Genomic DNA, 52040 nt, shown 5'->3' with positions numbered 1-52040 from the left:
AGGGTCTCTCGTTCACTTTTCTCTAAATCAACCAATCATTCAATCAACTTTACAAATGTTCATATGAATTAAATTAGTCTATGATTTACGGCGATCAAGTGGGGGGTAGCAAAGATTATTACTTTCAAAGCATGCAATCTGTGTTAATCTGCAAAATCTGTGGACAACCTATTTTGCGGCCGTGGCGTTTATCCGTTGCGCTCTTAGCGTGAAACCTTTGGCGGCTTGGCGTCTTTGCGAGACTATAACAAGCCTTCTCCGCTCTCAGCTTCGTCCAAGGCTTGGTGGAGGAAGTTGTGAAAGGGCTGGAGGAGTTGGAAGTGTGTAAGGGCAATGTCCAGAAATTTACCTGATGCTATGTCTTTGTCAGCGATCGGGCAGGAGATAATAAAGCTTTTAAACCTCAATAGGTCAATATAGGGATGGTCTGCATCGAAGCCTTTTGGAGTAGTCTTCAATTGATCTCCTTCCATGCCGTTAAAGTGTTTTTTGATGGAGGGATTTTCCAAGATTTCCACTAATTGAGCTCCATTATAGTCGATTTCTTGCCTGATTTTCTTAAGAATATCTGCTGGTGGCATCCAAATTCCACCAGCCAAGAAACTTGCTCCTGGCTGTATATGCAGGTAATACCCTGGTCCCATAGACTTCTTGCCACCTCTAGCAAAATAGGTTGCCAAATTGGTTTTGTAAGGGTCTTTATTGGCAGAGAAGCGGATGTCCCTGTTTTGTCTGAAGACACAATCCTTTGGCTGCAAGGTAGCAAGTTCTGGCTCCCAAGCAGTAATTCCCTTCAGCAAATACTCCACATCTTTCAAAAATGCCTTGCGGATGTTTTGATACCAATCTCTATTGGCATCCATCCAGTCCTTATGGTTGTTGCTGGCAAGGGTTTGGAGGAAGGGGAGGTATTCGTTTTTCATCGGAACAATTTTGTAAATAACAGTTTTCTTACGGGCTTTGTTGTCAAATAAAATCCACCAAGCCCTCCAATTTCATCCCCCGACTTCCTTTGATTAGGATATGGTGGTCCTCAAGTTTGGAGTCTTGAAGCCAATTGCGGAAGGAAAACGGGTCCGGGAAATACAGCGATCTGAAAGGGGCTTTGGTAAGGGCTGCTTGGATATGCTTTCCAGTAAAGCAGATCTTATCGAAGTTGTATTTGCTGACCAACTCACCCAATTTGGCATGTTCCGCTTCGGTAGCTTCGCCCAACTCATACATATCCCCCAAAATGATCATTTTGTGGGGTTTTCCGCTCATCTTTCCAAAGGTATCTATAGCTACTTCCATGCTCGATGGATTGGCGTTGTAGGCATCCAAGATTATAAGGTTACTGCGCTTCTCTACCAATTGGGAGCGCATATTGGAAGGAGTGTAGGATACTACTGCCTGTACGGCTTTTTCCATAGGAACACCAACGAATTTGCCTATGGTGAGTGCAGCCGCGATATTTCCAAAGTTATAAGCTCCGATCAGCGAACTCTCAAAAATCTCCTCCATTCCTTCTACCTGAAATTTCACAAAAGGGTCCGCACTGACAAAACTCACCTCACAAAAATCCCCTTTGGCTGGATACAAAACAGGATGTTCGAAGCGTTTAGCCATATTGGATAAGATGGGGTCTTGTGAATTGATAAATACCGTTCCTTTATTCACCCGTAGATGCTGGAATAATTCAGTTTTGGTTTTCAGAACTCCCTCTGGTCCCCCCATGCCTTCGAGATGCGCTTTGCCAATATTGGTAATAAAGCCATGCGTTGGTTCTGCGATGTCGCATAATTCTTGAATGTCGCCTTGCTTGTTGGCTCCCATTTCGATAATAGCGATTTCAGTGCCTTTTAATGGAATAGCTAGTAAGGTCAAAGGAACACCGATATGGTTGTTGAAATTTCCTGTGGTGGCAGCTGTTTTGAGAGATTGTTTCAATACAGCATAAAGCAATTCTTTGGAGGTGGTTTTTCCATTGCTTCCGGTCAGGGCTATCACAGGAAAGTTGAAATGTTTCCGATGGTGGTTTGCCAATAGCTGAAGAGCTTTCAAGGCATCTTTTACCAAGAAATAGCGGGTATCTCCGGCAGGCACTACGCTCGCATCGTCTACCACCACCGCTTTTGCCCCGATCTCCAAAGCCTTGGAAGCAAAGCTATTGGCGTCAAAGTTGGGGCCTTTCAAGGCGAAGAATAAATTCCCTGCTTCTATTTTGCGGGTATCTGTGGAGACTCCTGAGCAGCTCAGGTAGCATTCGTAGATGGCTTGGATATTCATAAGTATGGTATTGAGTTTTCAAAATTAGGGCTTTGAAGCTATCTATTGTGAATTTCTATCGTTTAATTTGTTATGTGTGATTGAATGTTCATGAAACAATTCCTTTGTTACCTTTTTATCCTTTTATCCTTTCAGCTTTCCGGACAGCAGGTGTTTGAGTATGCCAACACTTTTTCGGTCACAGCCCAAGGAAAAACCTTGCCACTTCCATTCGCAGGAGGGATCAATGCTGCCCAATTTCAAACCTTGGACATGGATGGAGACGGGGTGGAGGAGTTGGTGGCATGGGATATCAATGCCCGCAGGATTGTGGTATCCATAATAACTGAGGAAGGGTTTGCGCCTGCACCTGAATTAGCCTATGCTTTTCCGGAGGATGTCAATGGGTTTTTGGTCTTGACAGACTTTGATGGAGATGGGCGCAAGGATTTGTTTACCAGTAGTCCTTTTGGAATCCGAGTGTATCGGAATACTACCCCATCTGGCTCGAATCTACCCCAGTGGACCTTAGCTCAGAATTTTCTCCGCTTGGATAATGGCTCCAATTTGCAGGCCAATAACTTGGATATTCCGTTGATCATGGATTTGGATGGAGATGGAGACTTGGATATAGCAACGTTCAATTTTGCCTCGGGAGATTTCTTGGAATTGTATATCAATACTTCTGTGGAGCGGAAAGGAACGCCTGATGTGGATGGATTTGCTTTTCCCCAATTTCGCTGGGGAGGGTTTGAGTTTTGCGATTGTGGGGAATTCAGTTTCGGTGTGACCTGCAATGGACTCCCAATTGCCACTGTGCCCGAGTCAAACAGTCAAGCAAGAATCCAACATGCGGGTGGGCATTCCTTGCTCTATGCAGACTTTGATGGGGATGGAGTGGCTGACCTTGTGTTGGGAAGGGATGAATGCAGCAGATTGTATTACTTGCCAAACAAAGGCACTACTCTTAATCCTGTTTTTGATACTTTTTCTACTGAAATGCCCATCTACGGAGAGCTGCCTGAGTTTCCTGTATTTCATACAGCCTTTTTATGGAAGGATGAATTGATTATCAGCAGCAACAGCTCGGAGTTTGCGGGTGCATTTCGTTCTGATTATAGTAAGAATGTATTTGCCATTGCCCCATTTACCAATTCCAAATCGCCGTTTTTACAGGATGAGATGATTGACTTGGGTGAAAATTCACGACCTTTTTTCAAAGGATTTCAAAGTGATGGGGAGTTGATAGTGACCGGTAATCGGGTATTTGATGGGGGAGTTCGAGGCCATGCACAACGATGGTCTGTGAAGGATGAGGAATGGATATTATTGGAGGATGATTACCTGCAATTGAGCAGATTAAAGCTTTCGGACATACAGTATCAGGAGTTTTTGACCAGTGCAGGCAGGCAGACCTATTGGTTGTCGGGATACGATACAGTAGATAGAGTGGTCAGGAGAAGAGTTTGGATGGGATCAAGTCCTATTCTGGAACAAATGCAGGAAGTAACTTTTCCCGAGACAGGTATCCGGCCTTTGGATCATTTGGATTTATTCAGCTGGGAAAGCAAAGATTATGTATTGTTGGCAAGGCAGACGGGGGAATTAGTCTTGTTTGAAGCTAATTTGAGTAATAATCCTCAATTGCGCTTGGAGGAGCGTTCATTCTTAGGTTTTAATGACAGTCCCGCCGCTCGAAATTTGACTGTCCATGTAGTGCAGGGTTCAAGACTGGATATGTATGCAGTCGATCAACGAGGAATCATTCAGTTTATTCCTGATTTCATGAATCAATCTGAGCGACAAGCTATAGAACTCCGCTTGTCAACAGGACAACAGGTGAGTACTCGACTGGGGAGAAATACCTGGATAAGCAGTTTGGGGAAGACTTTTGGAGGAGAACGTGATTTGGTTTTGGGTAGTACAGCAGGTGGATTGGAATGGTTGCGGATGATAGCAGGGGGCGGGAGTAGTGAAGAGGGATTACAGGTGCGCGTGTTCCCCAATCCAAGTGAAGGGTTGGTTACGATTGTGAGTTCCGAAGCAGGAGAATTTACCGTCTACAACAGTCTTGGACAATTGATTCGTACCAATACTTCCATTCCCGCCAATTCCCCACTTTTAGTAGACCTTCAGCACCTCGCACCCGGGATTTATTTTGTGCGGGTAAGAGCCAGTTCGGGTAGCTGGGTAACGAAGAAGCTGATTATTTCTCACAGATAAATCGGATTGAGCAGATTTAACACAGATAAAATTATTCTTTTAGAACCCTTATAAGCGCGCCTTTGCGCCCCTATCTTCCGTCAGGCAGGTTCGCATGACACCTTTTCTTAAGTTTTTGTACCTTTGGGTGGAAAGCCTCTTACATGTTAAGAGGTATTTATAAACCCTTTTTACCTGATTATCGTATTGTTTCGTAAGTAAATTTATGAAAAGGTAATTAATTTCAAAGAAGTAGTTTGTTGGTTTGATTTGTTAAGGTTATGAGGGGTTATAAAGCCCTGTTCGTTTAGATAAAAGCTTGAATATGAAGCGTAAAATTTTTTTTCTTTCGATATTTTTATTTTCGGCTGTTTTTCTTGGCTGTAGCGATGAAAAAAAGCCAGCATACAACGGAGAAGAAGTTAACTATATTCCTAAACAGGAGCTTTCTATCGGTGCTATAACTATAGATACCCTCATGAATGATTCATTGATGTTTTCGGGGCTTGGTCAATGGATAGTTTTTAATGATAGCCTCATCTTTTTTGATAAAAGACAAAATTTAGTTTATGTTTTCTCGGAAGATTTAATGCATACATCAACCTATTTGGGTAAGGGTGATGGGCCTAATTTGATTAATTCAGCTGTTCAATCACTTACAGTTTTCGGGGATTATTTAGCAGTTCTTGGGAGTAGTTATGACTATTATCTTATTAATAAGCACTGGGAAATTGAAAGGAAAGGAATGCTTGATTTTAATCATGAGCAAATACCCTATAATCAATTGATGAATCAGCCCAATCCCGATAATGTTGGGATTTATGAAGTCCTGTATGAACACTTGAAATTCGGACATGATTACAAGGGGAATTTGGTATTTTCTATTGCCAGTACTCATCCAAGTTTTAATTATATCTGGCACGAGGATTTTTATAAAAAAGGAAGAATTCTAGGGATCGCTAGTCCAAATGATGGGAAAGTATCAGTAAAAGGAACGTATTCTGCCATTTATCAGGAGTATAAATTTTTATCTACTTTGATAGGGGCTCCATTTTCGTATATCGATGCGAGCACCTATATCCAAGGATATGAAGTGGATAGTGTTTTATATAAATTAGATGATTCCGGAAAAATGCATTTTGCATTTGGAATACCTGGAAAGGAAATGAATATCGCCTACGAAAGTTTTAAACCGGAAGATATCGATGAATTCGATGCTCGGTGGAGTTTGGATAGGAATCGTTCGAGTTACTATCATTCATTAGATTTTGTAGAGGAGAGTGGGTTGTTATTCAGAGGGTATTCAAAATCCAATACTGTGTCAGATGGGCTTCAAATTTACAAGAATGATACGCTGATTGGTGATGTAGATGTTCCAAAAGGTTTTCGCTTTGTGGGGTACAAGGCTCCATACTATTATGGGTCGTTTACGTATAACCCCGACAGGGAAGATGACTTCTTGCAGATCTTAAGATTTAAGTTGCCGCATAATGGTTGATAGTATGAAAAAAGTGGAAAAATTCAGAAAGCTACTACTATTATTCTTTCTAAGTTTTATTTTAATTAACAAAGCTTATTCGCAGAAAGGGCCTGTTCCGACCGGAAAAGCTCAACTGTTTTTTAATGATGGGAAAAGTATTCTTCCAATTCCTTATATGCCTATTTTCAACGAGGCTGGTGAAGTGGAGTTTTTGGCTGATATTGATGGCTTGATCGAGCTCCCTACTGACAGGCTTTTTTATGTTAGGAGTCAATTCTATACAGATACAGTTGTTCAAGTCAGAACAGATTCATTGACCAAAATTATTTTGGAGTATAAGGATGTAGCTTTAAATCCTGTAGAAATTAAATACTTTAAGGATCCAAGAGATCAGATAAAATATCTGTCCAAAAGTATCAATTCAGATTATGTGTCGTCACCTCACCTGGGAGTTTTTTCAGGGTATAGTATTGTTAATCAACAAGGTAAGGTATTGGGGTATTTTGAAGCGGCAGGACTTTCACTGCTTTCTGGAAATAAGAAATGGAAGCCTTGGGATTTTGCTGTAAATAATTCCTCTGGTGAAACTTATAATCATTTGCTTCCAATGGAATTAAGAAGAAGCCATCATTGGAACTTGGCAGGTGATACAATTCCGAGCAGTTATCATGATGAAAAAAATCCACAGAATAGTTACGGTTTGCTTCCATTTTACTGCAGGGAATTTTACAGAGCCTTAGAAGTTTCAGGTCCGTTGGATGAAAAAAGTATCAAATATTATGATTTCAGGTATGGAGATGAGGTGGGTAATGATGTCATTTATTTCAATATTAAAGATCAGTTTAAAGCAGATGATAAGCTTCCGATTTTTCTAATAGGAGAAGGAGTGATTTATTTGAGCAATAGCGGAGATATGGTCGAACGATTTACGTTTAATTTTTCAAGTTATAGGTACTTGAATTTTGAATTGAAAAGAGATCTCCGCAACCGTGGGATAAGCGGCATTTTGACAGTAGTATATGATCGTTATGATGGAAAGATTTTTCCCAAAGAGATTGAATTGGAAGCGAAATTTTTTGAAAGTCGAAACTTGTTTCGTCCAAGATCATTTGATCCTGGAAATGAGGCATCTATAAAAGAAAAGTTATATTTAACGAATTACCAACCTTTAGCTAAAGATGATGTGCAAAATTTAGCACAGGCCATGAATAGAGTTGGTCTGGAAAGTATGGTTCCTTACAATTCTAGTTATTGGAGGCTAGGTACTAAGGTTTCAGATAAAGATTTCCGAAAGATTCAATCGGATTTAGGGAGAATAATCAGTTTAGAAAAGCAATTTCTGGCTAATTCCGGTAAGCGGCTACACCCATGGTACAATGGGGAAACGATAAGTTCATCAGATGAAGAAATGAACAAGAGAAGGATTAAGTATACTTTAGATGTAGTAACCAGCCTTCGTTCCAAATGGGACGAGCTCAATTGAATTGGCTTTGCTGGATTTCCTGCGTACTCAATACCGCACCTTTGTGCCTATTGTCTCTCACAGATGAATAGGATCGAACGGATTTGACACAGATAATATTAATTTCTTTAGTACCCTTTGAATTGCGTCTTTGTGCCTCTGCGTGACACTTTTTCTTTGTGCTTTAGCGCCTTTGTGGCAAAAGTCTCTCGCAGATAAAGGGGATTTAGCAGATTTGGCACAGATATAATTAATTTCTTTAGTGTCTCTAAAACAGCGTCTTGGCGTCTTTGAGTGACACCTTTTCTTCGTCCCTTATCCGTGCTACCACGTACACCAATATGCCTGATTCAGGGCATGGTTTGAGGTGGGTATTTTGCTCAACTTTGAAGGGTTAAAAGTATTTCCCCAACGAAAAAACCAAACAAACAATGAACAAGACATTACTTACAATGGCAGCGGTACTGCTTATGACCGGGCCATTACTCGCACAAGATTTATTTAATGGATTCGGAACCAAAGGCATAGAAAACAAAAGCCTGAAAAATGTAGACACTTATTACATTCCACAGATGCAGATTGGGTTTGAAACCTACGTGGAAACCAAGCAAGTAGCCTTCGAATCCAAGCTTAGCAGCTTTGCCAATTCTATGGAAGCCATGAGCAAAGGTGGTCAATATGGAGGAAGGCAGGCAACATCAGCTCGAGTGACGACTATTTTAGATGCTGGAATGGAATTAGCTGATTTTCAAAAGCTGGCCAATGATTTCCGGGATATTTTGGAAGAAGAAATCAGAAAAGCTGGTTTCAATGTCCTGGATATGAAGGAGGTTGATAAAATGGAGAGTTTCCAAAAAATTAAAGAAAGGTATTCAGATAAGACAGATAAAAAACAAGGAAAGGCAAGTGACGATGATATCGGATCAAAAGCTATAAAGGTATATCCAGACCACACTATATTCATGTTTGATGAAAAATCCTTGGTTAAGGGTGGAGGGCCTGCTTTTTATGGGATGCTTAAAAAAGTACATGATGAGACCAAAGCGGGGATGATCTTACAAAACCTGATTATTGACTTTTCTACCGTCGAACTAGATGTAAAAATAGACGCTGGTACAAAAGGTAAATCAACTTCTGCAGAGATGAAGATTCTTCCTAAAATGCGTATTACTTACAACACCATTGATTGGATTACTCCTAAGGGAGGGCCAAACTCAGTCCCATCTCGATTAAAAGAAGAATTCATTTCTAAAAATGAGTATACTGCAAATATTTACAGCGATCCTAAAAAGGCGGAGACATTATTTGAATTTTTCTTTAAGGGCAAGCCTCCTGTAGACTTTGATCCACGGATTATTTCTATGTCCAAAGAAGATTATATAGCTACGGCTAAGGATTTATTTACCCAATATTCTCAGGAATTTGCAAAGACAATGGTCGTTGGGGCCAAGGGAAAGTAAGGGTGACTTACTAGACCATAGCCGGGACTTGTGCCCGGCTTTTTTGGGCCTAGCAGAAGACGTGGAAATCTCAGAAAAGTGGCTTTGTGAATAGTTACTGCAAAGGCTCACACATAACTTAAAGATTTGAATTAAAACTAGAAGATTCAATGAAGCTAATAAAATCACTTAGTATAATTCTATGGTTGTTGGCAGGTAATCTGTTTGCCCAAAATAATAAGTCATGGGCTTTTGTACAGTTTAATGGGGATCGAACAATGGGTATTTCAATGAAGTACCTAACCTTAGGTAACCCTGCGGATGCTGCTAACCAATTGACTTCTACTTTTATTTTTCCAGAGTTTGATTTTGTCAAAATGAACTTCGAAAAAGGTGCATGGAATTGGTCTTATCGTAATAAATTACCGGGTGATTTTATCGGTTCTGGACTTCAATTGGTATTTACAGGTGAAATGCCCTACTATAAATATCGGCCATATTCAACTTGGATACACAATTTCATTGGTTGGTGGAATGTTACAAAAAATGTTCTTCTTACGGATGAATTAGCTTTAACGGTTGGAGGACATATTGGGGATTACTATCTAGATTATAGTTGGGATAAAGACACCTATTATAATCCTCATGGTTTTCATGTTGCTATTGGTCCTTCTATGATGATAGATTACTTGATAAAAGGAAGCGCTGTTTTACATTTTGAAACTTCTGTTGCATACGCCCAATACCTAGCGGATGGTGATGGGTTTGGTTCTTATCCAGCTCCGATCTTAGTCAATTCAATGCTAGAACTTCGGTCAAATTCCAAGTTGTTTGCAGGGATAGAATATATTACTTTTTTAAATAGAGGAACTGATCCTTTTCGAGGTCAAAGATTTGAGGCAAAGCTAGGATTTCGATTTAAAAAGTAGCTCCATAAATTATTTTCATTGTTCATGGCAAAAAACTTATTTGGTTAAATCAAATTATTCGCATACGCAAACTTGATTAAGCCTACGAGTGAAGAAGTCTTTGTCTTGCGGAAGATGTTTTTGCGATGGGTTTCTACGGTGCGCTCGGAAATAAAAAGTGTTTCTCCGATTTCTTTGTTGGATTTTTCTTGGGCAATAAGTTTGAGTATTTCTCGCTCACGGTCAGTCAATAGTCGTTCCTCGTCGGGAAATTGCATGCTATGAATGAGGATTCGGTTAATGTCATTGCTGAGATAAATTTTACCATTTTTTACTGCTTCAATCGCCTGAAGAAGTTCCTTATGGGAATCATTTTTCAAGACATATCCCGCTACACCTTCTTTTAGAATTTCTTTTACTAAGTGGGTTTCGTCATGTTGAGAAAGTACGATTATTTTGGTATTTGGACTGATTTTTTTTACTACCCTCACAAGGGCCAATCCATCCATCCCTGGTAGATTAAAATCCGTAATTAGTAAGTCTACTGAATGATATTTGATAAAATCCAATGCTTTTTCTGCTGAATTAGCCTCGCCAATTACCTCTACGCTCCCCTCATAGGCCAGCATACTTTTGATTCCGTCTAATAGTATGGCATGATCGTCTACCAAAAATACATTCATAGCTTGGGTGTTTTTAGCTTGTTTAAAGATAGCAAATAGTGCGGCTAAATTCATGCAGGCAAGTTAAATGATTGTTACTTGCTTGTAAATCCGTACTAGTGGGTATTTATTGCCTTATTTTTATCGTGGGATAGTCATTTGTTGTTGCTTTTTAATCTCTACACTAGGGATGTCGATAATGAAAGAAGTCCCCGTCCTTTCTGCTTGGGAATCAACTTCCCATTGTGCACCTATTCGCTGGAGACGGGATTGTATATTTCTCCAGCCATTACCGGTAGCATTTTTGAGGATGCTAGGGTCGAATCCTTTGCCATCATCTTCGATAATCAAGGAGAGCTCATTTTCATGTCGGGTCAGCTGTATAGATATTTTTTGTGGATTTGCATATTTGATTGCATTGTTGACCCATTCCTGAATAACCCGGTAAAGTGAGATTTCCTGCAATTCCTCTAATCGATTGTCCAATCCAAAAACACTTATCTCAATATTAATTTGCTCCGATTGATTCATGCGCTGAGCAAATTCCCTAAGTCCTTCTTTCAAACCAAACTGAATTAAGGTGGCGGGCATGAGGTTGAATGCAATGTTCCGAATCTCTTGATGCATCTCTTGAAGAATCCCCTCACTTTTGTCTACGACAGCAACCCTCGTTTCCAACTCATCAAAATTCCCTTGAAGCCGTGATATATTCAATCGTAGTGCAGAAATCAATTGTCCAAATCCATCATGTAAATCCTGAGCAAATCGTTTCCGCTCGCTTTCCTGAGACTCTAAAGCGGCATGGATATAGGCTTCTTTTACTTCCAGTTCTTTTTGTTGAAGTAGCAGTTTTTGCTCTTTTTTATTTCTACTTCGGAGAAGTATCATAATTGCCAAAACTGCAATTAAAACCAGCCCTGCAATTACTAAAGCAAAGAAGCTCCGTTGCAGATTTTTTTTATTCTCGACAATGGTCAATTGCTGCTCAGAAATCTGTTGATCTTTTAGGGCTGTTTCGTATTTTGTTTCTATCTCGGCCAGTTGTGCTGATTTCTCCAAATTGAAAATGCTGTCCTTCAAGGCTGTGCCTGACTTGAAATGAAAAAGGGCTTGTTGGAAACTTCCTTTTTGTTCGTAAATATCACTTAGAATTTGATGTGCCGCGGCTGTGCGTTGCTTGTCCTGAACTTTTTCTGCAAGCGCTAGCGATTGTTTTCCGTAGCTTTCAGCCATCAGAGGATTATCTAGTTTCGAATATGCTTTGGCCAAGGAATGGAGTAAAAGGCTATGATCGAAGTCGTTTGTAAACTTTTCCTGATAGATGTTCTGTGCCTGCTTGTAGTAGGTGACTGCTTTTCCATATTCAGAGGCATCCATAGCCAAATTACCAAGATTTGTTGTAGTAATGGCTATGGTTTTATAATCATTGACCGCATTAGCTTGAGTAAGTGAACGTGCATAAAAGTTCTTAGCTGAGTCTAACTGCTGTAGGTTATGATAGGTGGAACCAATATTCAGTAAGAGTTTGTGGAAATTACTACTCAGTTCATGTGTTTCAAATAGGTAGAGTGCTTCTAAAAATGTTTCTAGGGCCTTTTCATTGTCTTTGAGGAAGTAATGAATATTTCCTACAGTGAAAGTAGCTGAGGCCAGCATAGATGGATTTTCCAGTTTTCGGGCCAATTCCAAAGAGTGCATTGCATAAGTTAATGCCTCAGGATACTTGCTTTGGTTTTGAGCGATGAGGGAAAGATTATTGTAGACTGCGGAAAGTCCTCGTTCATCCCCTTTTTGTTCGTAGACCTTTATCGCCTCCTCCAGATACATCGTTGCGGTGTCGTAGGAGGAAGCGACCCAGTAGACCACGCCCGCAACCGTATAGCCATAGCCTTTAACCCGCAAATTATCGATTTGATCCATGACGGCTAACCCATCAAACACCAGTTTTTTAGCTTGGGGAGAGTCCTCATACATCTTCTTCCAAGCTAATTCCATGATGGCTTCTGCTTTAATGGTGTCGCTAGATGTGGTAGCAATTACATGTCCCAAGCTGTCCATAGGATTACCTTGACCCAAAGTCACCAAGGATGTAGCTAAAGTTAAAATGAACAAAAGATGAACATGTCTTATCATTTCAGAATTGGATGAGGTTAGTTGGTGGCGTCATGTATGAATGATTTGCTAGTGTAATTGTTTGTTGGAATGTATAATAGTAATATGTTTCCTTTTCTGCCTTTTTGGGAATCTAATTCAATGCTTCCTTTTAAAATATTAACTCTAGATTGAATGTTTTTCCAGCCATATCCTGCACTATTCGTTAGTTGACTTGTGTCAAATCCGTCGCCGTCGTCTTCTATCATTAATCGAATTTCTTCCTCGTCCCGAATCAGTTGAACCTCCATTTTTTTAGCTGAGCCATATTTCAAACTGTTGTTTATCCATTCCTGAATAATGCGGTACAAGGAAATTTCTTGGATCTCTGATAAGCGGTCATTTATTTCAAATGCATCGATTTTAATCTGAAGGGCATTTAACAAATTGATTTTTGATGAAAATTCTTTTAATGCAGGAATTAAGCCATGCTTTACCAGTGTTTCCGGCATCATATTAAATGCAATCTGCCTAATTTCTTGATGCATTTCATTTAAGAGTTGTTCTGATTCTTCAAAAACTTTGACCTTAGATTCTAATTCATTGGTGTGTTCCAATTGATGCAACCTTAACTTCAAAGAGGTGATTAATTGTCCAAAGCCGTCATGTAAATCTTTTGCAAAGCGTTTTTTTTCTTCTTCTTGTGATGCCAATGCGGCATTTATAGCCACTTCTTTGATTTGAATCTCTTTTTCTTTTTCCAAAAGAAGTTGTTTCTTTTTAAATCTGTTCTGATTTAAGAAGTGTATAATGGTGAGGAAGATAATTGTGGCAAACAGAAAGCTACTTATTAGGACAATTCTATTGAAATTGGCTTTACGAAGCAGGATTTCCTGCTCTTGTTCTATGATTTGTTGATCTTTTATTTTTCCTTGGTATTGGGCTTCCAGTTCTGAAAATGTCTTTAAGCGTTCGATTTGATAGATTGAATCTCTAAGCTGTAGATATAATTCTTTGTTTTCTAAAGCTAATTGAAACTCACCGATTGCTTTATGGAAGTTGGAACGATCTAAATATGTGTCCCGAAGTTTTTCTATGGAATTGGCTAGTTTGGCATATACTAAAGCACTGTCAAAGAAACGATCGGCTTCCTCATTTTTCCCCAGATGTTGATACAGTTGTCCAAGATTAGTGAATGAGGAGCTTTGATTGTAAAAATTATCTCTCCTTTTAGCTAGATGTATGGAGGTCCAAAAGAATGGTTCTGCCTCCTTTAATCGCTTGGTTTTCAAAAGTGTGTTGCCAATATTATTGAAGGTAAATTGAATATCGAGTGAATCAGGTAGTGGAGATAGGTTCAAAACCTTGTAGTGGTAGTACAATGCAGAATCCGGCTTTCCCCAATCATCAAAATTGATAGCTATACCATTGAGAATGTAGGCTTGATGCTTGGTGTCAGCTCCAATGAATTTTGCTTTTGACAAGCCTTCTTTACCATAGCGAACACCATTTTCATATTCTTCAAAGTCATGATAAATTACTGCAATATCTGCATATTGAAAAGCAACTAAGTTAGGGTCTTTACTTAAATCTGCCCATTGAAGTCCAAGGAAAGCTTTTTGAAGTGCTTCTTCAAACTGACCTAAATTCAAAGCAGACCTTGAAGCTCTTCGTGCAATTAAAGCAGCATTAGCAGGTTGGGTTACTATTTCTGATAGTTGTAAGTAGTGATTAGCGGAATGCAAGCATAACTTATAGTTACGCGCAGACCATAGTCGTTCAGTTTCTTCATACCAGTAGCTGACACTATCGGTTTGTGTTTTCTCAATTTCCACGGCATAGGCCTGTATGATGCTTACCGGGAGAAAAAATAGTTTCCAAATAAGCATACACTTGTACAGCCAGTATTCAAATATGGAAAAGACCTGCACGTTAGTTGATGATAGGGTTGATTTTCAGCTAAATAAACACAAAAAACATCCAATTTCCAATTTTTATTAAGTAAATCCATGGTGTAGAGGATGTTTCATTAGTGAGTTTTCATGGGAGAAAATTAAGTCCTAAATTAAATCTTTAATACCTTACAATAAAAGTTCAGATCCGCAATTTTGAGAAAGTGCATGTTTGGGTTAAAAATCAATAACTCTCCCCTTCCGTCGGAAAGCTCCTTGCCTTTACATCTGTAATGTAATTTTCTACGGCTTGTGTCATCGTAGTACGCAGATCGGCGTATTGTCGCAAGAATCGTGGCTTGAATTCTTGGGTAATGCCCAGCATGTCATGGACTACCAAGACTTGCCCGTCCACATCTGGTCCAGCACCGATGCCGATGACTGGTATGCTGACAGTTTCGGCAACTTTCTTAGCTAAAGCAGCGGGAATTTTTTCCAGGACTATGGCAAAGCAACCACATTCTTCCAAAATTTTGGCATCTTCGATCAGTTTTTGAGCCTCGGCCTCTTCTTTTGCCCTGACAGTATACGTTCCAAATTTATAAATGGATTGAGGTGTCAATCCTAAGTGTCCCATTACAGGTACTCCGGCACTTAAAATACGTACAACAGACTCTTTGATTTCAGATCCACCTTCCACTTTGATGGCATGTGCACCGGATTCTTTCATGATGCGGATAGCCGAACGTAAAGCTTCCGAACTATTCCCTTGATAAGAACCAAACGGAATGTCTACAACCACAAAAGCCCTTTTGACCGCGCGTACCACAGATGTGGCATGGTAAATCATCTGATCTAGGGTAATGGGAAGGGTGGTTTCATGACCTGCCATAACATTGGAAGCGGAATCACCCACCAAAATGATATCAATGCCTGCACTATCCACAATACCAGCCATAGAGAAATCATAGGCAGTCAGCATGGAGATTTTTTCTCCACGATTTTTCATTTCCTGTAAAATATGCGTGGTGATACGCTTGATATTCGAAGATTGGTGTACAGACATGTTGGTTTAGTGTAAGTGGGCGGTAAAATTATCCTTGCTGAGGTCTACGGTAATATGTTCACTTAAAGTGGTAGCCAATTCAAGACCAGTGTAGTCTGGAGTTACCGGGTATCTCGTATGACTTCGGTTGACCAGTACGGCAACTTCTATTTTTTTGGCATGATCCTGTAAAAAGGGGAAAAGCGCATAAACCAAAGTTTTTCCTGTGTTTAGCACATCATCTACGACAATGACTACTTTACCTTCTACTGAAATGTGCTCGCTCAACGAGATAGGAGCCTCTGAAACAGATTTTTTATCCAATTTTACTTCGATGGCTTTCGTTTGTATGCCTGAAATGGCGTTCAAAGATGTCGCCAAAAGATTGGCTAAAATTAAACCCATTCCCGTAATGCCTGCAAAAATGATTTCTTGTTCCTCATTGTTGCGCTCGTAGATTTCATAAGCCATTCGGGTAATTTTCCGGTTGATCTCCTTATGATTGAGAACCAGGGTCATTGTGTCGCTCATGCTTGGATGTGTTTCAGGTGTGAAAATTAAAGAAATGCATGCGGTAATCAAAGAAAGCTTTTGGCCTTTTTACTAGCGGTGACTATCCTCCTCCGTAAGAATATTAATGTAGGAATCGTAGCGGTAAGGATGTATGTAGCCTTCTTCCAGTTTTTCTAAAACCACGCATCCGGGTTCGTTGACATGCTGGCAGTTGTTGTAGCGGCATTGTCCTAGGTATTGACGCATCTCTACAAAGTAGTGGGATAGCTCAAAATCATCAATGTCCAATATGCCAAACTCCTTGATTCCAGGGGTGTCGATCAGATAGGAGCCTTCTTCCACTTCAAACATCTCTGCGAAGGTAGTAGTGTGAACACCCTTCGCGCTGAACTTGGAGATTTCTTTGGTAGTTTGCTTGGCTTCGGGTACCATTTTATTCAATAAGGTGGACTTACCAACACCTGAGTGACCGGAAAGCAAGGTGGTTTTTCCTTTCAAAAGGTGGCTAAATTGATTTAGAAGTGCATCGTCATTCAATGCTGAAATTTCATACACAGGATAGCCTAATGGCTCATAGATTTCCCGGATATCCTGTAAGTGGTCTAGTTCCTTGTCTTTGAAATCCAGATCCATTTTGTTTACTAAGATGCTTGCTGGAATCCGGAAACTCTCTGTACTCACCAAAAACCGATCGATAAACCCAAGGGAAGTCCGTGGATTTTTAAGTGTAACTATCAAAAAGGCTTGGTCGATGTTGGATGCAATAATATGGGAATGATGGGCTTTTCTGGTCGATTTACGAATAATATAGTTTTCGCGAGGTAAAATATCCTTGATGACGGTGGACTCCAAGTCTTCTTCATTTTCCAATAGGACCCAGTCTCCCACTGCGATGGGATTACTTAACTTGAGATCTTCTTGCTTGAACTTTCCGCGAAGCCGGGCATTTTTGGTGCCTTTTTCAGTCTGTACTACATACCAGCTGCCAGTAGATTTGATGACTCTTCCTTTCATCGGGTCTAATTTTGTTTAATTGCAGAGAGGTGGTTAAAATTTCCTTTACGCAAATGAGTGAAATGACAAGGTTTGTCTATCAAATTAATAATCATGAAGTTAAATTTTTAAAACGGCCTTCTAACCAAGACCAAAGATATTCACGTTTTTCAAGGCTGACTTGATCCAAATTTTGTACGCAAAGAAATAGTAAGTCTTTATTTCTATCACATAAATCAAGTTTTCGCTCCAAATATCCTTCTTTTCTTTTAGAAGGTTGAAGATATGCGATGTTAGGGTTTTTGATAATAAAATTGCCTTCTTTTAAGCTAGTGTGATTGACTATTGATGCTACATTAAACTGGGTATGAAACCTGAATTTATAAGAAATGTTTGACTTTAATAAGTCAGGGTATTTCGTATAAAACTTTTCCAATGTAGATTTTTTCATCACATATGGGGTATGATCCATTGCAAAAAAACGCCATTTAAAGCCTAGGATATGTGCTGTCAACCATTGCTTGACATTGTAAGAAGGCTTTGGAATGTAATTTTTATCGAGTTTCATCCGTAGTTTTCTTATAGCATGTCTAGGAGCTGCACTGGGAAGCCAACTACCTCTTAATACAGGTGTGTTATTTTGAAAAAAATCTTCCGGATTTACAGGCTGTATCAAAAAAATGTCATCATTGAAATAGATGAAATTCTCTGATAATCCAGGGATTCTCCAAAGCATATTTTCAATACTACTGCTGTTAAATGTAGGTAAAAATTGCTCATAGCCCTCAAAAATCACCTGATGGTCAATGATAACAACATCTTGGCTCCGATTAGGGAATACTTTTTGAACATGAGCGTCTAACTGCGGGTCTTGGTTGTCGGTGACAATAAAAATTTTCCTTACAAAAGGAGCGAAATGCAAGATTGAGCTTACACAATATTTTATTTCCCCAGCAGCTGCAAATCGGGTAGGATCTGTACTAAAAGATTTTTTTTTGGTATCAGGTAGATACTGGTTCATTTTCTTTTGGTGAGCGGGATCATTTCCATCCACCCACGTAATGACCGCATCTATCGGTATGTTTGTTACTTGACTCATCAAACGATTCCTTTAAATTTTTCTGGAATTCTCACCACAAGCTTCCATTTCAACATGGTAGGCTTATTCCATGCCCATATAGGCCGCGCAAAAGTCTGTAAGGTTCTAGCCAAGCGCAACCATTTTTCATCTACCTTTGGTTCGGAATTGGTAATAATATCAATCGTACGCGCTCTTTTTTTGATATGTCCGGCACGACCTGTAGCCATGCGGTCTTTATCTTTGAATCTATCCAAAATCATATCATAATCCACAGATCCAAAGTGGAAAAGATAAAGATTGGGATCGATGGTAAAGTTGTGTCCCTTGACCCGATGAAAGCCTGAACCCCAATTTACAGGTTTGGAGATCACTGAAGGCTTGGTATAGCGGGAAGAAAGTAAGGCATAGTTTCGCTGTCCCAAGAATGGTTTGCTCCGATCCAAAATTGGCTCCGTATTTCTGTCCTGCCCTACGTCAATTCCCAATCCAGAAACGCAGGGATTTATTTTGATCTCACTGAGGTATGCTGCTAGACCTTTTCCTGTAACAGGATCGACTACTAAGTATTCATCTGCATCCACACCAATGACAATGTCATAAGACTCTAGCAGGGACTTAGCAACTTTCGATAAAAAGCCCAGGCGTCTTTTCTCTGCTTTGACTACATGTTCAGCTACGCGCTTTTCATGGAAGACATTCACCTGACCACTGTTAGCAGGTATTGGTTGATCTTCTCCGTCCAGATAAATGTACAGGTTTTCTTCCCCTAATTCTTTTCCATAGTATTCAATCCATCGCGTCAAAAAAAAGTCATCGTTGCGTGCCATGGTGATGACTGCGATTTTCTTGAGTGATTTGGTAGCTGTAGAAGACATGCTGTTGGTTTTGTATGCGTCTCACAAAGGTAGGCTTTCAAGTAGGATTTTAAAAGTTGGCTCGAATTCTCCTGATAGTAAGTTTGCCAACTACTATTATTTCTCTTCACTTTTAAGCTAGAATTAAGCAAAAAAAAATGCCTCAGGTTTTCCCGAGGCATAATTTGAAATATCTAAGCTTTCTTAGTTCTTGCTCAAGTATTCGGCAACACCTTCTTTGGTAGCGGACATTGCTTCTTTACCTTCTTCCCAGTTTGCTGGACAAACTTCACCGAATTTCTCAACGTGATGCAATGCATCTACTAAGCGGATCATTTCGTCGATGTTTCTTCCAAGTGGGAAATCATTGATCGTTTCATGTCTTACTACACCTTGCTTGTCAATTAAGAATGTGCCTCTGTAAGCGATTGGAGCGCCTTCGAAAGTCAACTGACCATCTTCGTTGTAGTTCCACTCGCCTGCCAACACACCGTAGTTATGAGCAATGGTCTTCGCCACGTCAGCTACGATTGGATAGGTAACACCTTCGATACCACCGTTTGCTTTTGGTGTCATCAACCAAGCCAAGTGAGTTTCTTCTGTATCTGTAGATGCACCTACTACCGCTACACCTCTTTTTTCAAACTCAGCCAATTTTTCTTGGAAAGCCAAGATTTCAGTTGGGCAAACAAAAGTAAAATCTTTTGGATAGAAGAAGAATACTACTTCTTTCTGACCAATGTACTGCTGTAAAGAGAAGTTTTCAATGATTTCTTCTCCGTTGATTACTGCACCTGCTGAGAAATTAGGTGCTTTTTTTCCTACTAATGACATAGTAAATTGTTTTGATTAATTTGTTAACGTTTGAGATTGCTTAAGACACCATTGTGTATGTATGGAGCTTGTTCTTTTGTCATTATTGGGTTTAGTGTGTGTTTCAATGAACAATACCTATAAAGTGAGTCAATTGAATTACAAATTTACAACTCACTTCCTGCTTTGCCAAAACTTGTAAAATAAAATATGGTAGATAAAATGTATGACTCATTTAAAAAATCAATAATTTGGTTTTTATCTTCTATTGCAAAATTTATTGTAATTAACTCTGTCACTCTATTCCTCTTGGTTAGTTTTTTTAAAAATAAAAAGTAAAATTTTATGTATCAAATGTGTGTGAAGCTAGAAAATTTGTATTTTTAATGTTTAATAGAATTATTTGCAATGATTAAAGTATTGTTTGTTTGTTTAGGAAATATTTGCCGGTCCCCACTAGCTGAGGCAATTTTTAATAAGAAAGTAAAACAATATGGATTGGCACACCGATTCAAAAGTGATAGCTGTGGTACTTCAGATTTTCATATCGGAGAGTTACCAGATGACCGGACAATTGCTTGTGCAAATGGACATGGTATTCTTATAAATCATCGAGCAAGGCAAATTAACCGGATAGATGTCAGGGAGTTTGATTATTTGTTAGTGATGGATTATTCCAACAAAAAAAACGTGGAAGAGTTTATACAACGAAATGGAATGTCACATGAACATTTGCACTTGATGCGGGAATTTCAGGAGGATGCAGAATCGATGGAAGTGCCTGATCCTTATTATGGGGGAATGGAGGCTTTCGAGCGGGTCTATGAAATATTGGACGATGCCATCGATCAATTTCTGCAAGTGTTGAAGGAAGGTAAGCATGAATTTGTTTGAGGCAGATCGTTTTTTTGAACATGTTTTATTTGAAAGCTTTGGGCAACAGGTAGCCTTAACCAACTCAAGGCTGATTGCGGCTGGGAATTTGAATCAAGGGGTTTATTTGCAAACCTCCGATCAGCGTTTTTTTCTAAAAACCAATTTCTCTGAATTCACTGATATTTTTCAAAAAGAAGCAGCAGCCCTGCAAAAGATGCGGCAGGTTTGCGATTTAAAAATTCCAGAGGTTTATCATACGGGATCCTATCAAGGTCAGAACTTTCTCTTGATGGAATGGGTAGATTCTGAACGAAGGTTGGAAAACTTTTGGGAAACCTTAGCAGAAGGGCTCGCTCAACTTCATATGCATTCACAGGTAAATTTTGGCTTAGCTGAGGATAATTACATAGCATCATTGCCTCAGCAAAACTCCCTTAGTGAATCTTGGGTTGATTTTTACATTCAAAATCGATTGGAACCTTTGGCAGGTAAAGCATATTACGATGGCTATTTTTCCCTTGAGTTTTATAAGCAGTTTCAAAGGCTTTATTCCTTACTACCAGCATTAATCCCGTTGGAAAGACCGGCCTTTCTTCACGGGGATTTGTGGTCAGGCAATGTGATGATCGACGAGATGGGTAAGCCATGCTTAATTGATCCTGCTATTTATTACGGTCATCGGGAGATGGATATAGCATTTAGTAAGCTTTTTGGAGGCTTTGATTCCATATTTTATGATACCTATCAGGAGGTTTTTCCCATTGAACCAGGTTTTGAAGAACGCGTGGATATCCATAATTTGTATCCTTTACTGGTTCATGTCTTGCTTTTTGGGGAAAGTTATGTGCACGGGATTGCGAAGACGATGCGAAAATATTTACGCTAGGACTGGTTTGTGCAAAACCTGAAACGTGGTCCGGGTGATTTGCTCTAACATCACTTCTTTTCCTTGAATAATTTGTTCGATAATAGCCGGTTGATGGTTTTTGATGGTTAATAGTTGTAAGCCTTCATTATATCGAATCTGAAAACTGTCCTGTAAGCGTTGTATAAGTTTCTCCAGTTTGAATTCCTGCCGATCAATAACTAGAGAAATGCTGATAGCAGAAGTCTGAAATACATTGACTTTCAATTTCAGGTCATTCAGTGCCTGATAAATTTCCTGAATATGTCCTTCATTAACAAAGGTGAAATCCGTGACTTTGAAGGAAACCAAAACCTGCTCGTCTTTGACTACGATGCAGGGGATGTTGTTGTTCTTATCGGTATGGTGGATTTTCGTTCCTTCCTCTTCCGGTTTCAAAAAGGATTTGACAAATAAGGGGATACCGGCATTGGCCAACGGCTTGATGGTTTTTGGATGGATGACAGATGCCCCGTAATAGGTGAGTTCGGCTGCTTCATGGTAATCTAATTCATCAAATTTAATGGTGTCAGAGAACCGCTTTGGGTCTGCATTTAGTACGCCCGGTACATCTTTCCAGATAGTGACGGACTGTGCATTCAAGCAGCTTGCTAAGACAGCTGCACTAAAATCAGATCCTTCTCTACCGAGGGTAGTGGAGTTTCCTGTACTTGTCCTTCCGATAAATCCAGGTATGATCACAGGGAATTTTTGCAGTTTGGGGACAAGTTGTTGGCGGCAGTTGGTTTTAGTTTCCTCCCAGTTAACTTTTGCGAACCGGTAGTTGTCATCTGTTGCGATGATTTCACGGGCATCTTGCCATAGGCTGATATATCCTTGACTGCAGAGGTATTCTTGCAGGATTTTGCTGGAAAGCAGTTCTCCATAGCACACTACCTGATCGTAGAAGTAGTCGTAGTTTTCCTTGGTCAGTTCCCGCTCTAGCTGCTTTTCCAGCTGCGTTATGAGATTGGATACAATAGGAAAAATCGAAGAATTTTCATCAAACAATTCCTTGCAAATGTCGATATGATAGCTTTTTAAAATAGTAATATTTGAAGAAAAATCTTTATGCCTATATTTATTTAGCAAAATTTCTTCTAGTAGGTTGGTTGTCTTTCCCATGGCAGAAATGACGATTACTAGCTGATTTCGCAATCGATTGAATAAAATTTCAGAAAGGTTTTTGATAGAATCGGCATCTTTTACAGATGCGCCACCAAATTTGAAAACAAAAGTTTTTGACATCAGAAATTTCCTCGTATTTTTCCAGTAAATAATTCACTAATTGTATTTTTCTTAGAGCATGAAAATCAAACAGTACATACCCAGCACTTCATCTATTGCCTATTCGGTAGGTGTTACTTTAGACCGCTTCATTAAGATGAAACAAGATGATTTCCCCTATGCTTCCGGCGAACTTTCTCAGTTGCTCCGGGACATAGCTTTGGCTTCCAAAATTGTAAACCGAGAGACCAACCGTGCAGGCTTGGCAAATATCGGTGGTGCATTTGGACAAACCAACGTTCAGGGAGAAGAACAACAAAAATTAGATGTCATCGCAAATATCCGTTTCACACGGGCTTTGACCAAAGGAGGGGAGGTATGTGCAGTAGTGTCAGAGGAAGATGATGAGGTGATCGATTTACAAAATGGTTCAGGAAAGTACGTTGTGGCGATTGACCCTTTAGATGGCTCTTCCAATATTGATGTGAATATATCGATCGGGACCATTTTTTCAATTTATCGAAGAAAAACCCCAGTAGGGAGCCCGATTACGGTGGAGGATATCATGCAGCCCGGTAATCAGCAGGTGGCAGCAGGCTATGTGCTATACGGGTCTTCTACCATGTTGGTGTATACTACAGGTCATGGAGTCAATGGCTTTACCTATGAGCAATCCTTGGGTGAGTTCTTTTTATCTCACCCTGAAATGAAAGCTCCTGATGATGGGAAAATTTACTCTATTAATGAGGGTTCTTATAACCAATTTGAAGAGGGACTGAAGCAGTATATCTCTTATTGCAAGGATAAGAATTATAGTGCTCGTTACATTGGTAGTTTGGTGGCTGATTTCCACCGGAACTTATTGAAAGGAGGGATTTATATTTATCCTGCAACAACTAAAGCACCGAGTGGTAAACTGAGATTGCTTTATGAGGCAAATGCATTGGCATACATAGCAGAGCAGGCAGGAGGCGCAGCAAGCAATGGTCATATGCGTATTTTGGATATTGATCCTACAAGTTTGCATGAGCGCACACCTCTGTACATCGGATCACCAAAAATGGTGGCCAAGGCTGAAGAGTTTTTAAAAGCTCATAAGGAAGCAACAGCGAATTGTAATTAAATAGGATTGATGAAGTTTACAAAAAAGCCCTTTCAATATTGGTAAGGGCTTTTTTTATCAACTGCTGTATTTTCTACGCAGTTCGATTTTTTGCAGCTGACGATTGATGAGGGATTTTGCGATTTCTTCACTCATGTGCTCAGGGTCTGTTTCGTGCAGTAAGCGATTAAGTGTCAGCTCTCCCAAGTCCACTCGATAACAAATCTGAAGTAATTTCTCAAAATCCTTGTTGAGCAAAAACGTTACCTCCTTGGTTAGCTTGGAAAGTAATTCTTCATAAGACATAAACTCACCTAGCTCCAAGTGAAAGTCTTTGGAAATCAACACTACCGCTTGTTCGAGATCTTTTTTGTCCATAAAAAAAGGGAGCTGAACTCCCTCGTTTTTTTATTCTTCTGTTTTGGTTTCCTCGGAGCTTTCACCGCTTTCTTTCAATACTTCAGGAGCAAACTCTCGGATAATGTGATACCAGGAGATCAATTTTTTGATATCTGAAGGGTATACCTTGTTTTCATCGAAGTCAGGTAATACATGCTTCAAAAATGCTTTCAATTCATCTGCATCTGCATTGGTGTCGATGCCTAAGTCACCGTTGAATTCTTTCTCGATGGTTTTCATGATATCCTCTAGCGGAGAAGCTCCTTCTTCAGTCATGGTGTACATGGAGATTTCTCCCAAGATGGATACACGCTGATTAGAACCTACCACCAATTTGGCTTTTTTGCTATCTAGGGACTCTAAAATGACGCCACCTCTAGTAGGTTTTAATACTCTATACAAACCAGGTTTACCTGCAACGGTAGCTATTTCGTTAAAATTCATAGTCGATTGATTCAATTAGGCTGCAAATATATAAGTTACCCTCGAATGACCAAGAAGGCAGCGTTGGCTATCCTTAATTTCCGTCCAAGTATTCCTGTACTTCATTTTGAATGAAGGTAGTAAGTTCTTCCCTTCCAGTGGCTTTTTCCGCGGAGGTGACGAAGTATTGAGGTTCGTCGTCAAACATTTCTATCATTTTATCCAGGAATGCCCGCACATTTGCATCGGTTTTTGTTTTTCCTTGCTTATCAGCTTTGGTAAACACAAGTACAAATGGCAAATCACTTTGAGCGCACCATAAGATAAATTCCAAATCTATTTTTTGAGGTTCCAGTCGGGAGTCTACCAAAATACATACAGCCACTAGGTTGGGACGACTTTTCATGTAGTCAGCAATCATTTTCTCCCAAGTAGACTTGATGTCTTTACTGATTTTGGCAAATCCGTAGCCAGGTAAATCCACCATATACCATTTATCATCGATCAAAAAGTGATTGATCAATTGGGTTTTTCCTGGTTTACCGGAAGTTTTTGCCAAGTCCTTATGATTGGTCAGCATGTTGATCAGAGAGCTTTTACCCACATTGGATCTTCCAATAAATGCAAACTCCGGTTTATCTGGAGCGGGGCATTTGTTGTGGTCTGTATTGCTGATGATAAATCGTGCTTTCTTAATCATTCTTTCAATTTTTCAACAAAGGTAGTCTTTTTCGACTAGAAACAGTACAAGCCGTTAGGGTATGAATCCCGTATTTATTTTCAACATTTTTCTTATGCTCAGGTTATCTTAGTAATATTGCAACTTATAAGAGATACTTACATGTCAGTAGTACCATACAAAAACAAAGAAGAAGGGAAAAAAGAGCAAGTTGCGGAGATGTTCAACAACATTAGCCACAAATATGATTTTCTGAATCATCTGCTCAGTTTGGGGATCGATATTATCTGGAGGAAAAAGGCTGTTAAGCTCCTGGAAAAAGATCAGCCGAAGTTGATTTTGGATATTGCTACAGGAACTGGTGACTTTGCGATTGAAGCGTTGGCACTGAATCCTGACAAGATTATTGGAGTAGACATTTCTGAGGGGATGCTGAACGAGGGGAAGAAAAAGATGAAAAAGAAAAAATTGGATCATATTATTGATTTGCAATTGGGGGATTCTGAAAAACTCTTGTTTGAGGATAATAAGTTTGATGCGGTTATCGTTTCTTTTGGAGTTAGGAACTTTGAAAACTTGGAAAAAGGTTTGGCAGATATGTTTCGGGTTTTGAAGCCTGGTGGAAAGACAGTGATTGTTGAATTTTCAAAACCTAAAAAATTCCCGATGAAGCAAGGATATAATTTTTATTTCAAATATATTTTGCCTCAAATAGGAAAGTTGATTTCCAAAGATAGTTTTGCGTACACATATTTGCCTGAATCGGTTCAGGTATTTCCGGATGGACAGAATTTTCTCAACGTTTTAGAAAAAGTAGGTTTTAAAAACACACAATGCAAGCCATTAACCTTCGGTATAAGTTCAATTTATGTAGGGGAAAAATAATCCTTCCCCTTATTTTTTTCTTTTGTTTCTCTATTCAGGCGTGGTCTCAAGCACGGTTTGGGCCTATTAGTAAGGCTGGTCAGGATGATAGGTTGGTTTCTTATGGTTTTTTTCTTTCTGGACATACTAATTTTTACCAGCTTAAGTATTCAGAAGAGTTTTTGAATGGTGCCAATGAGTATTTGGCTAATATTCGTAGCATTACCCCGGTTTATACACCTGGATTTGGCCTAGGTTTTTTGGGCGTTTTTAGATTTCATGATCAACTTAATCTCCTTTTGACTCCAAAAATTGGGTTTTATGAATTTAGAACAGATATCAATTACTTTGGAAATGAATTGGACCCTTCGTTGATAAATACTCCAATAGATTCACCTAATCTGCCATCTGGACGTCGCACGATTATTACAGAGGCTACGATGGTAGAATTACCTTTGTTATTTAAATATAAAGCTCAGCGATTTAATAATAACCGAATGTTTTTTATGGCAGGAGGCAGTGCTATGTGGCGTACAAAGATCCAAGATGAAGCAGATTTGGAGACGCTTGTTACCACTGGGAGAGATTTTACCTTGGAGGCAGGAATGGGATTCGATCTTTATTTTAAGTATTTTAAGTTTTCTCCTGAGATCCGTTTTTCCCATGGCCTTCTTAATATCTATCGTCCAGAAGCAATGGAAGGTGTTAATAGACAGTTTGGAGACGCTATATCAGAGTTGCGCAGGAAATCCATTACGATTTATCTGCATTTTCAGTGATGTAAATAAAAAAAGGTCCAACTCTGATGAGAAGGACCTTTTTATTTTAAGTACCCAGGGCCGGTATAAATTTCCCTTTGTAACTTGTTCATTATCAATATTATTTTTTCATTGTGTGAAAAATTGGCGTCAGAGTCCGGCGCTTTCTAGCTTTTCCCTGAGTAGTTTATTATGTAATTCTAGTAGTGTATAATATTTTTCTTTCCAGAAATTAACCTCATCCTGTACCTCTTGCGATTGTTTTTTTAGCCCATATGGCGCTTGTGGTTTATCCCTAACTATTACGTCACTATCATCCATCTCCGGGAAGACTGTTCGAAGATCATACTCCATGGCTCTACCGTATCGCTTGATGATGTGGTAGGGAAGATCTTCCTTTTCGATGTGTCTGTAAAAAGTAGATTGATTATATCCGGCAGCTTTTGCAAGCGCTAGGATACTCATGCCCTTTTGGTCGCACCATTTTCTAACCGTTGTTTCTAAAATTTTCCCTCTGTGATTCAGCATATTACAAATATCAACTGAATGTTTATGATTTTTTGCAGTAATAACACTTGCATTTTACTTGCAAAGACTGCATATTTACTGCAATACTACTGCGGATGCAGTTATTATACAATACCAATAAACTGTTATGATAAGCGAAAAGGAATTAAAAGAACTCAAAGCGAGATTGCCTTATGGCTATTTTAAGAAGACTATCGAAAAGTCCGGAATGAGCGAAAGGAGCGTAGCTTACTTCTTTTCTGGTCAATCTTATAACCTTGATATTCATGCTGCTGCTATTCAGGTTGCCGATGAATACGAAGAGTTGAAAGCAGTTAAGTTGAAAAGAAAAAATGCAGTAAGTCATGGTTAGTAAGAAGTTTGTTGCAGCAATGAAAAGTTGTGTTTCAGGCAAATTACCTGCTGGGATCACTGATAATCATGTTGAATTCTTCGCGCAAGACTCGCAAGTTTTCGCATTTATCAATGGCGAACTACTGCATATTCAGCAGTGGCCCAGAGAGATCAAGGATGTTATACTTGCTGATATTGAAAAGCATCCTAAGGCTCTGGCATGCCTAGTTGAAGCTGATATAGTAGAGGAGGATGAGATGATATCACAGTATATCCGGTGCAGGTACTCAGCTCTAGATAATGATCCTGATATGATTAACGGTAAGCTTCAGGCTTCCGAATATGTGGACTGCCAACTAAGAGGCACTTGTCCATATGAAGGTAGGCTTTGTGATTTACTAAAGGCTCCTTATGGCACCCTTACCAAAAGAGAAATAGAAGTACTCCGGCTGATCCCTGAGGGTTTGTTGGATAAAGAGATAGGCGATCAGCTGGGTATTTCTATCCTTACCGTAGGTGTCTACATGAAAAATCTCCGAGAAAAAACAGGGTGCAAGAATAAGGCAGAGCTCGTCCGCTTTGCCTATCTCAAAAACCTGATATGATATTCCTGCTACGTTCACATGCTTTTCTTATCAATGGAACTATCTAATTAGCCCCTTTTGCAGGAGGGGGCTATTTCCAAAAATCGCTAAAACATCAATATCATGAATGAACAACTTCTCACAATTCTCGACCAAGTCAGGCGGCAAAGAACCTACTGGGAACGACAGAAAAAAAAGCAAGGATCCATTAAGTCTCCTAGATCAGAATGGATGGCCTTAAAATTCCTTCGATTAGAGGCCTTTTTTCAGGCCAGACTTGAATTACATGTCCACTCTACAATCACTAATGAAAAGCTATATGAAGACCTCGGAATCGAAACAATTAAATGATTTGAAATGGACTTTAGGGTTTATCCAGGACGAACTTATGCATACCAGAATTCTACTGGATGAAATGAAAAAAGAGGAGGAGGCATTTCCGGACATTGTAAAAAATTTAAGACTGGAGATTGAATTATTGGAACAGGGAGTAGATGAGTATCAAACCTTGATCGCTAAGCTGAAATCCCATGAAGACCAGACAGCAGAAGCCTAAAGGCTATAAAAAGAAACAGAGAAGGATGTACTACTACAAGACCAGAATCAGTCATCTGGCTCAGGTCAACATCAAAGAAAGGACCATCCAAAGTCCTTTTAGTTCTCTCAAAGAAGTACCAATTCCCGAAAGATACTATTACCAGCAACTGATCAAGATGGGATTTAATTCCCAGCTGTCACTTTTCGATTAACCCCATGTTCATAGACCAAAATAGAATATTGTCCGAGACCGATGGTGGTCTGAAAATTATCCTCTATTACTATCCGAATGCTGCTGTGGCTGTGGGTGATAGAAGGAAAAAATTCAAGCTTCGTGAAGCTGAAAAAACTGCATCTGCGACACTTAAGCTTTTGGATGATGGTACATATGTAGTGACTGATTTTGGTGGGGACCAAAAGCCAAAGAATGGTATTCATGTATGCATGGAGGAAGAGTCTTTGACTTTCAAAGATGCCCTTCAAGTTTTGGCAGAGAGATTTGGAATTGAGGCAGAGGGGTTGTCAGTGGATATACATAAGCCTGAGATAAGTACCAGGGAAGCCGCCAAGGAAGAGAATGACGGAGAATGGTATTTTGAGACGCGTGAAGATTTCACGGAATTGGATGTCAAGACTGTTCTAGCGGATAATGCGGTACCATATCAGCGATCATCCGAAGGAGAGAAGATTGATTTTGAAAAGGTAAAGACAGTTTTCCGGAAGTATCATTTTTACTCGCTTAAGGCATATTCAATAGTGAAGGACCGTAAGGTTATCACTATAGCAGCTACAGATCACTATCCAATTTTTATGTGGGATGAAGGGGATTTTAAAAAAATCTACCAACCTCTAAGCCCAGATAAGAGCCGTAGATTTATGTACTACGGAAAGCGCAAAAAAGAGTATCTGCATGGGTATGATGTCTGCATAAAAGCTCAGCAGGAACTCAATAAAGACAATGAGCAGGTAGATGAAGAAACTGGTGAAATAAGACCAGGCAAAGAAAAGAAGCTATCCGAAATCATGTATTGCTCCGGTGGATCTGATGGTATGAACTTGGCCATGATTGGCTACCAGGTTGTATGGCCTAACTCTGAGACGGCCAAGCTTACCAGGAAGCAATTCCGAGATCTGCATAAACTGTCAGAAAAAGTTGTAAATGTTCCAGACTTGGACAGCACTGGCAAAAAGGAAGCTCATAGAGTAGCCTTAGAGCATTTGGAGCTTCATACAATAGAGCTGCCTGAGAGCCTGAAAGAAAAGCCAGATAGACGAGGAAACCCTTCCAAGGATATAAGAGATTATCTAAAATGGTATAGGCCCTACGATCTTAAAAAACTGGTAGAGACATCGATGCCTTACCAGTTTTGGGAGATGTATTTTTCAGAGACAAAATCGGGTCAGCTTAAGAAGCAATACAATGTCAAGAATACTAGGATGTATAATTTTCTTGGTAAGAATGGCTTTTGCCGACTGGAGTCTGACAATGACAAATCAGGCTGGATCTACATCAAAATTACCAATAACATTGTCAAGCAGATCAATGTAAATGAAGTAAAGGCATTTATCAATGATTTCCTCAGGGACCGATACATGGAAGAGGAATTGAGGGATACCTTTTACCGATCTACTCAGGTCAATGAAGGATCAATGTCCAATCTTCCTTTGGTTGAAATTGACTTTACTGACTACAGCAAGGATACGCAGTATTTCTTTTTCCAAAATCGCACCGTAGAAGTTACGGCCAAGGGTATAAAGGATTTTAAGTTGGGGGAAATTGACCGCTTTGTATGGGATGAGGAAGTCATCAAGCACAATTTTAAAAAGCAGGATCCTCACTTTACCTGGAAGGAAAGAGCGGACGGCTCTTTGGATATTGAAGTTGTGAAGCGTGACAATATCTTCTTGAATTTCTTGATCAATACTAGCCGAGTCCACTGGCGCAAAGAACTAGAGGATGCCTTTGAAGGAAAGACCACGATGGAAGCAGAAGAGTATTTCAAAAAGCATCAGTTTGATATTGCAGGACCTAATTTGGATGAGGAAGAGATCCGGGAGCAAAAAGACCATCTTTTGAATAAAATCTACACCATTGGGTATTTGCTTCACAGGCACAAAGATCCATCACGTCCATGGGCTGTATTTGCAATGGATCACCGAGTAGGTGGAGATGGGGAGTCTCATGGAGGATCGGGTAAGTCCCTTGCGTATAAGGCTGTCAGGCTCTTTATGAAGGCGGTCTCTTTGGATGGCCGTAATCCTAAGCTTACAGAGGATCAGTTTATCTATTCAAATGTTACCAAGCATACGGATCTGATATTGGTGGATGACTGTAATCAGTTTCTCAACTTCCAGTTCTTTTTTGCGCCGCTTACCGGGGACCTGACTGTCAACCCCAAGCAGACTCAGAGATATGAGATACCATTTAAGGACGTTCCCAAGTTTGTCCTTACGTCCAATTTCGTAGTCCGTAACCTGGACAGCTCTACAGAGCGAAGGTTGATCTACTCTGTTTTTTCGGACTACTACCACGAAAATTCCAATAACTACTACAAGCAAGCCAGACAGCCAAAGGATGATTTTGGTAAGAATATCCTGGGAGCTGAATTCACTGCTGATGAGTGGAATGACTTCTACAACTTCATGATGCAATGCTGTCTATTCTATCTCAACCATGGCAAGATCTCTCCACCTATGAATAACGTAGTCCAGCGAAATCTGATCTCCATCATGACAGAGTCATTCCGAGAGTGGGGAGAGGTTTATTTCTGTGCCGAAAATCAGGGTCTTGATCATATGGTAGTCAAACAGGATGCCTTTGACGACTTTAAAAAATATGCAAAGGTTAATTGGTCCATGCAAAAATTTACCAAGGCACTGAAGGCATTTTGCGAGCTCAAGGGATACATATTGGATCCTGACGAATACAAAAATTCGGATGGTAGAATTGTGCGTAAAGCAGCCCGTCCTGATGGTAAGGACAGAGCTATGGAGATGATTTTTATAAAGAGCGGAGATCCAGGAGTAACTGTATCTGATGAGTCTGAGACCATTCCAATTATAAGCGGAGATTTATTCATTAACCTATCTGACGAGGCAGCGTCAGAGGCATTCTGATATGGAAAATCTGACAATTCAAACCAAAGCACAATTGGCCACAAGCATCAAAGAGCTTATGGACCCAATGACCGGAAAGCGCAGACTGGGGATGGTGTATTTCCAGCGACTCGAAGATGGCGGACTGATAGCGCGATCAGTCAGCTTGGAGACAGATCCCGATTCTGTAAAGCAGATGATTCGCAATCAAAAAATTTACATACCAACAAAAACAATAATCGCTGAAACAAAATGAATGACAAAAATCTGGTAACCGTGGAGATATCACTGATCAAAATGATCAGTGATATGCTCGATGAGCAGGAGAGATTCTTCCAGCTTACAGCCAAAGCCAAAAAGAGTGGTATTCCGCAGCTGTGGAATGACCGTAAAGAATGTTTAACTAACTGTAAGGCACTTGAGGCCGAAGTTAAAAAACATTGCAAAAATATCCTCGAAAGATATGGGATGAGCGCTGATCAAGCGCTGAAAGAAATTAAGGAACAATTGGGAATAATAAACTAACACTATGACACTACAACCAATAAAAAAGAAATCAGCTAGAGTTTATCAAGCTCCCTGCATTTCATTTACCAAGTCGGGTATCATGCGGATATCTAAAAATCTAGCTACTCATTTTTCACTCAAAAATAGTGATCGAGTCACGATTCTGAATGATTCTAATGATCCTCAAAAGTTTTACCTAGCCAAGGCAAAAGCAGCAGACACTGATGCTCCCCAATTGAAAAACACATACAAAACAGGTCTGAAAGTGGCCTATCCGGAAGCATACAATGAGATTTTGAAAGTGCTAGATATTCCTAAGCAATCATTGGTTATCTACACGCTAGGTCAAGTTACTACGGCATATGGGCCGGCACTTATATTAGATATGCAGCCACTTATAAGACTTAGAGACCATGTGGTACCACAAAATATATAATACCTGTAATCATGATAAGCTGGAAGCTTACATCTATGCAGTCCTAGTGGGCTTAAGTTCATTAGTATTGTGGACGACAATTTTCCTCTTGCCTGGGTGTGTGTCTGTGCAGCCTGTAATTACTGAAGATCAAGGAGTGGTCATTGACATAGGTGATGACTGGGTGGAAGTGAGCTATAAGGTAGTCAATCGCCCAATTGACACCAGGGTACGCAACATCTACCAAAAGCGCTGCGGACACTATTATCGGATATCGGACTTGTATCCAGATCCCTTGAAAGAGCGGGAGCCTTGCCATGAGCAAGACCCGCATTTTTTCCCTGGAACCAATGTAAAAATGTAACTCTGTAACAATCAAATCTCAACATCGAAAAAATGATTAATTCTTTTGAAATATTTAAAAAACTAAATCTAGATGATACTGCTAATAGTAGTAGGAATTTAGCAATGAGCAATACGCTCTTATCCCTCAATAAAGTATCTGGAGGATTTGAGATAAAAATGGGTGTTAGCCATGAAGCCGGTATGGATGTATTTACGGATAAGTCATTTGCCGTGGCATTGATTATCAATAGAGATGAGTATGCCAAGGTCAAGCATCAGTTTGAATCTTTGCCTGTGAAAAAAACTAGCGGTAAAAACCACTACATTTTAATGCAGCATGATCATTACGTTCCTAAGAATAACCTGCACAAGGAAGTCAGAGAACGTGTTAAAACTGAATTCTGCAACCGTCTTACCGGTGACATAGCTGTAACAGTGGATGCGATTTACAAAGCCATTGTTGAGCTTAATTTTAAGTATTCCCGGTGTAAGCCTGTCAAAGCAGACTATTATTCCGATCTAAAGTTATTTGATAACCCTCAATTACGAGTAGATGGATTATTTACAGTCACGTTTTATGAGGTTAAGGAGGTGAGTAATGCCTAGGTTCAGAGCTTTCAAATTACAAGGTGTAAGAGCTCTTTATGAAAATGGGCTTAGAGTATCGATCAGTAGTGAATATTTAGAAATCAGAAAAACTGATCCATTCTTTATTCAGCAGGAATTAAAAACCTTGACAAAGCAGTATGAAATCACTGAAGAAGAATTCAAGGTACAGTTTAAAACTATCTTGAAAGATTTCCCAGAAATAAAGGAGGTGGTCAATGGGTAAGCCACTGATCACTGGCCTCTTTGGTTGCTCCTGTCATGGATTTGATTCCTGGGAGGAATGTGAGCAAGCGCATAAGCAGCGCTTTAAGATCGGGGATCCTGTAGAGCACAGGTGTACCGGTAAGCAAGGATATGTTCATAATCTTTCTGAAGGTGGGTTTTGCATTGTAAAGATGGGTGTCACGCCAAGTGAAAATATACAATACCATGCTGCCAATCTTATCAAAAAAGAGAAAGTGGACCTAGAAGACAGCTATCACGATCTTGTAGTAAAGGAGTTAAAGTGGATAGCTGCTAACAAACATAAATTTTAATTAAGCCATGCCAAAAATCAATAAACAATTCCACTTAGAAGTCACAGTCGAGCAATTCCTAAACGCATGCTCTCTTATCGAGCTGCAGGAATTGGATCTGCTCCTGGACACTCACCTGAAGAGAGCACAGCACAGAGCCAGGGTTGAAGCTTATAAAAATGGACAGCTATTCATTGAGGATAGTGATGAAGATGTAAATACAAGTGAACATTTACATTGCCCAAATTGTGAATCACCATTTTTAGGAAAAGAAACAGATGGCACTATCAGATGCTCAAAATGCATGATGGGATTTAGGGTTTCAAAGGAAATACCGGAAGAGACTAAAATAAAGTGTCATTGTTATACTCATGATATGAAAGCAGAATGCTGGGCTAACTGTGATCTAGGAGAATAACGTACCGCAGCTTGTAGAGGTGTGGTATTAAATCGTAATAAAATCAAATCAGTATAAACATTAATAGATAAAAATTATGTCAGAATTAAAAAAAGAACCCACATCTCTCAAAGATAGAGTTATCGGTTCGGCTTGTGTAAAATGCGGAATGTTAAATATTGATATAAAATTCCAACCTAAAAAAACTAAAATATACTGGAGCCAACACAATGAAATTGAGGATATTGAAAAATTCACAAAAAATGATAGGTATTATTCATCTGATGAAATTTATACAGAATGTTTAATACGCACATGTAAGACTTGCGGGCATAAAAAAGCTATTCCTTGTGTTGACCGATAACGTGTTTTCGCTTTGCGTTCGTGCGTATAGATGCACTAAACTTGAATTAACCACGTCTGCCCTCATGAAGCAAAACGAATGTTGGCAGCAGTATTTTATCAGATTATGACAAAAGAAGAAATAGACAAAAAAGTATCTGAGCTCAATGAGATTGCAGAACAAATTAAAAATTCAACTGGGATATTAGATCCTAAGTTGTTAAGAAAGTCAGACCAATTAAGGGCTGAATTGTATGGTCATTGGGATATTGTCAAAGGCACATATTCTAAAAGAGTAACTTCATTTACTCGTGATAGGCGGTAGTTTTAATATTGCTGCCAACGTTAAATGTTTGTGCAGTTGGGGATTAGAAACCACTGCACTGCCAAAATAATATGAACTTAATAAACATATACACAGATGAATACACCACAAAAACCCCAATTGCATAAACATAGTGTTATACGCTGCCTTTCTATCGGTCAGGTGGTTGCAGTTGGAATAGCACACACTTATCAAAAAGGTATTGGTTGGTATGATTATTCAGAATCTAATTACATAATCGAAAAGATAAGTAGAAAAGAGATTATTGGACGTAGCGAAAGGTACAGCCATGAAGGTATTAGAATTAGCCGTGAAGATTTAGACTCTGGTCGCTTTGAGTTGCGTCTTTAAGGTTGCGTATAACATTCCGCTTTCCTCATTGTGTTTTTTGTCCCTTTACAAAATGAATTAATAGATTTGATAGGCTTAAACAAAAAGAGCTTTCTCCATATAGAGGAAGCTCTTATTATAGCTATTTACTGACAATCTCAATTACATTTCCTTTAAAATCGACCTTTGCTGACACTGTGTTTGTTACCTTTCCTCCAAAAGCATTGGTTCCTCGAAATTTAGTGATAACAAAGATGTAGTCTCCGTCATCTCTAAATCGTGTTTCTACATGTTCATAACTATCAGGATCATTCATGCTTTCCTTTATTTTTTTGGTTAGCCCTCTATGAGATCCATCCCATGAGCTGAATTGTTTTTCGACCTCTTTTTGTCGTTCAGTCTTTGGTGTACCATCCTTATTTAAATCGCTGTCATCATCCCCACTTCCGAATGCTATAAAAAGAAAAAAAGCTACAGCTACTAATGAGAGTAAATGAATTGTAAGTTTTGATTTTTTCATAAGAAAAGATTTTTGATTGATTTAAAATTTCTTAAATATAGAAAAGGAATTGCAGTTGATAAAGTAACGATAATAAGATCAACGATATCAAATGTTCCAGGAACAATATTAATTAACTGACCTAATTCAGAAACAAGGCCAATTATAGGAGCTATAGTAATCCAAAAGAAACTATTTTTTGTTAGTTTGAAATCCCATATAACCAACATGCAATAAGTAAAAGAGAAGATCCATAAGCCATCAGGAAGACTGTATATTATCCATTCTGGTAAATTGATCTCACTCTTTAAGCTTCTCAAAAAAATGATTAAATCTTGTATTCCTATTGACTCAAACCATCTAAACATAATTAGAGTATCAACTCTAAATATGATGTAAATTAACCCACCTACTAGTAGAGGGATAATTACAATTAAGGTTTTTTTGAGCCTATCCATAAACTTAAACCATTAAGCTTTTTGAAACTTGGACAACAACTTGATTTTTTCAAAGTAGGCATCCCAATCAGCCTTTTTATTGGTAGCTGAAGGATTGGATCCGTCATTATAAAACCATACTTGGTTTATTTTCCCGCTTTCATCCCTACTAATTCCGGATTCTCCATAAGCTAGTTTTATAAGTGTAAGCTCATTTAAGGCTTTATACTTTGTCCAAATTGGGATATTATCCTTAGTATTTGGTAATCTGCTTTCATGCCAAATGTTATTATAGCCTAATGGCATGTATTCACGATTGAAACAGGTCCATTCCCCTTGATCATTTTTCATGATCCCGTAGGGTAAGTTTATTCTGAAGAAATTACTGAGCATAGTATTTATGGTTAAAGTTTATTTCCAAGTTAGGTCCTAGTAGGACAAATTAAGTCAATAAAAAACCCAGGCTTTGCAGTCTGGGTCTTTGATATTATCACTCACCCATGATCTTCCGGGCGTGATTGAGTTCGCTATCGTCCAGCTCTCTGTCTGGCCTGTAGTGCTCCCGGATAAGGATGAGAGCGTAGAAGTGCTCCTGTAGCACAGCTAGCGTCTCCAGATCTTCCTCCGATAGCTGCTCCTGCAGCTCCGGCTGTCGGGCCAAGAGCGTTCCCAGACGCGTGAGCGTCATCAGTACTGGCGTCAGTGAGCCCTGGATGTTTTGAAGCTTCTCCACGGCCTCGCCGTAAGCTTCTCTTTGGTTTTTACTCGATGTTTTGGACATAATATAAGAGAGGCCCCGGTAACTGTCCAAAACATCAAAACGTGCAGGCACGACTGAGAATTACCGCTCCAAACGGCTTTACCGAGGCTTTGCTTTAAATTAGAAATTGAGTGGAATCTGAACCTGCTCATAGTAGTATAATTTTGAATTGTTTTGGACACCGCTAATATACAAGTCCTGTTTATGATTTTACGCAGTAATTTTCATTGCATAAGTACTGCATTTCGGGGCTAATTACTGCATTTCCTTCGCTCTCACAATACCAATATCCATGTAAGTGTCATATTGTCAGAGCTTCCCAGCGCCCCTGATTTGGCCTCTACGGGCCTCTCCCCATACCATCGTACTGAGTTACAAAATCCGTCCCCGACCGCTACAGCGGAGGGGACACCGCTGCTCTTTTCCCTGGCAAAAGCTTCTTTGCCTGTTCTGTTCCAAACCTTCCCTTTAAATAGTTACAAAATTTTTGTAACTCTGTAACTAAAATAAAGAATACTATATTAATACCCCTAAAAATCAGCGCTTTGCGAGGTTACAAAATCAAAAATCCATTTGTAACCAAAATAGGCTGGTTACAAAAATTTTGTAACCATGTTTTGGGCACTTTTCAGGTTACAAAAGTTACAAACAGTTTGTAACCAATTTTGTAACCAAAAATGACTTTGTAAATTATTGTTTATCAATTAGTTAAGGTTACAAGGTTAAAAAGTTACACGGTTACAAAAATTTCTGAGTTTGAACACTCAGACACTTGACAGCTTGCGGACGCAGTACTCTTGCAGTAGTCATGCGAATGTTTTATCTTTAAAAAAAACACTCGTATGAAAGTATATCTCAGGATACAGAGCCCTCTATATAGAGACTATTTACGCTACCTGCTGCCCCAGTCCGAGGGTATTTTTTGCCTTAGTAAGCAGACCGATTGGGGGACCTTGGTCTGTAGCTTTGTCAGATACTCGGATACTCCGGTAGATCGGGAGACTGGTGAGGATGTGATGACCTTCTTACTTCCCAAGACTCACAGCTTGGCATCTGCTCCCAACTATCACTGCTACATCCGCTCAGAGGATCAGATTAAGATCAATGATTTTTTGAAGGTCATCTTCAATCTGGACCTAGACCGCTGGTACATCAAGGGCATGAAGATGGGCATGCAGCAGAAGGAAGTCTTGGAGTCCTTCATAGTATCACGGAAGCTGACCAACTTACTCAATGACAATGAGACTTTGAAAAAAAGGCAGTACCGGGAAGAGCTTCAATTGCTGGAAGAAAGAAAAGAGCTGCTGAGACAGCGCTGTTATTATCGTAACCAGAGATTGGAATTTGATCCCCAAAAATATCTTGTAAATACCTGAAAAATCTTTTGGGGATTTCACACAAAACATGTTGAAACTATGCAATCCAAAGTAAACAATATCTGTAAGGTCCAATATGCCACCCTAGCGAGTGTGACCGATTATGTAGAGCTTCCAGGGGGAAGAGTTATCATCACTGCTACATGGCAGGATCTTCCCAACTCCCGACCGCCTGAGTTATTGATCAATGAGGAGATAGGCAAGGCGGGGAGGCTTTATGTCTGCAACTTTACAGCAGCTCTTACAGAGTCACGCCTTATAAAGCATGGATTGGTAGTCAAGATATCCTTTGATGATGGAGCTGAGCCGATGATCATCGGTGATCCATCGCTCCCAGTGCGCTTGCTTGAGCAACATGAGCTTAAGAATAAGTCCATCCGATTTACGCACAATAGCTGGCACTATCCATTTAGAACCCTTGTGGCTACACCTGTAGGCAGTAATTCGGGCAGTGGAAGCTCAGGAATGTAATTTTAAAGTCCTTTCTATGGCCTATTGACTTAATTAACATTGTATTGAGATATTCTACATACAAATATCCATACAATGAAAAAACTGGCGGCCAACTGGCCATATCTTTTGATCTCTCAAATAGTGAAGGGCAAATTTTTCCTTCATCCTACCATAGCGCTGTCTTTGGGGCCACAGGTGAGCCGCTTGCTTTCTGAGGAAAATTTCCATGGTCTTCCCACCAAGCGGTCATTGCATCTGCATGCTGTGAAGCCTACGGGCGAAAAAGTGCAGATGATTTTTGACGATTATGAGGATGATGATGAAGAAGAGGGCTCTAGGGATCGCAAGTATTCTATGTATGACGATGTTCCGGAAGGATCCGTTGCCATCATCCCTATCAAAGGATCAATGATGAAGTATGGCAGCTTGTGCGAATATGGAGCTACTGAGTTGGCGGATTTTATCTTGGAAGCAGGAGCGCATAAGAATATTGGCTCCATAGTTCTTGACATTGACTCTGGAGGCGGTGCCGTGGATGCTGTTGCTCCATTGGTACAGGCAGTAGAGCGTGTAAAAAAGCTATACAAAAAACCTGTAGTCGCTTCTGTTGACATGGCATGTAGTGCTGCTTACTGGGTGGCATCAGTCTGTGACAATATCATTGCGGACAATAATATCTCATCTGAAGTAGGCTCCATAGGAGTCATGATGAGCTTTACCGATGTACGCGGATACTGGGAAGATAAGGGAGTAAAGTTCCATTCTATTTATTCCAATGAGTCTACGGATAAGAATCTGGCATTTCAGCAGGCCTTGGATGGTGATTATGATCTGATCAAGGAGTCTCAGCTGGATCCATTAGCCAGGGCATTTCAGAATGCTATCAAAGACAACAGAAAAGGCAAGCTCAAAGAAAGCACTCCAGGAGTGCTTAGCGGTAAGACCTTTTTTGGAGATGAAGCCAAAGCTATCGGACTGATAGACCAAGTTGGCGACAATATGCGGGCGGTAGAGTTCGCACTGAGTTTGTCTCACGCAAGAAAATCAATATATAATCTTTAAAACGCAAGCAGAGATGAAAAAAATGATGTCTGTCGTCTTAGGGTTGCTCGGGATTCAATCCTTTGCACTGAATGACGGCAAACCATCCCTGACAGATGAGCAGAAGACTCAGCTGGAAGGGCTTCTCGGTAAGGACTTCACAGCTAAGTTTGAGAAGTTTCTATCCGAAGGAGAAGGAGAATCCGATGCCAGTGCAGGAGTGGAGTTGGTCACCAACCTACAGAACCAGCATCAGGCCTCGGTAGCGGATCTGCAAGCGAGGCTTACCAAAGCTGAAGAAGAAAGAAACAAGCTTCAGGGAGCAGTCCTTAAGCTTAGTTTTGCTTCCGAGGAAGACCCTAAGCCTTCGCTTGCAGTGGAATTGCCCCGTAAGGAAGGCAAGAAGTCCATTATGAAGGTGGATTTGAGTAAAGGGCATTACAGAGAGATGATGTCTTTCGCCAAAACAGGCTATATGTCTGCTAATGCGACGATTGACGTTCAGGACCTATTGAAGGAGTTTGGTACTTATTTGAGTCAAGGGCCTAACAATTTCCAATTGCTAGACAGTGTATTTAATGGATTTACTTCTGCTGGTCTGTTCACAGAACAGCCAGCAGTTACTGAATATAGATCCATCATGCCTTTGATTACTTCTGTGTCGCAGCAGTTCGTAAACAAATGGACACCTAGTGGTCATTCTAAATTTGAACCATTGAAGATTCAAAACAGAAGGCATAAGATCAATGTGCCTATTATTCCTTCAGCTGTTTTGACTTCGTACATTTTCAGTATGTATCGTGAGAATTTGGCACCTGACCAAATGCCTATTTTCTTCTATATCTGGCAAAATTTGATTTACCCTCAGTTGATGCAAGATATCGAATTGAGAATGATCTGGAAGGGAAGATATGAGGAACTTGCATGGGGATCAGTAAATGAAGGTCAAGCTGGACAAGCTCCTGAGAAGTCTATGGATGGTGTAGAGACCATCGTAGCCGACAACTTTGTAGCGGGTAATCCTTACGATATGCGCTATTTTGATGGTGGTGACTTCGATTGGTTCACTGCTTCAGATAAAGAAGTTTTGGAATTTGTAGATGAATTTGATTCTTGGATGGCTCCTATCTTCCAAGCTATGCCATTCCCGGTATTGTGTTCCAAAGAAGTTTGGAAGAGATACAGGCAAGCGTATAAGAATGTTTGGGGTACAGGTTCTGGTACTGAAAATCATAATTTTGGTTCGAATGCCATTGACTTCTCTAATAAGTATCTGGTACCTGTGGATGGTATGTATGGTTCTCCAAACCTTATCGCCACTCCTCCGGTCAACCTTGTTAAGCTTAGACATATCAACGGTGTGCCAGCAGTCATCAATGACGTTCAGAAAAAAGACTACGAAGCTAGGATTTTTGGAGAATATTGGATGGGTGCAGGCTTGCAGTATGGTCCAATGACCTTTGCTTACCACAAGCCAGGATATGATCCTCATGCATTGGTGACAGGCGTGTACGGTGCTCATAACGAGTATCAGCAGTTTAAGGGTACCAACCCTGACAAGTCTGTAGTTTTTGGTGGAAGTGGTAGTGCGAGCGGTTCTGCTTCAGGTTCTGCTTCAGGTTCAGGTTCTGGTCTATAATCCAAAAGGAGGTAAGATATGACTTATGTAAATGTTTCTATTCCGAAGGTTAAAACGGGGGCTGGTGCCCCCAAACCTAAGGAACCAAATGTATTGATGATCTTGGCGGCAGATGTGGAAACGATGCCGGCAAGAGATGGTGTAGTATCCACTGGGGATATTACGTTGAAAGCCGGCAAAAAAGCAGTGGCTATATACGTGACTCCAAAATCTATCAATCGATTTGACTCATCTGATGGTGAGACATCAAGAGAGATGGGCGGATTCTTGAGCAACTTTGTGTGCGAGAGACCTGGGGATGATGAATTCTTTGCAGGATGGCTTCAAGAATATCTCAATGAGGGCTTCTTGATCTTATCCAAAGAATGTGGTGATCAAAAGGGCACTAGGCTACAAGGAACGCCTTGTAATCCATTGTACATGACTGTAGAAGGTCAGGACAATGAAGAGGGTATCATGAGCACGCTGACTTTTGTGTCTTCCCAGAGAAGTGCACACAAGATGACCCACTACAGAGGAACTTTGCCTCCTGTGTATGAAGGGCCTGTAATCGGTGGAGCCAGTGGCAGCGGTAGCGGTATCTAAGCATAATAGCTATGACTGAAAAAAAGAAAGCTCCGGCCCGTACCCGCGGGACCGGAGCTACTTCCAAAAAAGCAGCTGCAACAAAGGAACTTGTAGCAGTACAGGAAGAATCTGCTGCTCAAGAATTGAAAAGGCCACATGTGCATAAATGGCCTGAAATTTCGGTAGTGATTCCTTTCAGAAAAGATAAAGCTGAAGGAGATGAATTGCTGTATGCTGTGCGTGCTTGGGCCAAAAATTTCCCTCAAGCAAAGATTGTGGTAATCGGTGACGCCTTGCCATGGTTCAGCAAAGAGATCATTCACATTTCATTTGAAGACAGCAGCGACAATGCCCAGGTGAATACTACGGGTAAGATCATGGCAGCTATTGCTTCAGCTGATGTGACTGAGCAGTTTTTGTTGAGCTGTGATGATATCTATCCAGTGACTCCATTGGATGGCGCTGACTTCCTGATTTTACGTGCCAATGCGACGCCATTGAAGGAGCGTAGGACCAAAGGTGGACATTACCAAAAGAACTTGGAGCGAACTGTAAAGGCTTTAAATAAAGCTGGAATAGTCAATCCTCATGATTATGATACGCATACGCCATACTTCTTTGATAAGGAAGTGTTGGCAGATGTGATTGCATTCTATGATTGTGCAGGGGAAGATGCCAAGTTGTTGCCTTCGCTCTATTTCAATTCTTGCTATCCTCATATCATTCCGCTAAAGCTGGATCCAGTGAGGGGGCAGTATGTAGGGCGTGTGGTCAATACCACCGGTAACGATGGAGCATTATCCAAGGCATTTGAAGAGCGTAAGTATATCAATCATGACCATGGTTGCTATAAGCGCTGCGAGCCGTTTTTGAAGGCTAAATTTTTTGAGAAATCGAGATTTGAAAAATAGGATCCATTGAAAGCAGATGTTGAGAGCTGGATCAAGTCGGGTGCATCCTTGGGCGAGGGCATCCGGCTTTTTTGTTTGCATTCAAGCGAAGAGCATCCCTTTGTCAAGCTGTGCAAGCGATACTATCAGCAGTGCAAGCCTATTCTTGTTCAGGAGTTGGCTCTAAGATCAGGAATATCCTCAGTAGAGCTGAAGAAGCTTACCGAAACACATGGAGGATCCTTCCGAGAGAACTGGCCCTTTCTCAATCAGCCTGACTGTCCGCTAGAGCTCAAGATCCTAGCGGCTAACAAAATCACAGCCTACTGGAACTACGTCAATGCTCATCGACGACTCTTTGACTGCCGGACCAAAGAAGAGCAGCTGGCCACAGTCAAGGAAGTGGTAGAAAACTTCATGGAGAATAGAGCCATCATTGCCGAGTTTGTATATTATAGAGAGCACGGGCATGTATTGGGTAAGCATCCTATATTCCAGGAGTTTCGCAATTATAAGCAGCTCCGCAGGCTTAACCCTGTAGAGCTGATCAAGCGCAAGACATCGCTCGAACATAATATTTGGAGAATAGAATCTGAGTTGTCAAAAAATGACAAGCCACATCTGAAGGTAGATAGAGAGCGCAGATTGCAACAAAAGAAAAACGAACTGGCAGAAGTGGACCGGTTGATAGAAGCGATAAAATGATGGTATGGTTTTTAAAAAGTACGATAATTTCCATAATGGTTTTTCTAGCCATATTCATAGCTAAAGTCAGTTATGATTTTTTCATACTTAAGGATTACAGTGGTTTTGGTAGGAAAATGCCCCTTCCAAAAGGAAAAAAGAAAGTATTGAAAAGAAAAAACAAGTGCAGGCCAAATTCCATTAGATACTTGAAATGAAACTTTTTTCCCTCTCCGAAATCCAACCAAGCGAAGAAGCTGAAGAGCCGGTAGATCAGTCAGACCGTGCGGAGATTTTACGTACAAAATTTGTCCAAAAGCACTGTGAAAAAGTAAACTCGCTCAAAAATCTGATGGGCAACTATCCTGTGCCTGGAGAAGCTTTTTTCCTCTACACCTTGAAGAGCTTCAATGCCTTCACCTTTATAGTCTACATCATAAAAAATGTTGGTCCAATTGATGAGCTTACCTTTTCCACATATTCGCTTAATGAGCGGATATTGAATAGCCTGGTCAAATGGTATGACAAGGGAGAGATCAAGCAGATTAACCTATCGATATCGGATTCCATTCAGCATCGTATGCCGCGAGTCTATGATCAGATACAGATCCATCAGCGAGAGCGTAGGTTTCAGGTCAATTACTGTTGGAATCACAGTAAGGTGACGCTGATCAGAAGCTTGGACAATTACTTTGTAATCGAAGGATCCGGCAACTTTTCGGAAAATGCCATGCATGAGCAGTACATCTTTATGAATGATGCTCAAGTGTATGAGTTTAGAAGGCAATGTCTGATGTCCTTAGCTTGAGGTATAAGAATATTGATATTTGGATATATGGAAAGCCTGACATTCACACTTGACGATGAGAGAGCAGTAGAGCTGGAGCGCTTGTCTGCCCTGGGATTTACCCATGAGGAGATGGCCAAGTATTTTGATGTGGACAAAAGAGTCTTCATTGAAAAGGCCTTGGATGTCAATTCGGATGTGTATTACCATATAGAGCGGGGAAAACTCGTCTCATTGGCCCGTGAACAAATGGCACTCTTGGAAGGTGCTGAAAAAGGCAATATTACTGCAGGTCAGCAGCTCCGTACTATCCGCAGGGATCGTGGATGGGAGACCAGTAAGCTAGATATTTTTGGAGGATTTGAAGACAAGCGCTTGATTGAAAAGATTCAGGATTACATCCAATCTGGTTCGGTCAATCAGATCAGCAAGGAGGAAGCCATCTATATCGATGCACTGACACTTTTCAACTCTATGTCCAGAAAATACGGGCGAAGGAATACCATTGCTTTTTTTACCCGTCCACCTTTCAATCTCAAGTATGCCCGTGCATCTGAGATGTATGATGAGGCGATTAATCTTTTTCATACGGACCGATCGGTAGAGAAAAAAGCCATCCGCAATATGTTTGCTGAAAACATTCAGGAAGCTGCCCGTATCGTCCGTGAAAATGCTGCTACGGCTCGTGATTGGGAAGTGTATGGAGACTTAATGATGAAGGCTTCCAAATTACTCGAACTTGACAAAGAAGAGCCGCCAAAATTACCAGCAGAAGCTTATCAAAAACCAATCAGGGTTTATTCACTGGAAACTGATAAGATCGGATTGCCGTCCATCAGTCGCCAGTTGGTCGCTTCCCAGATTGAAGAGTTAGAAATCCCTGAGCGTGACAAGATCAGGCTCAAGCAGGATGCCATGATATTACCAATCAACTTAGAAGAAAAACTGCATGAGCTGGAGGAAGAAGGTAAAGGAGAATAGTAAAGGTGTAGCCACCGTATTTGCCAACTGGCTCTCCCAACTGACCATGATGCTCATGCCTCGCTTCCTGTATATCATTGCTGGTCGGGGATCGTCCAAGACTACCGATATTCTTGTAGAGCGATTGATTGAGATGGTCTATGATATGCCTGGAGCTCCTGTAGTGTGGTTTTCTGACACCTATGCCAACCTTCAAAAAAACGTCCTCAGGACCGTGGAAGAAGGATTGAAGGCAAAAGGGTTTATCGAAGGTATTCACTACGTAGTGGGCAAAAAACCGCCTGAATTTAGCGAGGCACAAAAAGCCGATCTACCACCTGAGATACGCGAACATTTTTGGAAGCCGTACAATAACATCGTCCGATACCAGGACACGATTATATTTTTTACTGGCTTGAATATTACGTTTGGTTCACTGGATCGTCCTGCATCCCTTGCCGGTGGTAACTATGTGCATGCCATAGGTGATGAGGTCAAGTATGCCAAGGAAGAGCGGGTGTCCAATCTGCTCAAGGCCATCAGAGGGTATCGAGTGAAGTATGGGCACTCCGTTTTTTATCGTGGGCATACCTTCACTACCGATATGCCCAATCCTTCTAATATTGGGGAATATGACTGGATACTCAATCGAGCTACTAAGATGAAGGCAAAAGCCTTGCTCCTGGTGGTGAAGTCTGCTATGATTGTCAATGAAGCTCTACAGGAGTATCTGGTAGCAGCACAGGAAGGGGATAGAGAAGAAGCAGTCAAGAAAAAGCGCACCTATGAGCGATGGGTGGAGCGGTGGACGACTGCCCGGATGGCTCCAGATGCGCACACATTCTTCTACATAGCATCATCCTATGTAAATGTAGATATCCTCACGCCTGAGTGGTTTGAAGACGCTTACAAGGATGATTTTGGAGACGTCAAGACCGCCATTCTCTCCATGAAAGCAAAGCTGGAAAAAGGAGACCTTTTCTATGCCAATCTGAATGAGCGACACTTCTACATGGATGGGTCAGATCCAGTCTGGGCAGAAAGATTTGGCATCAATGAGGAAGAGGATTGCAGAATCCTCAAGTATCATGATCTCAACAAAGCCATTGACGGAGGAGCCGACTTTGGAAATATGATCAGCTTAAGCTTAGCTCAGGAGCTTCAGGGAAATTATAGGGTCAATAACTTTATCTACACACTTTCCCCTGAATGGATCAGGGAGTTGGCAGATAAGTTTTTGAAGTTTTACAAGCCACAGAAGGAAAAAACCTTGAATCTCTACTATGATAGAGCTGCCAACAACTACAAGAAAGCAGGGCAGGATTTGGCAACACAATTTAAGCGAGCCATTGAGTATGATGAGGAAGGAAAGCGCACAGGCTGGAAGTGTGTGTTGATGTCTGAGGGGCAGGGTAATATTCCCATGAGTGAAGAATACTCCTTTATGATGGAGCTGCTTGCCGGCAACAATCGAAAGATGCCAAAGGTGATGATAGACTTTTACAGGTGCAAGCCTTTGCGCTGTAGCTTGGAGATGGCACCTGCCAAAATTAAGGAAAGCGGTCCAAAATCCATTGTAGTCAAAAATAAAAAATCAGAGACACTGCCGATCCATCGCCTCCCCCTGGAGTCCACCAATCCATCTGATAGCTTCAAATACTTGATGATGCGAAGGAATTGGAGAGCTCTGGTCACACAAAGGAAAGTGTATACAGGAAGTGCTAGTGTGAGGTAGAATTTTTATATTGCTCAAAAAAAAAATGATTTTAGATAAAGCAAAATTTTCTGATTTTATTGCAAATTATCCACTATATAAAAATGCAATTATTGAAGTTGAACCAACATTCACACCTAAGCACTTAGAGGGCTTAGGGTTCACTTTTAGTTGTAGTTGTCAGAAAGATCCTGTTACAGTTATTTTAAGATTTTCAGATAAAATAAGCATGAATTTAAGTAATGTTTTTTCATCTAATAGTATGCTGGAATTTATTGAGAATGGAGAATTTTTATTTGTAGAAAGATTAATAGGACAGTGTTTACTTTGTAAAAATGATGTTTTTCATCTTCTTTTAAAATTGAATTCTAAATTAGATGATATAGGGGATCAATTGGGTATTAATTTTTGTAAAATAGGCCAATACCCAAGTTACTCCATAAAACCTGATAATTACATTCAAAAAACTATCTCTAGTGAAAGTTTAGATTTTTATAAAAAAGCCTTATTAAATATATCTGCTTCATTTGGATTAGGTGCATTGGCTTATTTTAGGAGAGTTTTTGAAAATGAGGTAAGAGCTATTTTGAATGAATTTTTGAAAGGAAGTAGCGATGAGATGGTAGTAAAACAAGATATTGAAGATGCAATTAAGGCTAATAAGATGGATAAATTTATTGAAAGTGCCTACGAACGTGCACCATTACAATTAAAAGAGTTCGGTCAAAACCCTTTAAAGTTAGCTTATAATATTGCATCTAAAGGTATTCATTCTGAAACTGATGGTGTATGCTTAAAAAATGCTGCGGATCTTAAGTTTCTTTTAGACTTTATTTTTAAGGTGATTTATGATGAAAAAAATACAATTAACCCGATTAAAGAAATAATTAAAAAGCATAGCTAGTTACCTTCCTGTCCTTTCTCACTTTTTAATGGCTTCCGATATTGGTACCATGAGCCAATTGACTGTTTGGAAAGCCATCGAAGAAATGCGTGAATTGTCCGCCGAGGGCCTTTCTTTTTCATTTTCTTTTATGTCCTACGATAGGACTAAGCAGACTACTCACGGTATCGTGGAAGTCCGTAATGCCAGGCTTCGCAATAAGTCCAAATTGGTCAATTTCGAAAACTCCGAACTCATCGAGCCTTACATAGATCTCGATACCAATGAGCTACGGAGATTTTCACATCCTACATTGATGACCTTTAATGGCCGTACGGTCGAGCTACTATGAGCGAAGTTGCAGAGAAACCATTGAAAGTCGGTAACTCCCGCGTGCTGCGTGTGGATGCATCTGCTTTTGTCATGGGACAAAATCCCTTCAATCAATTTGATGAATTTGTCAATATCCAAAAAAACATTGACTGGGAAGCTGATCCTACAGTGGTCCAAGGTATCAAGCTGGTGCCTCATGGAGTCAATAATGACTTGCCGGTCATTATTCGTGACATCATGGACAAAAACAACCTTGCACCGGGCATCCTGGAGCGTGAGATTGGATTGCTCTATGGTGATGGTCCGCAGCTGTACAATTTAGTGTTTGAAAATGGCTTTGTCCGTCGGGAATATGTCGCAGATCCTGAGATACAAAGCTGGCTTGACTCCTGGGATTACAAGCGATACATAGACATGGCTATGGTCGAATTTAAGTACATGAAGGGTATTTATACCAAAGTTGTCCGCAACCGAGGTCCTAGAGCCGGCTTTGAAGGGAGAATCAATTATTTGCAAGTGGTCCCGGCTACAGATGCCCGATTGGCTTGGCCTGAGACTGGCCCTTTGCGATTGGAATCAGTCAAGCGAATATATGTAGGTGATTTCCAAAATCACTGCTTGCATACAGGTCTGACAGGATATCCGGTATTTGATCCGATGGATCCATTCCGCTATCCGATTACTCTTGGCTATGACAACAAGTATTCCTTTGGCCGTAATTTTTACAGCGTACCGAGCTATTACGGTTCGCTCAACTGGATCATGCGCAGCTCTGATATTCCTGAGGTGTTGAGGTATCTTTCAGAGAATGGGATTACCTCAGCATTCCACATCCATCATCCAGCTAGGTACTGGGAAGACAAGGAAGAGAAGCTCCGGCAGATGTATCCTACTGAGACAGATGCACAGCTTCAGAAGCGAATTGAGCAGCTGAAGGATGAGCTTTTTGAATCTATCTCCAAAGTGCTGACAGGCAAGCGAAATGCCGGTAAATTTATTGAAACTGTTGATTTCTATGACGAACAAGGCAATTTATGTCAGTGGAAGGTAGAGAGCATTGACCAGAAGGTGAAAGATTTCATTGATGCACAAATCAAGATATCCGAAAAAGCAGATTCAGCTACTACCTCAGGCATGGGACTTCATCCTTCCCTTTCTAATATCATTGTCAATGGACAGTTGAGCAGCGGTTCACAGATGCTCTACGCACTCAAGCTATACATGGCTTCTGATACGACTATTCCAGAGGAAGTTGTATTTCAGAAGATCAATCAGGCTATTGCTGCCAATTTCCCTAAGAAAAAGCTTCGCATGGGATTCTATCATCATAGCGTAGCCAGAGAAGAAGATGTAAATCCGGAAGGAAGAGTAATGAATTCAGCAACTGAGGAGAAATAAGCTATGTTATTCAATAAAAGTAATCAAGGAGCTCAGGAGCTTCAAGACAGGACAGGCAGCTACTATGCCAACAATGATTTTTCCAGGATAGAGACAGATGTGTTACTAGCAGAGAAAGATATCATAAAGATAGTTGGTGGTGGTGTTTATGCTCGTGCACTAAACCATTATAATTCTTCCAATTACCAATCTGAAAGTACAGACCATGTGATTAACAATAAGTTGGTGCAAATGCTTCAGATGCCTATTGCTTATCTGGCCACATACAATTATTATCAATCTAATCTCGTCTCTCATCAGGATACTGGACGGAAAGTATCCATTGATAATCAAAATGAAAAAATGGCCTGGGAGTGGATGCTGGACCGAGATGATAGGGCGCATTTGTTGAAGGTCAATAAGACTGTGGATCTATTGATATCCTGGCTTGAAGAAAACAATATCACAGAATGGAAGAATTCTGATAATCGGAAGTTGACAAGGGAGCTATTTGTTAACTCAGAGAAGGTATTTCAGGAATCTTATCCTATAGATGAGTCGCCGAGATTTTTTTACACGGTCTTAGCCTGGAACAATGAGGTTCAGACCAAGACTATCAAAAAAGCACTTGGAGCGCTCTATGCTCCTTTGCTGGCTTTTTGGCAATCTTCCCTGGTTAGCGGTAGCGGTACTCCTCCAGACAATGCAGATGAGCTTCAGGAACTTTTGGAGATGGTCCAAAAGACTATTCCTCTTTTTGTCATGTCAAAAGCGGTGAAGCGCCTTAGCTTACAGGTGTTGCCTGATTCGGTAGTGCAGCAGTTTAAATCTGATAGAGGTGCCAGAGCTGCAAGTACGCCGGCACTTACAGAAGTGATCGAGTGGCACCATAGTAGCTTGCTTAGAGATGCATATTTGGCCTTGGATGATATTAAACTGTTTTTGCAGCGCATGGATCCTGAGTCCGGGAGATTTCAATTAATTCCTGAGAATAAGCCTTCAAGAAAATTTGCACGCACATGAATACGCTTGAAATCCCCGAAAAAGATATCAAGCTCGAAATTCCTTCCCATTGGGATGAGATGAGCGAAGAACAAAGAAACTATTGCCTCAAGCAGGCAATCTGGGCTTCTTTTGGGATTATCAGCGTTGATGAGGCTCGTGTAAGGTGTTTATATTTTCTACTGGAAATAAAAAGGGATTGGGCCTCTATCGCCAAAGATCGGATATTAGGTCAGGATAGAGTATTAGACAAGTACAGTAGAATTTATGTCTTGTGTGATGAGCTGATCACTTTTTTGTTTAAATCCAATGATTCAGGATTATTGGAGATCAACTATGATACCGTATACAATTATTATCCTGTTTTTCAGACTAAGAAGGCTACTCTCCATGGTCCAGATCACTTACTTGCTGATATTTCATTTGGTGAATTCAGGGCTGCAATAGAGTACATGAATGAATACTTTGAGAGTAAGGAAGAGCTCACACTATGTAAGATGATTGCTTGTCTTTATCGTCCAGAGCGTGACAATTTTCAGCAAGTATCCAAGCATGAAAATTTTGACGGACTTCGAAGACAACCATTTAATAGAAATAAAGTCCATGAAAATGCCCTTTTGGTAAAGAATATCAGCAGCATTCATAAGACTGTAATATTGTTATGGTTTACCTATTGCATCCAGTACATACAGTCAGAAGATTTGACCTTGGGAGGGTCAACTGTTAATTTCAGAATTCTCTTTCCAAAATCGAAATCCGAAGACACGAGCAGTAAGAAAAGCGGTGGAGATTGGATCTATGTGCTGCATGGTATCGCCAAAGAAGGTCCATTTGGGGATTTGGAAAAAACAGACAAAGTAG

General features: G+C 40.3%; 61 protein-coding genes (1 of these 61 only partly in view). 41 read left to right on the top strand and 20 right to left on the bottom strand.

Features of this window, described 5'->3' with window-relative positions; translation table 11 throughout:
* Positions 1 to 242: 242 nt before the first annotated feature.
* Both IE080_RS13860 and IE080_RS13855 read right to left on the bottom strand, forming a co-directional pair.
* The gene (locus tag IE080_RS13860) at positions 243 to 923 is read right to left on the bottom strand and encodes a DUF2461 domain-containing protein (protein WP_189583701.1); all 681 of its coding nucleotides are present in this window, start codon (positions 921 to 923) and stop codon (positions 243 to 245) included.
* A 43-nt stretch (positions 924 to 966) separates the two neighbouring features.
* On the bottom strand, positions 967 to 2268 hold the full coding sequence (locus IE080_RS13855) for a UDP-N-acetylmuramoyl-tripeptide--D-alanyl-D-alanine ligase (protein WP_189583699.1): 1302 nt from the start codon (positions 2266 to 2268) through the stop codon (positions 967 to 969).
* Between the two features lie 90 nt (positions 2269 to 2358).
* On the opposite strand from IE080_RS13855, the gene IE080_RS13850 reads away from it, so the two are divergent.
* The 5 genes from IE080_RS13850 (at position 2359) to IE080_RS13830 (ending at position 9759) form a co-directional block, all read left to right on the top strand.
* A complete protein-coding gene (locus tag IE080_RS13850; protein WP_189583696.1) occupies positions 2359 to 4470 on the top strand; it encodes a T9SS type A sorting domain-containing protein in 2112 nt (703 codons plus the stop codon).
* 304 nt (positions 4471 to 4774) lie between these two features.
* Positions 4775 to 5947, top strand: a complete 1173-nt coding sequence (locus tag IE080_RS13845) for a hypothetical protein (RefSeq protein ID WP_189583693.1) — start codon at positions 4775 to 4777, stop codon at positions 5945 to 5947.
* 4 nt (positions 5948 to 5951) lie between these two features.
* Positions 5952 to 7412: a hypothetical protein gene (locus IE080_RS13840; RefSeq protein ID WP_189583690.1), complete on the top strand. Its 1461-nt coding sequence runs from the start codon at positions 5952 to 5954 to the stop codon at positions 7410 to 7412.
* Between the two features lie 410 nt (positions 7413 to 7822).
* The gene (locus IE080_RS13835; RefSeq protein ID WP_189583687.1) at positions 7823 to 8851 is read left to right on the top strand and encodes a hypothetical protein; all 1029 of its coding nucleotides are present in this window, start codon (positions 7823 to 7825) and stop codon (positions 8849 to 8851) included.
* A 149-nt stretch (positions 8852 to 9000) separates the two neighbouring features.
* Positions 9001 to 9759: a hypothetical protein gene (locus IE080_RS13830; protein ID WP_189583684.1), complete on the top strand. Its 759-nt coding sequence runs from the start codon at positions 9001 to 9003 to the stop codon at positions 9757 to 9759.
* A 44-nt stretch (positions 9760 to 9803) separates the two neighbouring features.
* On the opposite strand, the gene IE080_RS13825 is transcribed toward IE080_RS13830, so the two are convergent.
* The 9 genes from IE080_RS13825 to IE080_RS13785 form a co-directional block, all read right to left on the bottom strand.
* On the bottom strand, positions 9804 to 10475 hold the full coding sequence (locus tag IE080_RS13825) for a response regulator (RefSeq protein WP_189583681.1): 672 nt from the start codon (positions 10473 to 10475) through the stop codon (positions 9804 to 9806).
* 66 nt (positions 10476 to 10541) lie between these two features.
* The gene (locus IE080_RS13820; RefSeq protein WP_189583678.1) at positions 10542 to 12512 is read right to left on the bottom strand and encodes a tetratricopeptide repeat-containing sensor histidine kinase; all 1971 of its coding nucleotides are present in this window, start codon (positions 12510 to 12512) and stop codon (positions 10542 to 10544) included.
* 38 nt (positions 12513 to 12550) lie between these two features.
* Complete coding sequence (locus tag IE080_RS13815; protein ID WP_189583675.1) at positions 12551 to 14380, bottom strand: tetratricopeptide repeat-containing sensor histidine kinase; 1830 nt, start codon at positions 14378 to 14380, stop codon at positions 12551 to 12553.
* A gap of 247 nt (positions 14381 to 14627) precedes the next feature.
* A complete protein-coding gene (gene panB / locus IE080_RS13810; RefSeq protein ID WP_189583672.1) occupies positions 14628 to 15449 on the bottom strand; it encodes a 3-methyl-2-oxobutanoate hydroxymethyltransferase in 822 nt (273 codons plus the stop codon).
* Positions 15450 to 15455: 6 nt separating this feature from the next.
* Positions 15456 to 15959, bottom strand: a complete 504-nt coding sequence (locus IE080_RS13805; RefSeq protein WP_189583670.1) for a phosphoribosyltransferase family protein — start codon at positions 15957 to 15959, stop codon at positions 15456 to 15458.
* A 72-nt stretch (positions 15960 to 16031) separates the two neighbouring features.
* A complete protein-coding gene (gene rsgA, locus IE080_RS13800) occupies positions 16032 to 16955 on the bottom strand; it encodes a ribosome small subunit-dependent GTPase A (protein ID WP_189583668.1) in 924 nt (307 codons plus the stop codon).
* Between the two features lie 91 nt (positions 16956 to 17046).
* Positions 17047 to 18033: a stealth family protein gene (locus IE080_RS13795; RefSeq protein WP_189583666.1), complete on the bottom strand. Its 987-nt coding sequence runs from the start codon at positions 18031 to 18033 to the stop codon at positions 17047 to 17049.
* Positions 18033 to 18890, bottom strand: a complete 858-nt coding sequence (locus IE080_RS13790; protein ID WP_189583664.1) for a glycosyltransferase family 2 protein — start codon at positions 18888 to 18890, stop codon at positions 18033 to 18035. The genes IE080_RS13795 and IE080_RS13790 overlap by 1 nt, the downstream gene beginning before the upstream one ends.
* Before the next feature lie 183 nt (positions 18891 to 19073).
* On the bottom strand, positions 19074 to 19703 hold the full coding sequence (locus IE080_RS13785) for a peroxiredoxin (protein ID WP_189583662.1): 630 nt from the start codon (positions 19701 to 19703) through the stop codon (positions 19074 to 19076).
* A gap of 387 nt (positions 19704 to 20090) precedes the next feature.
* Here IE080_RS13785 and IE080_RS13780 point away from each other — a divergent pair, with 387 nt between their 5' ends.
* Both IE080_RS13780 and IE080_RS13775 read left to right on the top strand, forming a co-directional pair.
* Complete coding sequence (locus tag IE080_RS13780) at positions 20091 to 20576, top strand: low molecular weight protein-tyrosine-phosphatase (RefSeq protein WP_189583659.1); 486 nt, start codon at positions 20091 to 20093, stop codon at positions 20574 to 20576.
* Complete coding sequence (locus tag IE080_RS13775; RefSeq protein ID WP_229800641.1) at positions 20563 to 21444, top strand: fructosamine kinase family protein; 882 nt, start codon at positions 20563 to 20565, stop codon at positions 21442 to 21444. The genes IE080_RS13780 and IE080_RS13775 overlap by 14 nt, the downstream gene beginning before the upstream one ends.
* Here the strand turns inward: IE080_RS13775 and IE080_RS13770 are convergent.
* Positions 21436 to 22710 (bottom strand): aspartate kinase, encoded by a 1275-nt coding sequence (locus IE080_RS13770; protein ID WP_189583656.1) that lies wholly within the window; start codon positions 22708 to 22710, stop codon positions 21436 to 21438. The genes IE080_RS13775 and IE080_RS13770 overlap by 9 nt on opposite strands.
* A 58-nt stretch (positions 22711 to 22768) precedes the next feature.
* On the opposite strand from IE080_RS13770, the gene fbp reads away from it, so the two are divergent.
* Positions 22769 to 23812 carry a class 1 fructose-bisphosphatase gene (gene fbp, locus IE080_RS13765; protein ID WP_189583653.1) on the top strand — a complete coding sequence of 348 codons (1044 nt, stop codon included), beginning with the start codon at positions 22769 to 22771 and terminating at the stop codon, positions 23810 to 23812.
* Between the two features lie 57 nt (positions 23813 to 23869).
* Here fbp and IE080_RS13760 read toward each other — a convergent pair whose 3' ends face one another.
* From IE080_RS13760 to yihA, 3 genes are all read right to left on the bottom strand, one after another.
* Complete coding sequence (locus IE080_RS13760) at positions 23870 to 24169, bottom strand: hypothetical protein (protein ID WP_189583650.1); 300 nt, start codon at positions 24167 to 24169, stop codon at positions 23870 to 23872.
* Between the two features lie 30 nt (positions 24170 to 24199).
* On the bottom strand, positions 24200 to 24634 hold the full coding sequence (locus IE080_RS13755) for a DUF5606 family protein (protein WP_189583647.1): 435 nt from the start codon (positions 24632 to 24634) through the stop codon (positions 24200 to 24202).
* Positions 24635 to 24707: 73 nt separating this feature from the next.
* Entirely contained in the window at positions 24708 to 25313 is a 606-nt protein-coding gene (gene yihA / locus IE080_RS13750) for a ribosome biogenesis GTP-binding protein YihA/YsxC (RefSeq protein WP_189583644.1), read from the bottom strand.
* 141 nt (positions 25314 to 25454) lie between these two features.
* On the opposite strand from yihA, the gene ubiE reads away from it, so the two are divergent.
* Complete coding sequence (gene ubiE / locus IE080_RS13745) at positions 25455 to 26177, top strand: bifunctional demethylmenaquinone methyltransferase/2-methoxy-6-polyprenyl-1,4-benzoquinol methylase UbiE (protein WP_189583641.1); 723 nt, start codon at positions 25455 to 25457, stop codon at positions 26175 to 26177.
* Entirely contained in the window at positions 26126 to 26935 is an 810-nt protein-coding gene (gene porT / locus IE080_RS13740; RefSeq protein WP_189583638.1) for a type IX secretion/gliding motility protein PorT/SprT, read from the top strand. The genes ubiE and porT overlap by 52 nt, the downstream gene beginning before the upstream one ends.
* A 129-nt stretch (positions 26936 to 27064) precedes the next feature.
* On the opposite strand, the gene IE080_RS13735 is transcribed toward porT, so the two are convergent.
* A complete protein-coding gene (locus IE080_RS13735) occupies positions 27065 to 27379 on the bottom strand; it encodes a TetR/AcrR family transcriptional regulator (protein WP_189583636.1) in 315 nt (104 codons plus the stop codon).
* 190 nt (positions 27380 to 27569) lie between these two features.
* Between IE080_RS13735 and IE080_RS13730 the strand changes: the two genes are divergently transcribed.
* From IE080_RS13730 to IE080_RS13655, 16 genes are all read left to right on the top strand, one after another.
* Positions 27570 to 27794, top strand: a complete 225-nt coding sequence (locus tag IE080_RS13730; RefSeq protein WP_189583633.1) for a hypothetical protein — start codon at positions 27570 to 27572, stop codon at positions 27792 to 27794.
* Between the two features lie 19 nt (positions 27795 to 27813).
* Positions 27814 to 28380, top strand: coding sequence for a LuxR C-terminal-related transcriptional regulator (locus tag IE080_RS13725; RefSeq protein ID WP_189583630.1), 567 nt, complete (start codon positions 27814 to 27816; stop codon positions 28378 to 28380).
* A 367-nt stretch (positions 28381 to 28747) separates the two neighbouring features.
* A complete protein-coding gene (locus IE080_RS13720) occupies positions 28748 to 28915 on the top strand; it encodes a hypothetical protein (RefSeq protein ID WP_189583627.1) in 168 nt (55 codons plus the stop codon).
* The gene (locus IE080_RS13715; RefSeq protein ID WP_189583624.1) at positions 28890 to 29108 is read left to right on the top strand and encodes a hypothetical protein; all 219 of its coding nucleotides are present in this window, start codon (positions 28890 to 28892) and stop codon (positions 29106 to 29108) included. The genes IE080_RS13720 and IE080_RS13715 overlap by 26 nt, the downstream gene beginning before the upstream one ends.
* 4 nt (positions 29109 to 29112) lie before the next feature.
* Positions 29113 to 32013: a replication initiation protein gene (locus tag IE080_RS13710; RefSeq protein ID WP_189583621.1), complete on the top strand. Its 2901-nt coding sequence runs from the start codon at positions 29113 to 29115 to the stop codon at positions 32011 to 32013.
* A 1-nt stretch (position 32014) separates the two neighbouring features.
* Positions 32015 to 32248 carry a hypothetical protein gene (locus IE080_RS13705; RefSeq protein ID WP_189583618.1) on the top strand — a complete coding sequence of 78 codons (234 nt, stop codon included), beginning with the start codon at positions 32015 to 32017 and terminating at the stop codon, positions 32246 to 32248.
* Positions 32245 to 32517 carry a hypothetical protein gene (locus IE080_RS13700; protein WP_189583615.1) on the top strand — a complete coding sequence of 91 codons (273 nt, stop codon included), beginning with the start codon at positions 32245 to 32247 and terminating at the stop codon, positions 32515 to 32517. Before IE080_RS13705 ends, IE080_RS13700 begins: the two co-directional genes overlap by 4 nt.
* A 4-nt stretch (positions 32518 to 32521) precedes the next feature.
* Complete coding sequence (locus tag IE080_RS13695) at positions 32522 to 32935, top strand: hypothetical protein (protein WP_189583612.1); 414 nt, start codon at positions 32522 to 32524, stop codon at positions 32933 to 32935.
* The gene (locus IE080_RS13690) at positions 32913 to 33278 is read left to right on the top strand and encodes a hypothetical protein (protein ID WP_189583609.1); all 366 of its coding nucleotides are present in this window, start codon (positions 32913 to 32915) and stop codon (positions 33276 to 33278) included. Before IE080_RS13695 ends, IE080_RS13690 begins: the two co-directional genes overlap by 23 nt.
* 32 nt (positions 33279 to 33310) lie before the next feature.
* The gene (locus IE080_RS13685) at positions 33311 to 33865 is read left to right on the top strand and encodes a hypothetical protein (RefSeq protein WP_189583606.1); all 555 of its coding nucleotides are present in this window, start codon (positions 33311 to 33313) and stop codon (positions 33863 to 33865) included.
* Entirely contained in the window at positions 33858 to 34091 is a 234-nt protein-coding gene (locus IE080_RS13680; protein WP_189583603.1) for a hypothetical protein, read from the top strand. Before IE080_RS13685 ends, IE080_RS13680 begins: the two co-directional genes overlap by 8 nt.
* Positions 34084 to 34404, top strand: coding sequence for a hypothetical protein (locus tag IE080_RS13675; RefSeq protein WP_189583600.1), 321 nt, complete (start codon positions 34084 to 34086; stop codon positions 34402 to 34404). The genes IE080_RS13680 and IE080_RS13675 overlap by 8 nt, the downstream gene beginning before the upstream one ends.
* 7 nt (positions 34405 to 34411) lie before the next feature.
* Positions 34412 to 34801, top strand: a complete 390-nt coding sequence (locus tag IE080_RS13670; protein ID WP_189583597.1) for a hypothetical protein — start codon at positions 34412 to 34414, stop codon at positions 34799 to 34801.
* A gap of 76 nt (positions 34802 to 34877) precedes the next feature.
* Positions 34878 to 35144, top strand: coding sequence for a hypothetical protein (locus tag IE080_RS13665; RefSeq protein WP_189583594.1), 267 nt, complete (start codon positions 34878 to 34880; stop codon positions 35142 to 35144).
* A gap of 78 nt (positions 35145 to 35222) precedes the next feature.
* Positions 35223 to 35447, top strand: a complete 225-nt coding sequence (locus tag IE080_RS13660; RefSeq protein WP_189583591.1) for a hypothetical protein — start codon at positions 35223 to 35225, stop codon at positions 35445 to 35447.
* 96 nt (positions 35448 to 35543) lie between these two features.
* A complete protein-coding gene (locus tag IE080_RS13655) occupies positions 35544 to 35798 on the top strand; it encodes a hypothetical protein (RefSeq protein WP_189583589.1) in 255 nt (84 codons plus the stop codon).
* A gap of 121 nt (positions 35799 to 35919) precedes the next feature.
* Here IE080_RS13655 and IE080_RS13650 read toward each other — a convergent pair whose 3' ends face one another.
* The 4 genes from IE080_RS13650 to IE080_RS13635 all read right to left on the bottom strand — a co-directional run bounded on the left by IE080_RS13650 (position 35920) and on the right by IE080_RS13635 (position 37494).
* Positions 35920 to 36297, bottom strand: coding sequence for a hypothetical protein (locus IE080_RS13650; protein WP_189583586.1), 378 nt, complete (start codon positions 36295 to 36297; stop codon positions 35920 to 35922).
* On the bottom strand, positions 36294 to 36734 hold the full coding sequence (locus tag IE080_RS13645) for a hypothetical protein (protein WP_189583583.1): 441 nt from the start codon (positions 36732 to 36734) through the stop codon (positions 36294 to 36296). Before IE080_RS13645 ends, IE080_RS13650 begins: the two co-directional genes overlap by 4 nt.
* A gap of 12 nt (positions 36735 to 36746) precedes the next feature.
* The gene (locus tag IE080_RS13640) at positions 36747 to 37064 is read right to left on the bottom strand and encodes a hypothetical protein (protein ID WP_189583580.1); all 318 of its coding nucleotides are present in this window, start codon (positions 37062 to 37064) and stop codon (positions 36747 to 36749) included.
* 139 nt (positions 37065 to 37203) lie between these two features.
* Positions 37204 to 37494 (bottom strand): hypothetical protein, encoded by a 291-nt coding sequence (locus tag IE080_RS13635; protein WP_189583577.1) that lies wholly within the window; start codon positions 37492 to 37494, stop codon positions 37204 to 37206.
* Positions 37495 to 38315: 821 nt separating this feature from the next.
* Here IE080_RS13635 and IE080_RS13630 point away from each other — a divergent pair.
* The 15 genes from IE080_RS13630 to IE080_RS13560 form a co-directional block, all read left to right on the top strand.
* Positions 38316 to 38849 (top strand): hypothetical protein, encoded by a 534-nt coding sequence (locus IE080_RS13630; RefSeq protein WP_189583574.1) that lies wholly within the window; start codon positions 38316 to 38318, stop codon positions 38847 to 38849.
* 39 nt (positions 38850 to 38888) lie between these two features.
* Positions 38889 to 39320: a hypothetical protein gene (locus IE080_RS13625; RefSeq protein WP_189583571.1), complete on the top strand. Its 432-nt coding sequence runs from the start codon at positions 38889 to 38891 to the stop codon at positions 39318 to 39320.
* A 75-nt stretch (positions 39321 to 39395) separates the two neighbouring features.
* Positions 39396 to 40364 carry a S49 family peptidase gene (locus IE080_RS13620; protein ID WP_189583568.1) on the top strand — a complete coding sequence of 323 codons (969 nt, stop codon included), beginning with the start codon at positions 39396 to 39398 and terminating at the stop codon, positions 40362 to 40364.
* Between the two features lie 13 nt (positions 40365 to 40377).
* On the top strand, positions 40378 to 41982 hold the full coding sequence (locus tag IE080_RS19515) for a hypothetical protein (protein ID WP_229800640.1): 1605 nt from the start codon (positions 40378 to 40380) through the stop codon (positions 41980 to 41982).
* Between the two features lie 18 nt (positions 41983 to 42000).
* Positions 42001 to 42567, top strand: coding sequence for a hypothetical protein (locus IE080_RS13610; protein ID WP_189583565.1), 567 nt, complete (start codon positions 42001 to 42003; stop codon positions 42565 to 42567).
* Positions 42568 to 42578: 11 nt separating this feature from the next.
* On the top strand, positions 42579 to 43460 hold the full coding sequence (locus tag IE080_RS13605; protein WP_189583562.1) for a hypothetical protein: 882 nt from the start codon (positions 42579 to 42581) through the stop codon (positions 43458 to 43460).
* Positions 43461 to 43466: 6 nt separating this feature from the next.
* Positions 43467 to 44144 carry a hypothetical protein gene (locus tag IE080_RS13600; protein ID WP_189583560.1) on the top strand — a complete coding sequence of 226 codons (678 nt, stop codon included), beginning with the start codon at positions 43467 to 43469 and terminating at the stop codon, positions 44142 to 44144.
* 193 nt (positions 44145 to 44337) lie between these two features.
* Complete coding sequence (locus IE080_RS13595) at positions 44338 to 44931, top strand: hypothetical protein (RefSeq protein WP_189583556.1); 594 nt, start codon at positions 44338 to 44340, stop codon at positions 44929 to 44931.
* A 27-nt stretch (positions 44932 to 44958) separates the two neighbouring features.
* Positions 44959 to 45891 carry a hypothetical protein gene (locus IE080_RS13590; protein ID WP_189583553.1) on the top strand — a complete coding sequence of 311 codons (933 nt, stop codon included), beginning with the start codon at positions 44959 to 44961 and terminating at the stop codon, positions 45889 to 45891.
* Positions 45860 to 47605, top strand: coding sequence for a hypothetical protein (locus IE080_RS13585; protein ID WP_189583550.1), 1746 nt, complete (start codon positions 45860 to 45862; stop codon positions 47603 to 47605). Before IE080_RS13590 ends, IE080_RS13585 begins: the two co-directional genes overlap by 32 nt.
* Before the next feature lie 25 nt (positions 47606 to 47630).
* Positions 47631 to 48488: a hypothetical protein gene (locus IE080_RS13580; protein WP_189583547.1), complete on the top strand. Its 858-nt coding sequence runs from the start codon at positions 47631 to 47633 to the stop codon at positions 48486 to 48488.
* A gap of 28 nt (positions 48489 to 48516) precedes the next feature.
* Positions 48517 to 48819, top strand: a complete 303-nt coding sequence (locus IE080_RS13575) for a hypothetical protein (RefSeq protein WP_229800639.1) — start codon at positions 48517 to 48519, stop codon at positions 48817 to 48819.
* Complete coding sequence (locus IE080_RS13570; protein WP_189583539.1) at positions 48816 to 50198, top strand: SNARE domain-containing protein; 1383 nt, start codon at positions 48816 to 48818, stop codon at positions 50196 to 50198. The genes IE080_RS13575 and IE080_RS13570 overlap by 4 nt, the downstream gene beginning before the upstream one ends.
* A gap of 3 nt (positions 50199 to 50201) precedes the next feature.
* Entirely contained in the window at positions 50202 to 51200 is a 999-nt protein-coding gene (locus IE080_RS13565) for a DUF6712 family protein (RefSeq protein WP_189583536.1), read from the top strand.
* Positions 51197 to 52040, top strand: partial view of a hypothetical protein gene (locus IE080_RS13560; protein WP_189583534.1) — the 5' portion only. Its footprint extends 80 nt past the window's final position; only the first 844 of its 924 coding nucleotides appear in the window; the start codon lies at positions 51197 to 51199; the stop codon falls past the right edge of the window. The genes IE080_RS13565 and IE080_RS13560 overlap by 4 nt, the downstream gene beginning before the upstream one ends.

The organism is Mongoliitalea lutea (genome assembly GCF_014652135.1).
Classification (GTDB): Bacteria; Bacteroidota; Bacteroidia; order Cytophagales; family Cyclobacteriaceae; genus Mongoliitalea; species Mongoliitalea lutea.
The sequence above is the reverse complement of the archived record's forward strand: the minus strand, read 5'-3'. Positions and strand labels throughout refer to the sequence as shown.

Coding starts and splice junctions, on each gene's coding strand:
- IE080_RS13860 (WP_189583701.1), bottom strand. CDS start 923: ATGAAAAACGAATACCTCCCCTTCCTCCAAACCCTTGCCAGCAACAAC.
- IE080_RS13855 (WP_189583699.1), bottom strand. CDS start 2,268: ATGAATATCCAAGCCATCTACGAATGCTACCTGAGCTGCTCAGGAGTC.
- IE080_RS13850 (WP_189583696.1), top strand. CDS start 2,359: ATGAAACAATTCCTTTGTTACCTTTTTATCCTTTTATCCTTTCAGCTT.
- IE080_RS13845 (WP_189583693.1), top strand. CDS start 4,775: ATGAAGCGTAAAATTTTTTTTCTTTCGATATTTTTATTTTCGGCTGTT.
- IE080_RS13840 (WP_189583690.1), top strand. CDS start 5,952: ATGAAAAAAGTGGAAAAATTCAGAAAGCTACTACTATTATTCTTTCTA.
- IE080_RS13835 (WP_189583687.1), top strand. CDS start 7,823: ATGAACAAGACATTACTTACAATGGCAGCGGTACTGCTTATGACCGGG.
- IE080_RS13830 (WP_189583684.1), top strand. CDS start 9,001: ATGAAGCTAATAAAATCACTTAGTATAATTCTATGGTTGTTGGCAGGT.
- IE080_RS13825 (WP_189583681.1), bottom strand. CDS start 10,475: ATGAATTTAGCCGCACTATTTGCTATCTTTAAACAAGCTAAAAACACC.
- IE080_RS13815 (WP_189583675.1), bottom strand. CDS start 14,380: ATGCTTATTTGGAAACTATTTTTTCTCCCGGTAAGCATCATACAGGCC.
- panB (WP_189583672.1), bottom strand. CDS start 15,449: ATGTCTGTACACCAATCTTCGAATATCAAGCGTATCACCACGCATATT.
- IE080_RS13805 (WP_189583670.1), bottom strand. CDS start 15,959: ATGAGCGACACAATGACCCTGGTTCTCAATCATAAGGAGATCAACCGG.
- rsgA (WP_189583668.1), bottom strand. CDS start 16,955: ATGAAAGGAAGAGTCATCAAATCTACTGGCAGCTGGTATGTAGTACAG.
- IE080_RS13795 (WP_189583666.1), bottom strand. CDS start 18,033: ATGAGTCAAGTAACAAACATACCGATAGATGCGGTCATTACGTGGGTG.
- IE080_RS13790 (WP_189583664.1), bottom strand. CDS start 18,890: ATGTCTTCTACAGCTACCAAATCACTCAAGAAAATCGCAGTCATCACC.
- IE080_RS13785 (WP_189583662.1), bottom strand. CDS start 19,703: ATGTCATTAGTAGGAAAAAAAGCACCTAATTTCTCAGCAGGTGCAGTA.
- IE080_RS13780 (WP_189583659.1), top strand. CDS start 20,091: ATGATTAAAGTATTGTTTGTTTGTTTAGGAAATATTTGCCGGTCCCCA.
- IE080_RS13775 (WP_229800641.1), top strand. CDS start 20,563: ATGAATTTGTTTGAGGCAGATCGTTTTTTTGAACATGTTTTATTTGAA.
- IE080_RS13770 (WP_189583656.1), bottom strand. CDS start 22,710: ATGTCAAAAACTTTTGTTTTCAAATTTGGTGGCGCATCTGTAAAAGAT.
- fbp (WP_189583653.1), top strand. CDS start 22,769: ATGAAAATCAAACAGTACATACCCAGCACTTCATCTATTGCCTATTCG.
- IE080_RS13760 (WP_189583650.1), bottom strand. CDS start 24,169: ATGGACAAAAAAGATCTCGAACAAGCGGTAGTGTTGATTTCCAAAGAC.
- IE080_RS13755 (WP_189583647.1), bottom strand. CDS start 24,634: ATGAATTTTAACGAAATAGCTACCGTTGCAGGTAAACCTGGTTTGTAT.
- yihA (WP_189583644.1), bottom strand. CDS start 25,313: ATGATTAAGAAAGCACGATTTATCATCAGCAATACAGACCACAACAAA.
- ubiE (WP_189583641.1), top strand. CDS start 25,455: ATGTCAGTAGTACCATACAAAAACAAAGAAGAAGGGAAAAAAGAGCAA.
- porT (WP_189583638.1), top strand. CDS start 26,126: ATGCAAGCCATTAACCTTCGGTATAAGTTCAATTTATGTAGGGGAAAA.
- IE080_RS13735 (WP_189583636.1), bottom strand. CDS start 27,379: ATGAGTATCCTAGCGCTTGCAAAAGCTGCCGGATATAATCAATCTACT.
- IE080_RS13730 (WP_189583633.1), top strand. CDS start 27,570: ATGATAAGCGAAAAGGAATTAAAAGAACTCAAAGCGAGATTGCCTTAT.
- IE080_RS13725 (WP_189583630.1), top strand. CDS start 27,814: ATGAAAAGTTGTGTTTCAGGCAAATTACCTGCTGGGATCACTGATAAT.
- IE080_RS13720 (WP_189583627.1), top strand. CDS start 28,748: ATGCATACCAGAATTCTACTGGATGAAATGAAAAAAGAGGAGGAGGCA.
- IE080_RS13715 (WP_189583624.1), top strand. CDS start 28,890: ATGAAGACCAGACAGCAGAAGCCTAAAGGCTATAAAAAGAAACAGAGA.
- IE080_RS13710 (WP_189583621.1), top strand. CDS start 29,113: ATGTTCATAGACCAAAATAGAATATTGTCCGAGACCGATGGTGGTCTG.
- IE080_RS13705 (WP_189583618.1), top strand. CDS start 32,015: ATGGAAAATCTGACAATTCAAACCAAAGCACAATTGGCCACAAGCATC.
- IE080_RS13700 (WP_189583615.1), top strand. CDS start 32,245: ATGAATGACAAAAATCTGGTAACCGTGGAGATATCACTGATCAAAATG.
- IE080_RS13695 (WP_189583612.1), top strand. CDS start 32,522: ATGACACTACAACCAATAAAAAAGAAATCAGCTAGAGTTTATCAAGCT.
- IE080_RS13690 (WP_189583609.1), top strand. CDS start 32,913: ATGTGGTACCACAAAATATATAATACCTGTAATCATGATAAGCTGGAA.
- IE080_RS13685 (WP_189583606.1), top strand. CDS start 33,311: ATGATTAATTCTTTTGAAATATTTAAAAAACTAAATCTAGATGATACT.
- IE080_RS13680 (WP_189583603.1), top strand. CDS start 33,858: ATGCCTAGGTTCAGAGCTTTCAAATTACAAGGTGTAAGAGCTCTTTAT.
- IE080_RS13675 (WP_189583600.1), top strand. CDS start 34,084: ATGGGTAAGCCACTGATCACTGGCCTCTTTGGTTGCTCCTGTCATGGA.
- IE080_RS13670 (WP_189583597.1), top strand. CDS start 34,412: ATGCCAAAAATCAATAAACAATTCCACTTAGAAGTCACAGTCGAGCAA.
- IE080_RS13665 (WP_189583594.1), top strand. CDS start 34,878: ATGTCAGAATTAAAAAAAGAACCCACATCTCTCAAAGATAGAGTTATC.
- IE080_RS13660 (WP_189583591.1), top strand. CDS start 35,223: ATGTTGGCAGCAGTATTTTATCAGATTATGACAAAAGAAGAAATAGAC.
- IE080_RS13655 (WP_189583589.1), top strand. CDS start 35,544: ATGAATACACCACAAAAACCCCAATTGCATAAACATAGTGTTATACGC.
- IE080_RS13650 (WP_189583586.1), bottom strand. CDS start 36,297: ATGAAAAAATCAAAACTTACAATTCATTTACTCTCATTAGTAGCTGTA.
- IE080_RS13645 (WP_189583583.1), bottom strand. CDS start 36,734: ATGGATAGGCTCAAAAAAACCTTAATTGTAATTATCCCTCTACTAGTA.
- IE080_RS13640 (WP_189583580.1), bottom strand. CDS start 37,064: ATGAAAAATGATCAAGGGGAATGGACCTGTTTCAATCGTGAATACATG.
- IE080_RS13635 (WP_189583577.1), bottom strand. CDS start 37,494: ATGTCCAAAACATCGAGTAAAAACCAAAGAGAAGCTTACGGCGAGGCC.
- IE080_RS13630 (WP_189583574.1), top strand. CDS start 38,316: ATGAAAGTATATCTCAGGATACAGAGCCCTCTATATAGAGACTATTTA.
- IE080_RS13625 (WP_189583571.1), top strand. CDS start 38,889: ATGCAATCCAAAGTAAACAATATCTGTAAGGTCCAATATGCCACCCTA.
- IE080_RS13620 (WP_189583568.1), top strand. CDS start 39,396: ATGAAAAAACTGGCGGCCAACTGGCCATATCTTTTGATCTCTCAAATA.
- IE080_RS19515 (WP_229800640.1), top strand. CDS start 40,378: ATGAAAAAAATGATGTCTGTCGTCTTAGGGTTGCTCGGGATTCAATCC.
- IE080_RS13610 (WP_189583565.1), top strand. CDS start 42,001: ATGACTTATGTAAATGTTTCTATTCCGAAGGTTAAAACGGGGGCTGGT.
- IE080_RS13605 (WP_189583562.1), top strand. CDS start 42,579: ATGACTGAAAAAAAGAAAGCTCCGGCCCGTACCCGCGGGACCGGAGCT.
- IE080_RS13595 (WP_189583556.1), top strand. CDS start 44,338: ATGAAACTTTTTTCCCTCTCCGAAATCCAACCAAGCGAAGAAGCTGAA.
- IE080_RS13590 (WP_189583553.1), top strand. CDS start 44,959: ATGGAAAGCCTGACATTCACACTTGACGATGAGAGAGCAGTAGAGCTG.
- IE080_RS13585 (WP_189583550.1), top strand. CDS start 45,860: ATGAGCTGGAGGAAGAAGGTAAAGGAGAATAGTAAAGGTGTAGCCACC.
- IE080_RS13580 (WP_189583547.1), top strand. CDS start 47,631: ATGATTTTAGATAAAGCAAAATTTTCTGATTTTATTGCAAATTATCCA.
- IE080_RS13575 (WP_229800639.1), top strand. CDS start 48,517: ATGGCTTCCGATATTGGTACCATGAGCCAATTGACTGTTTGGAAAGCC.
- IE080_RS13570 (WP_189583539.1), top strand. CDS start 48,816: ATGAGCGAAGTTGCAGAGAAACCATTGAAAGTCGGTAACTCCCGCGTG.
- IE080_RS13565 (WP_189583536.1), top strand. CDS start 50,202: ATGTTATTCAATAAAAGTAATCAAGGAGCTCAGGAGCTTCAAGACAGG.